This window comes from Microbacterium sp. CIAB417 (assembly GCF_022788845.1).
This window is the reverse complement of record NZ_JAHZUT010000004.1, coordinates 114,456-170,908: the sequence shown is the minus strand read 5'-3', so window position 1 is coordinate 170,908 and position 56,453 is coordinate 114,456. Positions and strand designations below refer to the sequence as shown.

Sequence of the window (56,453 nt, the reverse complement as noted above, 5' to 3'; positions counted from 1 at the left end):
TCGTGGCGGTCGTGCTGGAGGGACCGGTGCGCACCGTCTTCCTGGACCCGGTCACGATCGCGATGATGGACGGCATCACGGACGGACTCGCTGAGCTGGGGGCGGCCGTGCTCCTCCTGCGTGAGGACGCCGCCGCCGAGGGCGCGAACCTGACGAACGCGCCGGTCGACGCCGTCATCCTGATCGGATGCTCCGGCCGCACCCGTCGGTCGCTCGAGATCGTGCGCGGACGCGGCATCCCCGTGGTCGTCATCGAAGGAGACGCTGGCGAGGACATCCCCCGGATCACGCTGGACAACAGGGATGCCGCGCGCGACGTCGCCCGGCATGTCCACGGACTCGGCCACCGCGACGTCGCGGTGCTCACCCTGGCCCTGGACAGCGCGCGCGAGCGCGGTCCGGTCACCCCGGAGCGCCTGGCCGCGGCGACGGTCGACGTCACGCGCGACCGCCTCGACGGGATTCGGGAGGTGTTCCCCGACGCGCCCGCCGTGTCGGCCGCGCACAGCTCGATCGACGAGGGGCTCATCGCCGGACGTGCGCTCCTCGCGGACGAGGAGTCCCGGCCGACCGCCGTGCTCGCGCAGAGCGACCTGCTGGCCGCCGGGGTCATCCGCGCCGCCGAGGAGCGCGGACTGCGCGTCCCTCAGGATCTCAGCGTGACGGGCTTCGACGGGGTCACGGTCGACGGACTCGGCCGGCACATCCTCACGACCTCCGTGCAGCCGGCGACCCGCAAGGGCCGTGCGGCCGGCGAGCAGGCGACGCGCATGCTGCGCGGGGAGGCCGCGGTCTCCCAGCATCTGACCTGCTGGTTCCGCGCCGGCACCACGACGGCCGCGCCCGCGCGCTGACTCCGTCGGGCTCCGCGGGTCAGGAGTGCGGGAAACCCAGGGGCAGCTCCTCGGGAGCGAGGTCGTAGATCGTGTACCGCCCGCAGTCCACGACGTCGATCTCCATCGTCCCGAGCGACACCTCCCAGCTCTGCGTCTTCTCGTCCGCGAGCAGGAAGCTCACGGACGTGGTGTCGAAGTCCGCGCGGTTCACGAGCCAGGAGTAGCCGTTCAGCCGGTGATCGACCTGGATGAGCTGCGTCGGATCGGCGAGGTGCAGCTTCGGCAGACGCACCGTCCAGAACTGTCCCGCTCCGGTCTGGCCGGACTCGTCGATCCAGTCCGTGACGCAGGCCAGGTCCGCGTCGGGCGCGGTGGCGGCGGTCGCGGAGCGCGGCACGTTGAGGCCGGCCCCGACGAGCAGCAGGACGGCGGCGGCAGCGGTCGCGGTTCGGCGGACGGCAGGGGAGAACCGCAGGGTGCGGGGAGCCGCGACGAGAGCGAGGATCGGCGCGAACACGACCGGCTCGAGGTATCGGGCGGCGTTCGTCCCCAGGGCGATCGCACCGACCACGACGAGGACGGGGAGCATCCAGGCGGATGCCGCGACCAGCCGCTCACCGCGCGAGGATGCGCGCAGCGTCCGTCGCACCGCCAGGACGAGCAGCGCCACGATCACGGCCGCGGCGACCCAGCCCAGCGGCGTCGACAGGCGCTGCGTGAGCAGGTCGCCGTAGTACTGCGCCGACTCCGGCCAGAGCTGCGGCCGGGCGTACCCGAGCCCCGAGTTCTCGATCCATGCCGAGAACGGAATACGACCGAGAAGGCCCACCGCCGTTCCGCCCAGGAGCCACCACAGCAGCGACAGCATCCGGGCGCGGTCGTTCTCGCGCAGGGCGGCGAAGCCGAGCACCGCTCCCAGCGGGACCGTCGCCCACACCAGGTACAGCGGGTTCGAGAGCGAGGCGACGGCCGCCACGGCCGCCAGGGCGATCAGCATGCCCCGGCGGGATCCCGGCCGGTCGCAGAGGCGACGCGCGATCCCGATCGAGACGACGACGGCGATCACGGTCGCCGAGTAGTACGTGGTCGTGAGCAGCAGCGAGGCGAGCTCGAGGGAGTCGCGGGAGGCCGAGACCTCCGTAACGGCGAGGAGCCCGAACACCGCCACCGCGATCACCGACCAGGCCACGGGTGCGCGGCCGTCGTCGCGTCGGCCCGCCACGAACCGGATCGCTCCGTACAGCGCGAGCACGTTGACGGCGGCGTTGACGAGCATCACCGCGTCGATGCCGATCGGCAGGACGAGGTGCAGCAATGCGAAAAGAGCCGACTCCGGAAGGAACAGCACCGTCGACATCGCCCAGTCCCAGCCCTGCCCCTCGAGCACGGAACGGACGAACATCGGCACCACGAGGGAGTCCCCGTCGCGCAGCAGGAGCTCCCCGCGCGCGGTCGAGACGACCTGACCCGTGACGATGACGGCGATCGCCGCCGCTGAAAGCCATCCCGCGACCTCGCGCACCCACCCGTGTCTCACGGCATCCACTCTTCCATCACCGCCTGTGGTCGCGATCAGAGCGGGAGGGAACGGCCCCCCCGATGGATCGCGACGCGCCCTCGTAGACTCGGAGCGTGACCGAGCCGATCCTGCCCCGCATCCGCCCCGAGATCGCCGCGCTTCCGCCGTACCGGCAGGGCAAGCAGGCCGGAGCCGACGCCTTCAAGCTGTCCAGCAACGAGAACCCGTTCGATCCGCTGCCCTCGGTCGCCGAGGCGCTGCGCAGAACGGTGCCGGTCAACCGCTATCCGGACGCGACCGCGGGCGCCCTGCGCGCCCGGCTGGGGGAGCGGTACGGTGTCGAACCGGATGCCGTGCACGTCGCCGCCGGTTCCGTATCGATCCTGTACCAGCTGATCGCCGCCGCGGCCTCCGTCGGCGACGAGGTGATCTATGCCTGGCGGTCCTTCGAGGCCTATCCGGGCATCCCGCTCATCGCAGGGGCCACGGCCGTGCCGGTCCCCCTGCGCGCCGACGCCACCCACGACCTCGACGCCATGGCGGATGCCGTCACCGACCGCACTCGCGCGATCCTCGTCTGCACGCCGAACAACCCGACCGGCCCCATCGTCACGAGCAGCGAGTTCGCCGCTTTCGTCGCCCGCGTCCCCGCCGACGTCCTCATCATCCTCGACGAGGCCTATGCCGAGTTCGTGACCGCCGACGGCGCTGTCGACGGGCTCGCCGAGCGCGTGTTCGAGGAGCATCCGAACGTCGTCGTCCTGCGGACGTTCTCGAAGGCGTTCGGTCTGGCGGGACTCCGCGTGGGCTACGCGATCGGGCATCCGCGGGTGCTGGATGCCGCGCGCAGCACCGGGATCCCGCTGTCGGTCACGAGCGCCGCCGAGCGTGCCGCGATCGCGAGTCTGGATGCCGAGGCCGAGCTCCGCGAGCGGGTGGCCGTGATCGTCGAGCGCCGCGCGCGTCTGCGCGACGGTCTGAACGCCCAGGGATGGGACGTGCCGGATGCCCAGGGCAACTTCGTCTGGCTGCCGACCGGAGAGCGGACCGATGAGGTCGCCGCGGCCTTCGTCGCGGCCGACCTGATCGTCCGGCCGTTCGCCGGCGACGGCATCCGCATCTCGGTCGGCGAGGAGGAGTCGATCGCCCGCGTGCTCGAGACGGCCGCCGCCCTGCGCTGAGGTCCCTCTCGGGCCATCGCGGCGCCCGGGCATCGGTCGTCGACGGCCCGGAAACCGCGGAATTCTCCGGAATCCGGGCAGAAAGTAGGGCCCCCTAGGTATGCGTGACGGGGCATGCGGGCGGGGGTAGCGTGGGGCGGGTGACCCCTCCTGAGACCCCCCTCGTGCGCGTGCTGCAGGCGGACGGCACGTTCGCCGCCTCGGAAGCCGCCGACCGGTACGTGCCGCTGATCGAGGCGATCGGCGACGCCGAGCTCGAGCAGTTCTACCGCGACATGGTCGTCATCCGCGCGATCGACACCCAGGCCACCAACCTGCAGCGGCAGGGACAGCTGGCGCTCTGGCCGCCGAGCCGCGGCCAGGAGGCCGCGCAGGTGGGATCGGCCCACGCCGCCCGTGCGCAGGACACGATCTTCCCGTCCTACCGCGAGCACGTGGTGACGCGGATCCGCGGTGTCGATCCGCTCGACATCATCAAGCTCATGCGGGGCGTCTCGCACGGCGGCTGGGATCCGACCGATCCCAAGAACGGCAACACCCGGCTGTACACGCTCGTGCTCGGATCGCAGACCCTGCACGCCGCGGGCTACGCCATGGGCCTGGTGTTCGACGGTCGCACCGCAACCGGGGACCCCGAGCGCGACGAGGCCGTCGTCGTCTACTACGGAGATGGCGCGTCCAGCCAGGGCGATGTGCACGAGGCGATGGTGTTCGCCGCGAGCTACCAGGCGCCCACCGTGTTCTTCCTGCAGAACAACCACTGGGCGATCTCGGTCCCTGTGTCGACGCAGTCCCGCGTCCCGCTCGTCGAACGCAGCGCCGGCTACGGCATCCCGAGCGTCCGCGTCGACGGCAACGACGTGCTCGCCAGCTACGCGGCGTCCCGCGTGGCCCTCGATGAGGCGCGGGCCGGTCACGGCCCGCGCGCGATCGAGGCCGTGACCTACCGTCTGGGGGCGCACACCACCAGCGACGACCCGACGAAGTACCGCGGCAGCGACGAGGAGCAGCACTGGGCGCTGCGCGATCCCATCGTCCGCATGCGCGCATTCCTCGAGGGGCGGGGTGCCTCGGCATCCTTCTTCGCCGACGCGGATGCCGAGGCCGCCGACGCGGCCGAGGACCTGCGGACCCGGACGCTGGAACTCGGGCCGCCCACCGCGGACTCGATGTTCGCGCACGTGTACAGCGAGCCGCATCCGCTCATGGATCAGCAGCGCGCGTGGCTGGCGCAGTACGAGGCCTCGTTCGACGAGAACACGGCTCAGGCGGGAGGTGCGGCATGACCATCGAGACGATGCCGTTCAGCAAGGCGCTCAACGCCGGGCTGCGCAAGGCCATGGAGGACGACGCGAAGGTCCTGCTCATGGGGGAGGACATCGGCAAGCTCGGCGGCGTCTTCCGCATCACCGAGCACCTGCAGCGCGACTTCGGTCCGCGGCGCGTGCTGGACACGCCGCTGGCCGAGTCCGGGATCGTCGGCACCGCGATCGGACTGGCGATGGCCGGCTACCGCCCGGTCGTCGAGATCCAGTTCGACGGCTTCGTGTTCCCCGCGTTCGACCAGATCACGACGCAGCTCGCCAAGCTCACCAACCGGCACGAGGGCTCGCTCAGCCTGCCCGTCGTGATCCGCATCCCGTACGGCGGGCACATCGGAGCGGTCGAGCACCACCAGGAGAGCCCCGAGGCCTACTTCGCGCACACCCCCGGACTGCGGGTGGTGAGCCCGTCGACGCCGAACGACGCGTACTGGATGATCCAGGAGGCGATCCGCTCGAACGACCCCGTGATCTTCATGGAGCCGAAGAGCCGCTACTGGCCCAAGGGCGAGGTCGATCTCGCCGGCCCGGCGGCGCCCCTGCACTCGTCGCGCGTCGTGCGTCAGGGCTCGGATGTGACGCTCGTCGGACACGGAGCGATGGTGACGACACTGCTCCAGGCGGCGGCGCTGGCGGATGCCGAGGGCACCAACTGCGAGGTCGTCGACGTCCGTTCGCTGTCGCCTGTGGACTACGGGCCGATCCTCGACTCGGTGCGCAAGACCGGGCGCATGGTCTACGCGCAGGAGGCTCAGGGCTTCGCCAGTGTCGGCGGTGAGATCGCCGCGACCGTCATGGAGCAGGCGTTCTACGCCCTGGAGGCTCCGGTGCTGCGCGTGTCCGGCTTCGACGTCCCGTTCCCGCCCGCCAAGCTCGAAGGCGTCTATCTCCCGGATGCCGATCGCATCCTCGAGGCCGTCGACCGTTCGCTGGCCTACTGACCCGTTCTGAAGGGAATCCACCCATGAGCACGCAGAACTTCACCCTCCCCGACGTCGGCGAGGGCCTCACCGAGGCCGAGATCGTCACCTGGAAGGTCGCCCCGGGCGACGAGGTCGCGATCAACGACGTCATCTGCGAGATCGAGACCGCCAAGTCGCTCGTGGAGCTTCCGTCGCCGCACGCCGGCACGGTCGGCGAGCTGCTCGTCGCGGAGGGGACGACGGTCGAGGTCGGTACGCCCATCATCACCTTCGTGTCGGAGGATCAGGCGGCGGCTCCGGCCGAGGCGGCCGCAACCGCCCCCGAAGAGGGCGGCGGTTCGGTTCTCGTCGGCTACGGCAGCGGCAGCGGGGCGACCTCGCGCCGCAAGCGGCCGGCGCAGCGCCCGGTGCGCTCCTCGGTGGGCGTGATCGCGAAGCCGCCGATCCGCAAGCTGGCGCGGGACCTCGGCGTGGACCTCGCCTCGGTCACACCGACCGGTGCGGACGGCGAGGTGACCCGTGACGACGTCGTGAAGCACGCGTCGCAGGCCAGCGTGTTCCGCAACATCCAGACGCCGGAGTGGGGCGAGGTGCGCGAGGAGACGGTGCCGGCGCCGCAGCAGGTCCCGGTCGGCGTCGCGCGCGGCGTCGCCCCGGCATCCGATCCGGCCCAGGCCGAGGCGCGCAGCGAGGCGATCCCCGTGAAGGGCGTCCGCAAGGCCAGCGCGAACGCGATGGTGCAGAGCGCCTACACCGCCCCGCACGTGACCGTGTGGAAGGACGTGGATGCCACCCGCACGATGGAGCTCGTCAAGCGGCTGAAGGCCTCGCCGGACTACGCCGACATCCGGGTGTCACCGTTGCTGATCGTCGCCCGCGCCGTCATCTGGGCGGTGCGCCGCAACCCGATGGTCAACGCCGCGTGGGTCGAGACCGAGAACGGTGCCGAGATCCGGGTGCGCCACTACGTGAATCTCGGCATCGCCGCCGCGACGCCGCGCGGCCTGCTCGTGCCGAACATCAAGGACGCGCAGGACCTCAGCATGAAGGACCTCGCCCGCGCGCTGAACCGCCTCACGCTCACGGCTCGCGAGGGCAAGACGCCTCCGGCGGACCAGCAGGGCGGCACGATCACGATCACGAACATCGGGGTGTTCGGGATGGATGCCGGTACGCCGATCATCAATCCGGGCGAGGCCGGCATCGTGGCGATGGGCACGATCAGCCAGAAGCCGTGGGTCGTGGACGGCGAGGTGCGCCCTCGCTACGTGACGACCGTCGCCGGGTCCTTCGACCATCGCGTCATCGACGGAGACAGCATGAGCCGCTTCGTCGCCGACGTCGCCGCCATTCTCGAGGAGCCCGCACTGCTCGTCGACTGATGCGCGCGGGTTGGCGACGATCCGCGCCGGACCAGGCGCACCACGTGCATCAGCGCGGGAGCGCGAGGGCGGGTGATCTGCGCGCGAGTTCGAGCATGGCGCCGCGCGCGAAGCGGGCGAGCAGGCGCTGAAGCTCCGCGATGTCCTCGTCGTTCCAGCCCTCGATGACGGAGCGGTAGTGCGCCTCGGACCCTTCCACGATGCGGTGTCCGATCTCGCGTCCAGCGGGGGTCAGGGCGACGAGGATGCTGCGTTCGTCTGTTTCCGAGGCGATGCGGGTGACGAGTCCGGCCTCTTCGAGCCGGCGGACGATCTTGCTCATGTTGGCCTTGCCCGTGCCGAGCGTCGATGCGAGATCGGTGGGGCGGAGCGCGCCTCGATAGGCGAGCTGGTTGACGACGAGGAACATGGGGATGTCGTCGGTGGGGAAGCGGACGTAGCGCATCATGGCTTCGCGCACCTCGCGACCGTCGGCCCAGTGGATGATCGAGGCGATCGCGAGTCGGATGTCGAGAGGATCCTGGTCGAAGACGGGAGAGATGTCCGGTGTGGTGCTGTGCGATGTCATGGCCGTGTCCTCCGATCCGATTGTCTCAGCTGTCGACGGTGACGGCGGGCCGCCTCGACCCGCCGTCACCGTCCCGTCTCACCGCCAGTTCTGGACGGTGACGGGGCCCTGAAGTCCGTAGTCGCGAACCGTGGTCTGCAGGGTGGCCGGGCTTCCGCCGCCCGCCAGCGTGGCCAGGATGTCGGGGATCTGGTCGTAGTAGCCGCGCGCCAGGAGCCGGTTGTTCAGCGAGCTCGCCACGCGCACGGTGATCTCGTTCCGGCCGACGTGCACATCCGCGGTGATGTCGACGACCGGGCGGGAAGTGTCGAACCCGAGTGGCGCTGAGCCGTTCACGCTGACCGAACCGAGCCCTCCGGATGTCGAGCCCAGGTCGAGCACGACCCGTCCTTCGGGCCTCTCCCGGAGCTCGAACACGGCCCGGTACTCGCCGACTCCCGAGACGTCGGGACCGACGCGTGTCAGGTCCTTCCAGGGGCGCAGCTCGGTGTCCGGGGTCTCGATGCGCGTGACCGCGGTTGTCGGCTTGACTTCGCGGGTCTCGTATCCGAGGCCCCTGTCCTCGACGATGAGCTCGTTCTCGCCGGCATCCCAGCTCTCCACGGCGATGTCCCAGCGGTCGATCTCCGTGAGGGTGCTGGCCTGCTCGGGGGCGGACGCGACGGCGGAGGCGGACCGGTCGATCGTGAACAGCGCCGACTCACCGGGAGCGAGTGTCACGGTCATGACGGTGTTCTCGTTCGCGGTCCGCACGCCGCGGTGGGGCGTCATCTCGCCGGTGTTCGGGTCGATCCGGTAGGGCGCTCCCGACCCGGGGATGACGATGTCGACGGTGGACTCTGCCCCGGTCTCGTAGAGGAAGTGATAGGCGAAGAGATGCAGGAGATCACCGTCTTCGCGAAGGTAGGTCAGAACGCTCCGATTCTCGGAGGCGAACTCCGCCCGGCCCGTGACACCGAGTCGGCGCAGAGCCTGGACGGTCTGGGCGGGATCGTCGACCTCGGCCACGGTCGGCAGCGATCGGAGGGCGGTGAGCGTCTCGGCGAGCTCGCTGTCGCGTCCGTCCAGGCCGGGGGTGCGGGAGGCGGCGGCAGCATGCGTGGTGTACTGCTTGAACGCCAGCATCTTCAGCTCGCGGGCGCCGTTGACGATGAGGATCCGCAGCCCGTTCCTCGCCCACTTCAGCAGGAGCGCTGCGGCGTCGGGGTCCAGTGTCTCCTGGTAGACGATGAGGGCCTGATAGCCGGGACCGTCGGGCTGCACGATTCCGTCGGCGAACGAGACCTCGGGATGCAGGAGCAGTGACGCGTCGAAGAACTCGTAGGACCAGCCGGCATCCTGCATCCCGAGGTCCTGCCACCAGTGGTTCTCGCGGTTGCGCATCCACCAGTTCCCGTAGGCGTGCTCGTCGGACACTCTCGTGCCGTTCTCATCGATCAGGGCCATGCCGGACATGTTGTCGACGAAGTGGTCCGTACGGAGGATGCCGACGTCGATGCGCGGTCGCCCCTGCCGGAGCAAGTACTGGTAACGCCCGATGGCGTCGTTCCACAGCGGGTAGAACTCCGCGGCCGGCTGTCGCACGTCGAACCGCTCCGAGAACATCGGCCACATGCCTTCGTGTCCCGGCCAGTGCGTTGCGCCCTCCGCTCCGGCGACGCTGGCCCAGCCATGCAGGACGGTCTTGGTGACACCGGCGGCGAGCTGCGTGCGGATGATCTGGTCGTAGAAGCGGTGATCGAGCATGTGGTTGCTGGTGGTCGCACCCGTCTCGGAGGAGTACTGCTTCCCGAACAGATGCGCCGGGCCCGCCAGCAGTCGGTAGGCGTCGATCTGCGATGCGAACTCCAGCGACTCCGTCTCGATGCCGTCGACGGCGGGGCCGGGACGGGTCAGCTCGAACGGCAGCCCGTAGCTGATCTCGGAACGCAGGGTGATGCCGTTGGCATGCAGGAACGCCGCGAACGGCTGCAGCATGTTCTCGATGTAGAGGTCAGTGAGCGTCTGCACGTAGTCGTGACGGACCTTCTCGACCATCGCCTGCTGGTCGCCGGCGCCGTCGTAGGTGTAGGTCGTGGCGACGGCCATCATCCGGATCTGACGGACGAGGAACGGCAACCAGGGCGTGATGTCGTAGCCGCGTCGACGCTGGAACTCCTGCGCGACGGTCCGGCCCCAGAACATCCCTCCCGCGCCCCACGTGGACAGCTCGAGCGAGTCCATGTACATCTGGGCGCGGGGATTCCTGGCGATCTGCGCGCGGAGCTCAGGGCTGAGCACGGTCGAGTCCCAGTACTCGATCACGGCGTCGACGCCCTCTCGGTCGAGGTAGTTCACGGTGTAGTTGACCGTCGCCGAAGGGCTGGCGGTCTGTCCGGTCCCGTGACTCCAGAACACGAAGAGGCGCCACGGACGGTCGTCTTCCGGCGCCCACTCGAGCCGCCCGTCGCGCACCCGCTCTGTGAGGTCGATCACCGATGACGAGTCCAGCGTGCCCTCGTCGACGAGCGCGGCTGCGACGACGGCCTCGAAGGTCTGCGTCTTCGGTGCGATGCGGTGCCCGGGGACGTCGCTCGTGCCGCGGTCCGCGGCCAGATCGATCTCCGGCAGGACCCCCGACAAGGGATTGCCGGCCGAGACGTCGATCGTGACGTAGTCGAGCTCTCGCGCGGCTGCCGGGTGATCGGCGTCGATGGTGGGGAGGTTCGCGTTGGACCAGTTCGTGCCGGACGTGAAGCTCACCGACATCCCGCGTGCGGTGGTCTCTTCCACGACGATCCCCGAGTCGTGCACCCATTCCTCGGAACCCCAGCCGTATCGGCCGTGGTCGATGGCCTGCTCGTCCATCGCCAGGAACTCCATCCCGCCGAACCCGAGCCGATGGGCCGTCTCCACCTCCGTGCGCAGCGTGAGATCGGTGTGAAGACCTTCGGCCAGCCACCACCGCAGCTCCGGACGGTACTCGATGGGCGGGCTCTTCAGGCGGGCGCGGTGGTCATCGAGACGTGACATGGGTTCTCCTTCGAACGGACGGCGGGCGTTCTTGTGATCGCGCACCTCATGTGCTTTGCCCAGCATACCAAGTGGTTTGCAGGGGACACTAAACTCACGTTGCGGAGATGTCGGCCTCGGGTGACCTCAGCGCCCCGCGAGGCGGCGCTCGGCGAGCTGCGGGACGGCGCGCTCGCGCGCCGCGCGGCGTGCGGTGGCGACGGCGCCGAGGGACACGACCTCGGCGCCGAGCGCCGAGGCGAGCAGCTCCGGCGCCGGGAGGTGCAGTTGTTCGGGCAGGATGCCGCGGGCGGCGGTGAGCACGGGCTCCACGCTCTCCGCCACCGCTCCGCACACGATGACCTTCGCCGGGTCGTACATGCTGCCGAGGACTCCGACGACACGCGCGAGCGTCTCGGCGACACGGCCCGTGACGAGAACGGCGTCTGCGTCACCGGATGCCGCGAGCCCGAGCAGCGCGCGGGTGTCGACCCGGTCCGAGGCGGCGAGTTCCCCGACGGGACCGTCAGCGGCGATCTCGCCGTCGTCCAGCGCTCGGCGGGCCTGGTCCTGCAGGGCGGGGCCCAGCCCGAAGGCCGAACCCACGCCGACGATGTGATCGAACACGACGCCCTCGCCGACGCCGCCGTGAGCGCCGTGCAGCACGTGCCCGTCCACCACGACGCCGCCGCCGAAGCGCTCTCCCGCGAGCAGGGCGACGTAGTCCCGGCATCCGATCGCGGCTCCGCGGGGATCGGATGCCTCTGCGACCGCGGCGAGCAGGGCGTCGTTCTTGACGTCGACGATCGGCGCCCAGTCCGCCAGTGCCGCAGCGAGGCCCGGGTTCGTCCGTTCCCAGAACCCGTCCGGATGCGGCGGTGAGATGCCGTCGCGATTCACCGGCGCGGCGACGCCGATGCAGATCGCGAGGACGGCATCGCGCGACGACCCCGCTTCCTCCAGGCGGAGACGCAGCTGCTCGAGGATGGTGTCGCGACGCTCGTCGGGGGAGTGGCCGGAATCGAGATCCGTGCGGTGGTGCACGAGCGTGCGGTCCAGCGGGTCTGCGACGGTGACCGCGAGATGGGTGTCCCCGGCATCCACTCCGATGACGACGCCGAGCTCGGACGAGAGCGCGAAGCGCCTGGCCGGACGGCCCGCCCGATAGCTGCCGGCGGCGCGGGCGTTGGGCAGCTCGCGCAGGACATCGGCGCTGACGAGCGTATCGATGGCGTCGATCGTGGTCGACCGCGTCAGCGAGGTCGCCGCCATGGCGTCGGTGGCGGTGAACTCGTTCGCCGTCCACGCGAAGTCGAGCACGGCGCCGACGCTCGCGCGTCCCGTGCCGAGATCCGCAGAGACTTCCGTCACAGCTCTTGACCTCCCCGGTCGTTCAATGAGACAGTACCGTCCAGTCAAGTAAATTCGCTCACTAGATTTACTCTACGTATCTACGTGGGGATCGACGGAAGGACGACGGTGTCTGCGAAATCCACATCCGCGATACGAGGGGCGGCCGCTGCGGCTGCGCTCGTGCTCATCGGCACAGCCCTCGCGGGCTGCTCGGCCGACGGCCGCGAGACGATCCGCTTCACATTCAGCAAGCGCGAGGCGATCGCGTTCATGACCGACCTCGTCGTGCAGTACAACGCGTCGCAGGACGAGGTGCGGGTCGAGATCGACACCTCCGGCGTGGACGTCGTATCGGCGAGCTTCGTCCGCGGAAATCCGCCGGACATCATGCTCGCCAACTACAACTACGAGGTCGCGCGGTTCGTGCAGCGCTGTGCGCTCACCGACCTGTCCGGGACGGAGGCGGCGGCGAGCACGCGGGACGACCTGCAGCCGCTGATGGACCAGTACGGATCGTGCGAGGGTCGGGTCAGTGCCCTGCCGTACTCGGTCATGGCGGCATCCGTGATCTACAACGAGGAGATCTTCGCCGCGCACGATCTCGAGGTCCCCCGGACCTGGACCGAGCTGCTCGCCGTGTGCGATGCGCTGCAGGCCGCCGGCGTCACCCCGTTCTACGCCACCTTCAAGGACGACTGGACGGTGGGCCAGGGCTGGTACGACTACGCGGTCGGCGGCTCGCTCGACGTGATCGAGTTCTTCGACGACCTGGCCGCCGAGGGCGCCGACGTCGGCCCCGATTCCGAGGTCTCGTTCCAGAAGGACTTCGCCGACCCCATGGACCGGATGCTGCAGCTCACCGAGTCGTACGTCAACGAGGATGCGTCCAGCCGCGGCTACGGCGACGGCAACCTCGCCTTCGCCAACGGCGAGGCGGCCATGTACCTGCAGGGGCCGTGGGCGTTCAGCGAGATCGCCAAGACCGCGCCGGACCTCGACCTCGGCACGTTCCCGCTGCCGATGACCGACGACCCGGAGGACCTCGCGGTTCGGGTCAACATGGATCTCGCCGCCATGATCCCTGAGGGCTCGCGTCACCAGGAGGCGGCACGCGATTTCCTCGAGTTCCTGTACCTGCCCGAGAACATCGAGGCGTACAACGCGTCCCAGCTGGGCTTCACGCCCACGAAGGATGCCGCGGCCCCGGACGATCCCCGCATCGCCGGGATGATCCCGTACTACGACGAGGGCCGGATCTACCAGGGACCCTCGGTGCTGGTCCCGAAGACCATTCCGGTCTTCAACTACGCGCAGGCCATGGTGCTCGGGGCCGACCCTCGGACGACCCTCGCCACCATGGATGCGGACTGGGCGCGCCTCGCCTTCCGAGCGCCGGCCCCCTCGACCGAGACGAAGGAGTCCCAGGGATGAGCACGACGACGACCATCGTCACTCGAGGCGACACCAAGGTGCGACGCACGTCGCGCCGTGTCGAGCCGATCTATTATCTGTTCCTGCTGCCGAGCCTCGTGCTCTTCACGCTCGCCATCACGGTTCCCGGCGTGATCGGGATCTTCTTCAGCTTCACCGACTCGATCGGCATCGGGGAGTGGAGCTTCACGGGCCTGACGAACTACATCGCGCTGTTCAGCGACCCTGCCATCCTGCAGAGCTACCTGTTCACCTTCGGATTCTCGATCGCCACCGTGATCGTGGTCAACGTGCTCGCGTTCCTGCTGGCCGTCGGCCTCACCTCCCGGGTGCGGTTCAAGGCCGGGCTGCGGACGATCTTCGTCATCCCGATGGTGATCTCGGGCATCATCATCGCCTACGTCTTCAACTTCCTGTTCTCGAACTCGCTTCCCGCTCTCGGCTCTGCGCTGGGAATCGAGGCGCTCCAGACCAGCCTGCTGGCGAACCCGGATCTCGCATGGGTCGCGATCGTGATCGTCACGGCGTGGCAGGCGATCCCCGGCACCCTGCTGATCTACATCGCGGGGCTCCTCTCGGTGCCCGGCGAGGTGTACGAGGCCGCGGCGATCGACGGGGCCAACAGGACGCAGCAGCTGATGCGCATCACGGTGCCGCTGGTCGCGGGCTACGTCGTGATCAACGTCATCCTCGGTTTCAAGGGCTTCCTGAATGCCTATGACATCATCGTCGGCCTCACGAACGGCGGCCCCGGAACCTCCACGCGCAGCATCGCGATGACGATCATCGCGGGGTTCAACGGCGGCGACTACGCCTACCAGATGGCCAACGCGACGATCTTCTTCATCGTGGCCGTGCTCATCTCCCTCCTCCAGCTCTCGCTGACGCGCGGAAGGAACGCGTTCTGATGTCGACGCAGACCATCACCACCCAGACCCCTGAAGGACGCCGTCCCCGCATCCGCATGGAGCGCGTGAACTGGTCGGGGACGATCATCCTCCTGCTGTGCGCCGTGACCGTGCTCCTGCCGTTGTACGTCACGATCTCGATGGCGTTCAAGACCACCGGCCAGGCCGTGGACGGCAACGCCTTCTCGCTCCCGGCGCCGTTCTCGGTCGACGGCTTCGTCGAGGCGTGGAACCTGACGAAGTTCCCCGTCGGTGCGGCCATCTCTCTGCTCGTCACGGCGGGAACGGTGGTCGCGACGATCATCCTCGCCGCCTTCGCGTCCTACGCGATCGTCCGCAACTGGGACCGCCGGCTGTTCCGGTACTCGTTCTTCTACCTGCTCGCCGCCATGTTCATCCCGTTCCCTGTCGTGGCGCTGCCGCAGATCCAGCTGACCGGGCGCGTGGGTCTCGACAACCCGCTGGGCGTCATCATCCTGGCCACGATGTTCCAGCTCAGCTTCAGCGTGCTGCTGTTCACGGCGTTCCTGCGCTCGATCCCGCTGGAGCTCGAGGAGAGCGCACGCATCGACGGCGCGACCACGTGGCAGACGTTCTGGCGGCTGATCTTCCCGCTGCTCGCGCCGATGAGCGCCACGGTCGGGATCTTCGCCTTCCTCTACGCCTGGAACGACTTCATGATGCCGTCGCTGATCATCTCGGATCCGGCCTTGCAGACGCTGCCCGTTCGGCAGAACCTGTTCCAGACGCAGTTCAGCAACAACTACAACGTCTCGTTCGCCTCGTACCTCATGGCCATGGCGCCGGCGATCGTGGCCTACCTGTTCACGCAGCGCTGGGTCATGGAGGGCGTCACGCAGGGCGCCGTCAAGGGCTGACCCGACCGAAACCGCAAGAAAGACAGAAGGAGTTCTCCCTCTCATGACCGATGCGCTCGTCATCGACACCCCCGACGACCAGCAGACCCCTGCGTGGTGGCGTCAGGCCGTGGTCTACCAGATCTATCCCCGCAGCTTCGCGGACGCGAACGGCGACGGACTCGGCGACATCCCCGGCATCCTGTCACGCGTCGACTATCTCGCCGAGCTCGGCATCGACGCCGTGTGGCTGAGCCCGTTCTACCCGTCGGCGCTCGCCGACGGCGGGTACGACGTGGCCGACTACCGCGACGTCGATCCGCGACTGGGCACTCTCGAGGACTTCGACGCCATGGTGGCGGCGCTGCACGCACGCGGCATCCGCGTCGTCGTCGACATCGTGCCGAACCACACCTCGAACCTGCACGTCTGGTTCCAGGAGGCGCTCGCCGCCGGCCGCGGCTCGGCGGCGCGCGACCGGTACATCTTCCGTGAGGGCACGGGGCCGGACGGCTCCGAGCCCCCGACGGACTGGCAGTCGACGTTCGGCGGAGGCGCGTGGGAGCGGGTCGAGGACGGACAGTGGTACTTCCACCACTTCGCGGTCGAGCAGCCGGATCTGAACTGGGCCAACCCCGAGGTGCGGGCCGACTTCGTGAAGACGCTGCGCTTCTGGTCGGATCGCGGCGTCGACGGGTTCCGGATCGACGTCGCCCACATGCTGACGAAGGATCTCGCCGATCCGCTGCCGAGCCGCGTCGAGCTCGAGGCGATCCCGAGGGACGGCAACCACCCGCTCTTCGACCGCGACGACGTGCACGACGTCTACGCCGAGTGGCGCGAGGTCTTCAACTCCTACGATCCGCCGCGCACCGCCGTGGCCGAGGCGTGGGTGGAGACGCCCGAGCGCCGCGCGAAGTACGCCTCGGCGGAAGGGCTCGGGCAGGCGTTCAACTTCGATCTGCTCGTCGCCGATTTCGATGCCGCGCAGTTCCGTCGGATCATCACGGCCAACCTCGCCGAGGCGCTCGTGACGGGATCGTCCACGACCTGGGTGCTGTCCAACCACGACGTCACGCGTCACGCGACGCGATACGGCCTCGCTCCGCTGAACGGGCGGGCCGTGAAGCAGGGAGCCGAATGGGTGGCGGCCGGCGGGCCCGCCGAGCAGCTCGACCGCGACGGCGGGCTGCGCCGGGCGCGCGCCGCGACACTGCTCCTGCTCGGCCTGCCCGGCAGCACCTACCTGTACCAGGGGGAGGAGCTGGGCCTGCACGAGGTGGCGGAGATCACTCCGGAGCAGCGTCAGGATCCCGCCTTCTTCCGCGGGGGCGAGTTCGACGGGCTCGGAAGGGACGGATGCCGCGTGCCGCTGCCCTGGACCGCGGACGGCGCCTCCTTCGGCTTCGGCGCCGGTGGGGCGCACCTGCCGCAGCCGTCCTGGTTCGCCGACTCCGCCGTGGATGCCCAGGAGTCCGATCCGGCGTCGACGCTGTCCCTCTACCGCCGGGCCCTCGCACTGCGCCACCGCCTGCAGGCCGGGGAGTCCCTGAAGTGGATCGAGACCGGCCGCGACGACGTGCTGCGGTTTGCACGCCCCAACGGCTGGCAGGTCGTGACGAACTTCGGCGCCGAACCGTTCGCCCTGGATCCGGTCGAGGGCGAGGTCGTGCTCACCAGTGGTGCGGATGCCGCGGCATCCGTCCCCGGCGAGACCACCGTCTGGATCGCGCCGTCGTCCTGAGCCGTGAAGGGGGTCGTCTCGTTCGCGAGGCGGCCCTCTGCCGGCGTCCGCCGCACCGTCGTCCGATTTTGAGAATCATTCTCATGAACGTACGATGAAGGAATGAAGAAGCCCGCTGCCGCCCTCGTGCTCGTCTCCGCATCCGCCCTCGCGCTGGCCGGATGCTCGTCGACTCCGGCCGCGGACGGCGGGACGGACGGCATCACCGTCATCGCGACCACGAACATCTACGGATCCCTTGCCGAGCAGATCGGCGGCGATCGTGTCTCGGTGACCTCGATCATCGACTCGGCCTCGCAGGACCCGCACTCCTACGAGGCGTCTGCGCGCGATCGTCTGACGGTCCAGGACGCGGACCTGGTCATCGAGAACGGCGGGGGATACGACTCGTTCATCGAAGACCTCCTCGAGGGCTCGGACGCCGCGACCGTCACGGCCGTCGAGTTCTCGCACGACTACCCCGGGAACGAGGGTCACGACGAGGAGGCCGAGGAGCACGCCCACGAGGAGGAGCACGATCACGCCGAAGAGGGTGACGACCACGAGGGCCACGACCACATCGAGGGCTTCAACGAGCACGTCTGGTTCGACCCGCACACGATGATCCACGTCGTCGAGGACATCGCCGCGGAGCTGAGCGCGCTCGACCCGGACGGCGAGGCCGACTTCACCGCCGCAGCCGAGGACATCATCGCGGATCTGGAGGGCTACGAGGCCGACCTGGCGGACCTGAACGCGCAGTACGCGGGGACGGGCGTGTTCATCACCGAGCCGCTGCCCGGCTACCTCGCCGAGGCCGCCGGTCTCACCGACGTCACGCCCGAGGGCTTCGCGGAGGCCGTCGAGGAGGGCAGCGATGTGGCACCGGCCACGCTGCTCGCCGCGATCGAGGTCATCGAGGCCGGGGATGCGGCCGTCGTGCTCACGAACGCGCAGACCGGCGGGGCCGAGACCACACGCGTCGAGGAGACCGCGGAGGCGGCCGGCGTCCCCGTCGTCGCCTTCACGGAGCTGCTCGAGGACGGATCGTCGTACTCTGAGTGGATGGCCGACGCGATCCAGAACCTCGCCGACGCGCTCGCATCGTGAGCGCGGCCGGCGTCGAACCCGCGCAGCACGACGCCGCCCCCATCCTGACGATCCGCGACGCCGCCATCCGGCGCGGTGATCGCGAGCTGTGGGCGGGACTGGACCTCGACGTGCGTCCCGGGGAGTTCATCGCCGTCCTCGGCCCTTCCGGATCCGGCAAGACCACGTTGCTGCGAGCCATCCTCGGGCTCCAGGACCTCTCGGGCGGAAGCATCCGCGTCGCCGGCGAATCGGTGCAGCGCGGCAACCCGCGCATCGGCTACATCCCGCAGCAGCGTCCGTTCGCCCCGGATACGAGCATGCGCGCCAGGGACGTCGTCGCGCTCGGGGTGCAGGGCACCCGGTTCGGATTCCCCGTGCCGCGTCGTGGCGACCGGGAGCGCGTCGAGGAACTGCTCGCGGCCGTCGGTGCGGAGGAGTTCGCCGACCGCCGTGTCGGGCTGCTCTCCGGCGGCGAACAGCAGCGGCTGCGGGTCGGCCAGGCCCTCGCGGACCATCCCGATCTGCTGCTGTGCGACGAGCCGCTGTCGGCGCTGGACCTCGCGAATCAGCGCGCCGTGACCGAGATCATCGAGCGACAGCGTCGCGACCGCGGCGCAGCGGTGCTGTTCGTCACGCACGACATCAACCCGATCCTCGGCCGCGTCGACCGGATCCTGTACATCGCGGGCGGGCGCTTCGTCCTCGGCACCCCGGACGAGGTACTGCAGAGCCGCGTGCTCACGGACCTGTACGGCACGCCCGTCTTCGTGCTGCGCGCCGGCGATCGGCTGGTCGTCGTCGGGATCCCGGATGCCGAGCCCCACCACGACCATGATCACCGCGAGGAGGGCGCCGCGTGAGCGTCCCGATGGTCGAGTGGGGCGACGTCTTCTCCTTCCAGGACTACGGAGCGCTCGTCGCCCTGCTGTCGAACTCGATCATCGCCGGAGCGGTCCTGGGCCTGGTCGGCGGCCTCGTCGGGGTGTTCGTCATGCAGCGGGACCTCGCGTTCGCCGTGCACGGCATCAGCGAGCTGTCCTTCGCCGGCGCCGCGGCCGCCCTGCTGTTCGGGGGCAGCGTGGTGTTCGGCTCGATCGGCGGAGCACTGGTCGCCGCCATCCTCATCGGCCTGCTCGGATCCCGTGCGCGCGACCGGAACTCGATCGTCGGCGTGCTCATGCCGTTCGGCCTCGGCCTCGGCATCCTGTTCCTCTCGCTCTACGACGGACGCAGCGCGAATCGCTTCAGCCTGCTGACGGGGCAGATCGTCTCGGTGTCCAACCCCGACCTCGGGTGGCTCATCGGCATCAGCCTCGTCGTGCTCCTTGGCCTGCTGCTGATGTGGAACCCGCTGCGCTTCGACTCGCTCGATCCCGTCGCGGCGTCCGCCCGTGGCATCCCGACCCGGGCCATCAGCCTGGCGTTCATGGTCCTGCTGGGCCTGATCGTCGCCGTCGCCGTGCACATCATCGGCGCGCTGCTCGTCATGGCGCTGCTCGTGACCCCGGCCGCGGCCGCGATGCGCGTGGCCGCCGGGCCGCTGGTGGTGCCGCTGCTCGCCGCGCTGTTCGGCTTCGTCTCGGCCGTCGGCGGCATCCTGCTCGCGCTCGCGGGCACACTGCCGGTGAGCCCGTACATCACGACGATCTCGTTCCTCATCTACGTGGTGTGCTGGATCGTGCAGCACCGGCGCGGCCGCGTGCGCCGGACGGCCGCTCCCAGCCGGGGATAAGGCCCGCCGCCTACAATCGTCGGTATGGCTCAGCGCAACACATGGCAGCGCGAGCGCGTGCGCGATGCCCTCGCCGATGCGCGCGGGTTCGTCAGCGCCCAGTCCCTGCACGCCACCCTGCGGGATGAGAACACCGGTATCGGTTTGGCGACGGTCTACCGCGCCCTCGCAGGTCTGGCGGCGTCCGGGGATGCCGACTCGCTGCAGAGCCCCGAAGGTGAAGCGCTCTACCGCGCCTGTTCGACGCAGGGCCACCACCACCACCTGATCTGCCGCTCGTGCGGTCTCACGGTCGAGATCGAGGCCAAGGACGTCGAAGCCTGGGCCCATCGCACCGCAGCGCTGCACGGCTTCACCGAGGCCGCCCACGTCGTGGACATCTTCGGCCTGTGCACCCCGTGCGCGAAGAGGAAGCAGGCGCAGGAGTCGGCATCCGCGTGAACACGATCACGACTCGCGATGCGCGACAGACCACCGCTCGCCGCTCGCCGCTCATCGGCGTGGCGATCGGCCTCGGCATCCTCGCGGTGCTGTTCGCCATCGATCTGCTCCTGCCCGCGCTGTATTCGGCATCCCTGCCGAGCAGGCTCCAGGACGGTCTGACGCTCTCGCTCAGCGTCCTCATCGAGGCGCTGCCGTTCGTGATCCTCGGCGTCGTGCTGTCGATCGTCGTGCAGGTGTGGCTCCCGGCCGACGCGATCCAGCGGTGGCTGCCGCGGCGGGCATGGGCCCGGCGTGCGGTGCTGTCGCTGCTCGGGATGCTGATCCCGGTGTGCGAGTGCGGAAACGTCCCCTTCGCACGCGGACTCATGATGCGCGGGCTCGCCCCCGCCGAGGCGCTCACCTTCCTGATGGCGGCGCCGATCGTGAACCCGATCGTGATCCTCACCACGCACGCGGCGTTCGGATGGGACGGCGGGATCCTCGTCGCCCGGCTCGTCGGCGGCTACCTCATCGCCAACCTGATCGGCTGGATCTACAGCCGCCACCCCTCGCCGGACGCCCTGCTCACCGAGCGCTTCGTCGCCACGTGCGACCGGGTGACCCACGAGCACGGCACCCCGACGCGGCGGAGCCTCACGCAGTTCCTCATCGAGCTGCGCGCGGTGATGCCGGCCCTCGTGATCGGCTCCGCGGTCGCGGGCGCCGTGCAGGTTCTCATCCCGCGTGACGTGCTGCTGGCGATCGGGTCGAACCCGGTGCTCTCGATCGTCGCCATGATGGCGCTGGCCATGACCGTCGCGATCTGCTCGAACGTGGATGCGTTCTTCGCGCTGTCGTTCGCGTCCACCTTCTCGCCCGGAGCGATCGTGGCCTTCCTGCTCGTCGGCCCGCTGGTGGACATCAAGATGCTCGCCCTGATGCGCACGACGTTCACCGGCCGCACGCTGGCGGTCATCGTCGGCGTCGTGCTGCTGAGCGCGTTCGTGATCGGGATCGGGGTGAACGTCTTTGTCTGAGCACGTCTCCCGTCCCCGCGCCCTCTGGTCGCGCTGGCTGGGCATCGGGCTCGCTGCCGTGATCTCGGTCGTCACGCTCGGGCTCGCCGTCACGGGGCAGCTGACGCTGTACATCAGCCCGGAGTCGGTCTGGTTCGCGGTCGCGGGCGCGATCGTGACGCTCGCCGGGGCGGTGTGGTCGTGCACGCTGCCACTCGGAGCGGAGGCCGACCACGACCACGACCACGGGACGGATGCCGCAGAGGCCGGCGCCTCCTCGGACCGGCGCCGCACCCTGGCGGCCGTCGGGAGCATCTCCGCCGGTGTGGTGGCCTCGGGCGTCGTGATCGCCGGGCTCGTGCTGCCTCCCGCATCTCTGTCGGTGGAACTGGCGATGTCCCGGGCCGGCGACGACGGGTCCCTGTTCGCCGGCGCCGACACCGTGACCCTCGGCGTGGCCGACACCTCGACCTTCGGTGTGGGCGACTGGGCGAGCGTGTTCTCCACCGCGACGCGACCGGAGAGCTACGACGGCTCGACCGTGACGCTCACGGGGTTCGTCACCCCTGGCGGCGGCGACGACGAGATGAGCCTCACGCGCCTGGTCATCACGCACTGCGTGATCGACGCGCAGCCGGCATCGATCCCGGTCGTGTCGGCCTCGTGGCAGAGCGACTACGAGGTCGGGCAATGGGTCGAGATCACCGGAACGATCACGGCGGATGCCGACGGTTCCCTGAGCGTGGAGCCCACCGAGGTCACCCCGATCGACGAGCCGGGGGACCCGTATGAGTACTGACTCGCCGACACCGCGCACACGCGCCGAGGCCCGCGCTCTGCGGGCAGCCGCAGAGGCGGCGGAGGCCGCGGAGAACCGCACGGATACCGCCGGGGCGGACGACACGGGTGTCGACCCCGCCGGTGCGCCGGAGGTGGCGGCGTCGGACGACGTGGATGGTCGTCCCGATCCCGTCGAGGCGGCGCCCGAGCGCGCGCCCGACCCGACGGATGTTGAGCGCGCGTCTGCGCCTTCGGCTGCCGAGGCCGAGCCGGGGGTTTCCGAGCCGGAGCCGGAATCCAGGGATGCCGCCGACGACCGTCGACTGCAGGAGCCGAAGCGGCGCGAGCCGACGCGCGACCGGCGCTTCGGCATCCTGCTCCTGTCCGTCCTGGGCGTCCTCGTTCTCGTCGGAGCGACGCTGGGCGTCCTGAGCCTGACGCAGGGCCCGCGCCTCAGCGGCGTACAGGTCGACCCGGCGCAGGCGATCGAGGTCTCCGGAAGCCGGGTGATCCTCACCGCGAACCAGCCCCTCGCCGAGATCGATCCCGCCCAGGTCAGCGTCGATCCGGCGGTGCCGTTCACGGTCGACGCCTCCGGACGCAGCATCGGCATCCGTTTCACCGTCCCCCTCGATGACTCGACGACGTACAGCGTGCGCGTGGCGGATGTCTCCGGAACCGGCGGCGGACCCTCGACGGAGCTCACCACGACGTTCGCGACCCCGGCGTCCGAGGTGTTCCTGCTGCGCCGGGACGCGGACGAGGAGGGCAACGACCGCATCTTCCGCACCGACCTGACCGGCGAGCAGGCCGTTCCCGTCTTCACCGCGGAGCGCATCGACGACTTCCGCGCCACCACCACCCGGCTCGTCGTGGCCGTCGAGGACGAGGACGGCTCGTCGATCCTCGTGATGAACCGGGACGGCTCGGATCAGCGCGAGCTCACCCTCCCCGGGGACGGGTTCGTCACGGGGGTCCAGGTCTCGGATCGCGGCGGTCTGGTCGGATACACCTACTCCGATCGCGAGCTGACCGACACGAGCGGCCGCGCGAGCGTGCTCGTCACCCAGCCGCTCGACGGGTCCGGCGAGCCCCGGATCGTCGAGGTCGCGGACGCCGAGGCGAGCATCGCCGAGTGGCAGTTCGTGCCGGATTCCGCCGCGGTGCTGTTCATCGACTGGGAGGGCGCTCTCGCCCTGGAGGACCTGTCCTCGGATGCCGGGACGCAGGCCATGGGCAATGCGATGAGCATCATGGGCGTCTCCCGCGGCACGTACACGGCGATCATCGAGCGCACGGACGGCAGCGTCGTGCAGCTGAACCTCTCCGACGGCTCGGAGGAGCCGCTGCCGGCCTCCGACCCGGACTACGGCACCGCGACCTCCATCACGCCGTACCCCGGTGGCACGCTCCGCCACATCGTGACCCGCGACGCCAACGGCCTGCCGACCGGGCAGTCCGTGATCCGGGTGGATGACGACGGGGCGGCCACGCCGATCCTCGAGGTGCCGAGCACCGACACGATCCTCCAGGTCTGCGCTTCGCCGAGCGGTCAGTACACCGCTGTCGTCGTCGCGCCGGATCTCGCGAACAACCCGTACGACGACCTGCTCGCTCCGCTGCCGCAGACGATGCACACGCACCTGCTCGACACGGCCTCCGGCGAGGAGCTCGTCGCGGTCAACGGCTTCGACGTCTCCTGGTGCGAAGCGGGACCGGTGTTCTGACGCATGGTCCTGCATCGCGCCGATCGCGCGGAGCTCACCGGCCTCCCGCTCGAGGTGGCACCGCGTCTGCTCGGCGGACGGCTGCGGACGATCGTCGACGGGGATGCGGTGACGCTGCGCATCACCGAGGCGGAGGCCTATCACGGCCACGGCACGGGCGACGTCCCGGACCCGGGCTCGCATGCGCGGATGGGCCGCACGGCGCGCAACGCCACGATGTGGGGCGAGCCCGGCCACCTCTACGTGTACCTCAGCCACGGCATCCATTCCTGCGTCAACGTCGTGTGCGGCCCGGACGGGGTGGCAGGCGGTGTGCTGCTGCGCGCCGGCGAGGTAGTGGAGGGACAGGATGCCGCGGCATCCCGATCCGGCAGGACGGGCCGCGACCTGGCCAGGGGGCCCGGGCGCCTCGGCCAGGTGTCCGGTCTGCGGCATCCGCGCCACGACGGGATCGACGCCATCACCGGCGCCGAGCATCACGGGGCTCTCGCCGAGCTCTGGCTCGACGATCCGCTGGACGAGGTCGCGCGCGGACCGAGGGTCGGGGTCGCGGGCGTCGCCGGGACCGGTGCGTTCCCGTGGCGCTTCTGGATCCCGGGGGACGTCACCGTCTCGCCGTTCCGGTGGGGGCGCGGGGCCGCCGCGGCATCCATGTCGTCCTGAGTGGTCGGAGTGCTCCGAGGGATGCTAGACTGACTCTTTGTCTGCGCACGCTCCTGTGCGCAGTTCGCATGCCGGCCCTCCCGGGCGGCACGCAGACAAGGGATCTTGGGTGAGACCGTCCGGTCTCACGGTATTGAAGGAGTACTCATCATGGCAGCAGTGTGCCAGGTGACCGGTGCTGTTCCCGGCTTCGGTCACAACGTCTCGCACTCGCACCGCCGGACGAAGCGCCGCTTCGACCCGAACGTGCAGAAGAAGACCTACTACGTCCCCTCGCTCGGTCGTAAGATCACGCTCAACGTGTCCGCCAAGGGCATCAAGGTGATCGACGCCCGCGGCATCGAGAAGGTCGTCGCGGATCTCCAGGCGAAGGGTGTGAAGCTCTAATGGCCAAGAAGGCACAGGACGTCCGTCCGATCATCAAGCTCCGCTCGACGGCGGGCACCGGTTACACCTACGTGACCAAGAAGAACCGTCGCAACACCCCCGACCGCCTCGTGCTGAAGAAGTACGACCCGGTGGTCCGCAAGCACGTCGAATTCCGCGAGGAGCGTTGATCCATGGCTAAGAAGAGCAAGATCGCTCGCAACGAGCAGCGCAAGGCGGTCGTCGACCGCTACGCCGAGCGCCGTGCCGAGCTGAAGAAGACCCTCGTCGACCCGAACGCGTCGGACGAGGCCCGCGAGGCCGCCCGCGTCGGCCTGCAGAAGCTGCCGCGCAACGCCTCGCCGGTGCGCGTGCGCTCGCGCGACGCCATCGACGGCCGCCCCCGTGGCGTGCTGACGAAGTTCGGCATCTCGCGTGTCCGCTTCCGCGACATGGCCCACCGTGGCGAGCTGCCCGGTGTGACCAAGTCCAGCTGGTAAGCAGTTCTCGAAAAGGCGGGGTTCTTCGGAACCCCGCCTTTTTCGTGCGCGCAGCCGCCCGTCACAGCGCGGATGCCGCGACGTGCTCCTCGGCCCACGCCAGCGCGTCGTCCGCGATCTGCTCCCAGCCGTCCTGGCTGACGAGGCGATGCGTGCGACCGGGGTACTCCTTGTATTCGACGATCGCCGGGCTGCCGGTGCCCCGGTACTTCGAGACGATCGCCCGTCCGATGGCCGGCGGCACGACATGGTCGATCTCGCCGGTGAGCACCAGCAGCGGAGCGCGATCTGCCCGTGCATAGTCGACGTGCGTCACGCCGTTCTTCTCGTTCAGCACCGAGCTGACGCCCTCGAAGAACACCCGGTTGTAGGAGTTCACCGCATACTCATCCCACAGTCGGTCGGACTCGGCGCGGGAGAGATCGTTGCCGAAGGTGAAGTGGAAGTGGCGCTTGGACAACGGCTTGGCGCCGCGGATGCCGAAGGGATTCGAGAGGATCGGCGTCCCGGTCCACAGCGTCGACAACGGCAGCGTCGTGACCCCCGCGGTCTGGCCGGGGGCCACCCCGACGTAGGCCGCGCCGAGTCCGCGATCGGCGAGCATCTGGGTGATCACGCCGCCGAAGGAGTGCCCCATGATGATGGGCTTCTCGTGCAGCGCGCGGATGATGCGCTCGTAGTGGTCGGCGATCTGCTTCAGGCCGATGCCCTTCAGCGCGGACGGATCGCGGCGGACGTCCTCGACGCTGCGGTCATCGATCCCTGGCCACCCGGGGACGATCACCTCGTGCCCGCGCTCGCGGAACCGTTCCGCCCAGGTGTCCCAGCTCTTCGGCGTCATCCAGAGCCCGTGGATCAGGACGATGGGGGTCTTCGTGGTGTTCATGCTCGTGCTCCTGTCATCAGCGTCCGGCTGCTCCGGACTGCGGTAGATTGATAATAGACAGAACGATCGGTCTACCACAATCTATTCCCGCGGAATCCGTCGATCTCGCACGGGGATGAAACGATGGACCGGAGAGGACCACCGATGAGCACCACGCGACCCCCCGCACGTCCCAGCGCCGCCCGCGCGCGTCTGCTCGACGCCGCGACGAGACTCTTCTACGAGGAAGGCATCCATGCTGTGGGTGTCGACCGCATCATCGCGGAAGCGGGCGTGACGCGCGCGACGCTCTACAAGCAGTTCGCCGGCAAGGAGAACCTCGTGCTCGCCTACCTGGAGGGGGAGGACGCGCTCCTGCGGGGCCTGTTCGACGCCGCAGCCGCCGGCACCTCGGATCCGGAGCGGTTGCTCGACGCCACGATCGGGGGGATCGCGGCCGACGTCCGCCAGCGGCACACCCGCGGGTGCCCGTTCATCAACGCGGCAGCCGAATACCCCGACGCCAACGGTCCGGTGCGAATGCTCATCACCGAGCATCGCGAGTGGTTCCGCTCGACGCTGCAGGCACTGGCCGCCGGCGCGGGGCTCGAGGATCCGGAGGATGCGGCGGGAGCCCTCGTGCTTCTGCGCGATGCGGCACTGGTCGGCGGCTATCTGGACGGCGACGACCGTGTGACCCCGGCTTTCGAGCGCAGCGCGCGGGCGCTCATCGACGCGCACCGTCCGCGATGAGGCTCGACCGCGTGTGACGGAAGTGACGAAAGTGACCCGACACGCCGCCGAAAACGTCAAAACCCGCGAAATGACGCGGAAATGTCGGCCATGGTTGGTACATTCGAGGCGGTCGATCGACCAACGGGGGCATCCCCGCAACCAACAACGCGACGGGATCCTCGTCGCTGGAGGATGACATGGCTGACAAGTCCATCACCAAGACCGAGCTCGTCGCGAGCATCGCTTCCGCCACCGGCCAGAGCCAGGCCGCCGTGTCCGGTGTGCTCGACGCGCTGTTCTCCTCGGTCTCCGACGCTGTTGCCAAGGGCAGCAAGGTCTCGATCCCGGGCTGGATCTCGTTCGAGCAGGTCGACACGGCCGCCCGCACGGGCCGCAACCCGCAGACCGGCGCCGAGATCAAGATCCCGGCCGGCAAGCGCGTCAAGGTGACCGCTGGTTCCAAGCTCAAGGCTGCCGTCAAGTAAGACGCTCCTTCCACGAAGGCCGCTCCCGAGGGGGGCGGCCTTCGTGCGTCCGGCGCTGCCGACCCCGGACGCAGCCGCCTGAGAAGGCGCACTCGCCGCGCCGCGTAGGCTGGAGGGGTGACCACCCCTGCGCGGCGGGTCTCGGCGTATCGCATCGCCGGTCCCGTGATCCTCCTCATCGCCGGAGTGGTCGCCACCCTTCTCGCCCTCGTCTACGGCGGAGCCGCCGAGGCGCCGCGCCTGCTCGATCCCGGCCCGATCGTGCGCTGGGGCCTGCCGTTGGTCAAGATGCTGACCAACGTGACCGCCGCGGTCATGCTCGGCTCCCTCGTGCTCGCGCTGTTCGCTCTGCGACCCGGCACCAAGCCCTTCGAGCGCGCGATGGATGCCACCTCCGCAGGAGCCGCGGCCTTCACGGTCGCGGCCGCGACGAGCGCCTTCCTCACCTTCATGTCGGTGTTCAACCCGACCCTGAGCACCGACCGGCTGTTCGGCGAGCAGCTGGGGAACTTCCTGCTGAACACCGCGCTCGGCCAGTCCTGGACCATCACGACCCTCATGGGCGCAGTCGTCACCGTGCTCGCGTTCGCGTGGCGCACCTGGACGCCGGTGCTGCTGACGGCGATCCTCGCCGCGGCATCCTTCCTGCCTCTGGCCACGCAGGGGCACTCCGGTGACGTCGCCGGCCACAACATCGCGGTCAACTCGATCCTGCTGCACACGATCGGGGCGGCCGTCTGGCTCGGCGGACTCCTGCTCGTCGTGCTGCTGCGGCGCACGCCCGAACTCGAGGTCGCCTCCCTCGTGCAGCGCTATTCCACGCTCGCCCTCGCCGCCTTCGCGGTCGTCGCGGTCTCCGGTCTCGCCCGTTCGGTCGTCGCGCTGGGGGACTGGAGCCAGCTCGCCACGCCCTACGGCGGCATCCTCATCGCGAAGGTCGTCCTGCTCATCGCGATGGGCGCGCTGGGCGCCTGGTATCGCTCGCGTCTCATCCCGAAGCTCTCCGGTGAGCACAGCCGAGGTTGGTTCTGGATGCTAGTGCTGTGCGAGGTCGCCCTCATGGGGCTGGCCTCGGGCGCCGCGGCGGCGCTCGCCCGCACCGAGCCGCCTGCGGGAGACACACCGCCGGCCGTGCGCACGCCGGCCGAGATCCTCACCGATTCACCGCTGCCGCCGGAGTTCACGCTCGACCGCTGGTTCACCGAGTGGAACGTCGACGTGCTCTGGCTCGTGCTCGGCGGTTTCGGGCTGGTGTTCTACCTGGTCGGCGTACGGCGCCTGCACCGTCGCGGGGACCGCTGGCCCATCCATCGCACGGTGTTCTGGGTGTTCGGCGTCCTGCTGCTGATCTGGGTGACCAGCGGAGCGATCAACGCCTATCAGGACTACCTGTTCAGCGTGCACATGATGGGCCACATGCTGCTGTCGATGGCGATCCCGCTGCTCCTCGTCTCCGGAGCGCCCGTCACGCTCGCGCTGCGGGCCATCCGCAAGCGCGACGACGGCACGCGGGGCGGACGCGAGTGGATCATGTGGGCCGTGCACTCGCCCTTCGCCCGAGTCGTGACGCATCCCTTCGTCGCCGCCGGCATCTTCATCGGGTCGCTGTGGGCGTTCTACTTCACCGATCTGTTCCGCTGGTCGATGTATGAGCACCTCGGCCACGAGTGGATGATCGCGCACTTCCTCATCTCCGGCTACCTCTTCGTCATGAGCCTGATCGGGGCCGATCCCGTGCCCTATCGCCTGCCGTACCCGGGGAGGCTCATCACCCTCATCGCCGTCATGGCGATGCACGCCTTCTTCGGCATCGCGATCATGATGCAGACCGGCCTCATGGTCTCGGAATGGTTCGGCGCCATGGGCCGCACCTGGGGGCCCACGCCCCTGGAGGACCAGTACATCGGAGGCGGCATCGCCTGGTCGATCGGGGAGATCCCCACCCTGATCCTCGCGATCACGGTCGCCATCCAGTGGAGCCGGAACGACTCGAAGCTGCAGCGCCGCCGGGACCGTCACGCCGACCGCACGGGCGATGCCGAGCTGGACGACTACAACGCCCGCCTGGCGGAGCTCGCCGCCAAGGACGCCAGGACCGCCGCGCGCGAGGGTCGCTGAGATCAGCCGGTCTGCGGGGACCCGACCCTGATCGACGCCGAACCGTCGCCGAGGATCGTGATGGTGCCGTTGACCTGGAACGGGACGTCCTCCGAGACGTGCTCGACCGAGCCGTCGAACAGCGAGCGGATGTCGACCTCGATGTGCGCCACGGCATCCGTCGCCGGGATCACCCACGACCGTCCGTCCGGTTCGACCGCCACGACCGGCTGCTGGGCGATCGACCACGTGGGCAGATCCTCGATGCGGTTGTGCACCTCGTAGCCGAACGGGCACGCGGTGGGCTGGAGCACCTGCTGGGTGGTGCAGTCCGTGAGGAACTCCTCCACCCGCTGCTGCACGATGTCGACGAACTCCTTCGTCGCGGTCGCGGTGACGTCGACCGGGGTGGCGGTGAGCGGCGCATCCGCGAGGATGCTGACACCGGGCGACTCCGAGATCGGGGTGTCCACCGTGACCGAGTACAGCCCGGGCGTGAAGACGAGAAGAGACAGCGCGGATGCCGGATCGGCACCGGCTCCGGATGCCGAGACCTGGCCGCGCTCGACCGTGAAGCCGTTCACGGCGAAGCGATCGGCGCCGACGAGCGACAGCTGCACGGCGGCGAGCGGGCTCGCGCTGAAACGCCACCGCGGTGCCACGCCGATCCAGCCGTCCTGCTCGACGTGGAAGGTGCTCTGTCCCGGCTGCCCGTTGGCCGTGTACGACACCGTGACGTCGCTGACTCCCTCTTCATAGGACGTCGAGACCACCGCGACGTCGTCGAGGGGAGCGAGGGCCGCCTGGCGCAGCAGCGCTTCCGAGGCCGTGGGGTCGATGCCGGCATCCTCGAGCGTGACCCGGTCGACCGCGACGCCGGGGATGAGCAGGGCGTCCGCGGCGCGTCCCGCGGACAGCAGATCCAGGTAGCGGGTGACGAACGCGGCCGGACTGTAGAACTGCTGGTACAGAGCGGCACCGCCGGCACCGAGCGCGGCGATCAGGAGCACGCCGATCAGGGCGAGGATCGACAGATCGGCCCCCAGGCGCGGGCGCCGGGGCGACCTGGGCGCAGGCTGCTCCATGGCGTCAGTCTATGAGGGGGGTCCTGAGACGAAGCCGAGCGTTGCCGTCGGTGACGCCGACGCGCGACGTACCATGGAGGTCGTGTCCCTCCCCGCCCTCTCCGCCGAACAGGAAGCCCTCTTCCGGCTCATCGAGGACACCGACGACCACGTCTTCGTGACCGGACGGGCGGGTACCGGCAAGTCCACGCTGCTGCAGCACTTCGCGTGGAACACCAAGAAGCAGATCGCCATCTGCGCGCCGACGGGAGTCGCCGCGCTCAACGTCGAGGGGCAGACGATCCACTCGCTGTTCCGTCTGCCGATCGGGCTCATCGCCGACAGCGAGATCGACCAGAACGACGCCACCCGCCGCATCCTGAACGCGATCGAGACCCTCGTCATCGACGAGGTCTCGATGGTCAACGCCGACCTGATGGACGCGATGGACCGCTCCCTGCGTCAAGCGCGGGGACGCCGCGCGCAGCCGTTCGGCGGCGTCCAGGTCGTCATGTTCGGGGACCCGTATCAGCTGGCCCCGGTGCCGCCGCGCGGAGACGAGGCGCGCTACATCCAGGACCATTACCGTTCCTTCTGGTTCTTCGACGCGAAGGTCTGGGCCGGCACGACGCCGGGGGAGGACGACGGGCTGCTCGACCTCGGACGGCACGGGGCCCAGCTGCATGTGCGCGAGCTCATCCACATCCACCGGCAGTCCGACGACGGGTTCAAGTCGATGCTCAACGCGGTGCGGTACGGGCGGGTGACGGCCGAGATCGCGAACGTGCTGAACACGCAGGGTGCCCGGCCTCAGCCGCAGCCCGAGCCGGGCGAGGTGCCCATGATCACGCTCGCCACCCGCAACGACATCGTCAACAGCATCAACCGGCGTCATCTCGCCGCGCTCGGCGGGCGCGAGCAGACCGCGAAGGCGGAGATCAACGGCGACTTCGGTCGCGGGGAGGCGAACTTCCCTGCGGATGCCGAGCTGAAGCTCAAGGTCGGCGCCCAGGTGATGTTCCTGCGCAACGACACCGCCATGGCGGGCGAGCCCCCGCGCTGGGTGAACGGCACCATCGGCACCGTGACCCGCATCATGGGCGGGTCCGTGCGCGTGGAGATCGACGGAGAGGAGGTCGACGTCGAGCCCGCGGTGTGGGAGAGGTACCGGTACGCCTACAACCCGCTGACGAAGACGCTGTCGCGGGACGTCGTCGCGGAGTTCACGCAGTTCCCGCTGCGACTCGCGTGGGCGGTGACCATCCACAAGTCGCAGGGGAAGACCTACGACCGCGCCCTGATCGACCTCGGGTCGGGCGCCTTCGCCCCCGGGCAGACCTACGTGGCGCTCAGCCGCCTGACGTCGCTGGACGGCCTGTACCTCTCGCGGCCGCTGCGGCCCAGTGACATCCGCGTGGACGAGGACGTGCGGCGGTTCATGCGGGCGGCGTGGGAGCGCAACTCCACGCCCGAGGTCCAGGCCTGAGCCGTCCGGTCAGGCGACCGCGCGGGCGCGGTCGAGGTCCTCGAAGAGCTCCGTGTTGAACCGGTAGGCGAGCAGGACCTCCTCGATCACGCGCTCGCGCTCCGCGTCGTTCCACGGCGCCGCATCCAGCTGTTCGCGGTAGACGTCCTTGAACGCCTTCGGGTCGGCGATGTCGTCGAACAGGTAGAAGCCGATGCCGTTGGTCTCGAATCCGAACCGCCGCTGCATGACACGGCCGATGAACACGCCTCCGGACAGGTCGCCGAGGTAGCGCGTGTAGTGGTGTGCGACGAAGCCTCCGGGCCAGGTCGCACCGACCTGCCGGATCCGGTCCACGTAGCGCTGCGTGGTCGGCAGCGGACGGATGAGCTCGCGCCAGGAGGATCCGAGCAGGAACTCGAGGTCGGCTTCGAGCGCCGGGAGCCGGGTCAGTTTGTCGCTGAGGAACACGGACGCCACCGGGTCGCGGCGCATGCGTTCGCCGGCGGCCTCGAGGGCGGCGTAGATGAAGTAGTGCTGCGCGACGAGGGCGATGTAGTCGTCGCGCGAACCCTCGCCCTTGAGGAGGTCGGCCATGAACCCGGCGTGCTCGCTGCGCGAGTGCGAGCCGGAGGAGCGCTCGCGCAGGGCGGCGGAGAAGGACAGGATGGCGGCCATTCCCTCAGTGTAAGGGCAACCTAACCTGACGTGAAGGGCGGATCGGCTCAGCCGTGCGGGCGGGGCTCGACGCCCAGCCGCGCGCACGCCTCGTCGTAGAGCGCGACGACCTCGCGGCGGACGGCCGGACGCTCCGAGATCGGACCGCCGGGCCACGGCACGCGCAACTCCTCCTCGGCATCGCCCCTGGTGATCCGCCAGACTCCCGCCTCGCCGTCGAAGCCGGTCATCCGGGCGGCCGTGACCTCGGAGTCGGACGCCGCTGCGAACGCCCGCGCGATCAGGAGATTGTCGTCGGCGTGATCGCCGTTCATGTGGCGCAGCACAGCCGTGACCACGTCGGCGTCGAAGAGGTGGGGCACGCTCTCACTGTAGGACCTGCAGGGCCCGGGCGGTCGAGGGTGACTTTCAGGATGCGGCCTCTAGACTCTGTGAAGACACCCCGGGAGTGGATACATGCACCTTCTGTCGTCGCGCCGCCGCTGGCGCGCAGCAGCGGCCTCCGCCGTCGCGCTCGCGCTCGTCCTGACGGGCTGCTCCGGTCAGTCGGATGCCACGTACACGCCCCCTCCGCAGGTGGACGGGTCGCTGCCGGACGACATGGTCGCGCAGCTGCAGGACGCTGTGAACAACGCCATGACGGCGGCCGGGGCCTCCGGCGCGATCGTCGGCGTCTGGGTACCGTGGAGCGGGCAGTGGGTGTCGGCGACCGGGACGCAGGCGCAGGGCGACGAGACCGAGGTCACCACGGACATGGCCTTCCGGGTCGCCGACGTGACCCGGCTGATGACGTGCGACGTGCTCTACGGCCTGGCGGACGACGGGGTCGTCGAGCTCGATTCGCCGGTGCCGGATCTCGTGTCGGGCGTCGCGGACCTCGACGACATCACGCTGCTCGACCTGTGCAACGGCACTGGGGGCATCGGCTCCTCCGAGGCCACCGTCAAGAACGCGTGGCTCACGACCCCCGGGCGCGTGTGGAGCCCGCTGGAGCTCGCCGGATTCGGGCTCGGCCGCGCTCCGTCGACGCCGCACACGGCCTGGCGCGAATCCGATGCGGGCTACCTCCTGCTCGGACTCGCGCTGCAGCGGGCGAGCGGCATGAGCGCCGCGGAGCTCATCGAGAAGTACGTGTCCGAGCCGCTGGGGCTGGAGAACACCGGCCTCCCGGGGGCTGCGCCGGCCGCGGCATCCGACGGCGCCGTCCTGCGCGGCAACTACGCGCCGGCGGTCGAGGGCGGATTCAACTGCACCGCGCCCGTCGATGTCAGCGTGGCATCGTCGAGCATGGGCTTCACCGACTCCGGAGCGGTCTCGACGATCGACGAGCTCGGGACGTACATCCAGGCCGAGGCCGCGCAGGCGCTGCGCGCCGAGGGAGCCCAGCCCGAGCGGTTTGGCGCACCGCTTCCCGTGTCGGCGGACGCGCCGTCCTGGTACCAGGCCACCGGCGGCGGGTTCCTCGTCGGCTCGATGATCGGGAACCACGGCTGGACCGCCGGCTACGCCACGGCCGCCTATTCGGACCCCGCGACCGGATTCACGGTCGCGGTGACGCTGAACAACTCGTCCTCCGGCTCGACGATCGCCGCGTGGCTGGCGTGGGAGCTCGCCGCGATCGCGTCGAAGGCTCCGGCCGCCGAGGGCGAGACGGCACCCGAGTTCGGGCTGCCGTTCACCGCCGAGCAGTACCACTCCCAGATCGCCGAACGCGCGATCTGCGTCCCGCCTGCCGGGTGACGTCGCCGTGGCCGACCGCCCGACCGGCTCGCAGAAGGCCGTCGAGACGCTGACCTTCCTCAAGGCGAGGATCACCCGCGGCGACTGGCCGATCAACACCCGCATCCCGCGGGAGTCCGAGCTGATGGCGATGATCGGGGTCGGCAAGTCGACGGTGCGGGAGGCCGTGCGCGCGCTCGCGAGCCAGGGGATGCTGGAGCCGATCAAGGGCGTCGGGACGTTCGTGCGCTCGCGCACCCCGGTGACGGCCGTCGTGACGGACTTCCTGGCCGAGTACGCGCTCGGTGACGTGCTCGTCTACCGCCGTGCGCTCGAGATGGAGGCGGTGCGTCAGGCGGCCGTGCACCGCACGGCCGCGCAGCTCTCACAGTTGCGAGCCGTGTACGAGCGCGATCTCACGGTCACGGCCGGTACCCCGTATGTGCAGGAGCTCAGCGAGACGCCGGGCAGCTTCCACCATCTCGTGTTCGAGGCATCCGGAAACCGCCTGCTCACGGGCCTGTTCGTCGCGGTCATGCCGCTGATCCGGAGCGCCGTGCGCTCCGGACGTCTCGCGCACGGCGCCGACCTCGGCGTCTTCGACGAGGACCACGCCGGCATCCTCGCCGCGATCGAGGCGCAGGACGCCGTGGCCGCCGCGCTGGCGATGGCAGCCCATCTGGATCACGACCTCGTCGTCGTGGACTGAGCGTCCGCGGAGCCGTCCGATCAGTCGACGAACCCCAGCCGGTGGGCGAGGATCACGGCGTGGATGCGGTCGCGGGCCTCGATCTTCGTCAGCACCCGGCCGACATGTGTCTTCACGGTGGACTCGCTGAGGAACAGCGTCCCGGCGATCTCAGCGTTCGTCCGCCCGCGCGCCATCTCGAGGAACACGTCGCGCTCGCGCTCCGTGAGCGACGCGGTCGGATCGTGCGCCGGCTGCGGCGCGGCGAGCCGCGGTCCGATGTGCTCGAGAAGGCGGCGGGTCACGCGCGGGGCGAGCACGGCGTCCCCGCGGTGCACGGCGCGGATGGCGGCGAGCAGCTCCTGCCGCTGCGCGTCCTTGAGCAGGAACCCGCTCGCGCCGGCGCGGATCGCCCCGAAGGCGTACTCGTCGAGGTCGAAGGTGGTGAGGACGAGGACACGGGTGCCCGGATGCGCGCGCACGATCGCCTCCGTGGCGGCGATCCCATCCGTGCCCGGCATCCGGACGTCCATCAGCACCACGTCCGGCTCGAGCGCCGCCGTGCGGGCGAGCGCCTCGGCGCCGTCGCCGGCCTCGCCCACGACGACCAGGTCCTCCTCGGCGTCGAGCACGAGGCGGAACCCCATGCGGATGAGTTCCTGATCGTCGACGAGAAGCACGCGGATCGGCTCGGTCATGCGTCCTCCTGTGCGTCCGGCGGTGTGCTCGCGGATCCGCCGGACGTCGACGACATCGAGGTCTGCGGGAACTGCGCGCGCAGTCTCCATCCTCCCGTCCCGGTCGGTCCGGCGTCGAGGGTTCCGCCGACGTGCGTCACGCGCTCGGCGAGTCCGCGCAGGCCGTACCCGCCGGGAGAGGTCGTGTCGGCGGCGGCATCGTTGACGATCTCCACGACCACCGGGTCCACCGAGCGGTCGATGCGCACCGACACCACGGTCGCGAGGGGAGCGTGCCGCATGGCGTTCGTCACGCCCTCCTGGACGATGCGGCCGATCGCGAACTCCACGGGTTCGGGCAGGCGGGTCTCGCCGGCGACGGTCAGCGCGACCGGGTATCCGGCCTGCTGCGCCGCGGCGACTGTGGTGCGGGGATCGACGGGGCGGGTCGGCGCGAGGGGCGCGTCGGCGTCGCCGTCCCTGAGCACGCCGAGCATCGCGCGCATCTCGCCCAGCGCACCTCGTGCGGTCGCGGCGGCAGCGGTCGAGGCGTCCTTCGCCCGTCCCGGATCCGGGGTCGCGGCCGCACCCTCGGAGAGAGCCACGATGACGGTGAGCGAGTGGGACACGACGTCGTGCATCTCGCGGGCGATGCGCGCGCGCTCGGCGGAGGCGGCGAGCCGGGCCTGCTGGTCCCGCTCGACGAGCAGTTGGCGGGACCGGTCGATGATCGCCTCCACGTAGCGCTTGCGCCCGCCGACGTTCGCGCCGATGAGGGTGCCGATGAGGGCGAGCACGAACTGCCCGAGGACGGCGTTGATCGCCGATGGGAGCGGGAGCGCTCCGGAGAGCTGGAGTGCCGCGGCGAGCAGAGTGAGAACGCCCATGCCGATCCCGAAGCCGATCCATGCCGTCCGGGTCGAGCGGTACACGGCCATGCCGTAACTGGTGACGATGAGCAACGGCCCGCCGGCGGGATCGAGCGCGAGCAGGTAGGCGACGGTGACCGCATAGGAGGCGATGAGGGCGACGGTCGGCCAGCGGCGGCGGCGCAGCAACAGGGCGCAGGCGAGGAGGACGAGGATCCCGATCCCGATGCTCGCGCCGAGCGACGGGGGCTCACCGGGTGCCACGAGGGTGGCGGGAGTCAGCGACAGGGCCAGGCAGACCAAGGCGATCAGCACGTCCGCGACCAGAGGATGCCGGGCCCAGAACCGCCGGATGAATCCCGGGGGACGCGGCAGCCGCAGCTCCTCCGCCGTGACATCCCGTTCCAGGGTGCCACCGGCGGAGGAGCTGCGACCGCTCGAGCTCGACACGGGCTCGACTCTACGCGTCGATGATCCTCGGTGACGCGCTCTCACGCGTCGCGGGTGCGGAGCACGGCCCACCCTCCCAGCATCCCGGCGGCGACCCAGGCGGCCAGTGCGAGATACGCGACCTCCGGGGTCAGGCCGTCGGCTCCGTCCGGTACGGGGTTGATGGCGTACTGCGCGGCGGACATCGGCAGGTAGCGCGAGGCCTCTGCGATCCACTGCCAGGCGTCCCCCGCCATGGTGAACGTCATCGACACGATCGGCAGCACGAACAGCAGCCCGACGGTCGCCGCGATCGCGCCGGCGCCGGAGCGCAGGATGAACCCGAAGGCGACTCCGATCAGCGCGAACACGGCCATCGCCGCGGAGGCGAGCAGGATCGGTCGGATGGTGACATCGAAGTCCGACCAATCAAGACCCAGCCCCTTCGACTCCGCGATCGGGGTGATGACGAGAGCCGCGCCGAAGAAGATCACGAGCGACGCGATGAAAAGCAGCGCGGCGAGCACGACGGCCTTCGCCGTCAGCACCATGCCGCGCACGGGCGTGGCGGTGAGGGTGGAACGGATCATTCCGGTGGAGTACTCACCGGTCACCGAGATCGCGCCCAGGATGCCGGCGAGCAGCATCGTGAACTGGATCGGTGAGACAACGGCTTGGATCATGGGGAACTGGTCTGCGGCGCTGACCGTCGAGGCGATCAGCGTGGCGATCCCGACCGTCAGCAGGGCGGTGATGCCGATCGACCACCAGGTCGAGCGCAGCGTGGCGATCTTGATCCATTCGCTGCGCAGGGTCCGCAGGAAGTTCAGTCGGTACGGCGACGTGACGTGCGTGGCGCGTCGCGTGCCGTCCGCGGTCATGGTGCTCATGCGATCTCCTTGGTCCGGTATTCGACCGAGTCGCCGGTGAGCGCCAGGTAGGCGTCCTCGAGCGATCCGATGGTGGGGGTGAGCTCGTGCAGGGGGATCCCGCGGTCTGCGGCGATGTCGCCGATGCGGGACGCCGGAAGCCCCACGACCTCCAGCAGGTCGGGTTCGGTGCTGACCATCTCCACGTCGGCGTGCGCGACGGCCTCGGCCAGCGCCGCGGCCCGCGGTGTGCGGACGCGCACCGTCGTGGCCGTCCATGCCCGCACGAGGTCGTCCAGCGATGCGTCGGCGAGCACGCGGCCGCGGCCCATCACGATGACGTGATCGGCGGTCTGCGCCATCTCGCTCATCAGATGACTGGACAGCAGGACGGTGCGTCCCTCAGACGCCGCGTGGCGCACGAACTGGCGGACCCAGCGGACGCCCTCCGGGTCGAGTCCGTTGACCGGCTCGTCGAGGATGAGGGTGTGAGGATCGCCGAGCAGCGCCGCGGCGATCCCGAGGCGCTGTCCCATGCCGAGGGAGAACTTCCCCGCTCGCTTCCTGGCGACGGGCGTGATGCCCGCGAGGTCGATGACCTCGTCGACCCGCGAGGCGGGGATGCCATGCGTCGCGGCCAGGGCACGCAGGTGGTTTCGCGCCGTGCGCCCGGTGTGCACGGCCTTGGCGTCCAGCAGCACGCCGACCTCGGTCAGCGGCGCGCGCAGGCGCCGGTACTCGACGCCGCCCACGGTGGTGCGCCCCGAGGTCGGGCGGTCGAGTCCGACGATCATGCGCATCGTGGTCGACTTGCCGGCGCCGTTGGGGCCGAGGAAGCCGGTGACGGCTCCCGGACGGATCGTGAAGGACACGTCCTGGACGGCCGTCTTGTCTCCGAACCTCTTCGTGAGGCCTTCTGCAGTGATCATGCTCCGACGCTACGGATGCCGGGGATCATCGCGCGTCCCCCTGCAGTACCGCCGTGCTGCGCGTCCGATGGCACCGCAGGACCACGGACATCGGAGCAGGAGAAAGCCGCCCGGACGCGCGAGTCTGGGGTCCTCGCGCGCCCGGGCGGAACGGAAGGCGGTCTCAGACCCTGTTGCGTCCTCCGATGACGCGGAACAGGAACGCGATCAGCGCGATGACGCCGACGATCAGGGCCACCCAGAGCAGCCAGTTCAGCGCCGCGTTCAGGCCACCGACGATGGCGAGGACGATGGCGATGACGATGATGACCACCAGTGCGATGTTCATGGAACGACTCCTTCGCTCGTGTTGTCTCGATCATGGCCCTGTTCCCGCCGATCCGCCATGAGGGTTGACGCGCCGTCGCGCGCGATGCTAACCGCGCGCATCGCCCCGCGACGGTCCCGTGCCGCGAGAATGGAAGGCGACGATGAGGAGACACATGGCACCGCACCCGTTCGACGCGATCACGGCAGACGACCTCCGCAGGGCCGGCAGCGTGAAATGGACGACGTTCCCCGACACGGTCGGCGCCTTCGTCGCCGAGATGGACTTCGGGGTCGCGCCCGCGATCACCCAAGCCGTTCACGCGTCGCTGGACGCCGGGCTCACTGGTTATCTGCCGAAGGCTCTTTCGGACGAGCTCACGGCGGCCACGGCATCCTGGTACTCCGAGAAGTACGGCTGGTCGGTGCCGGCCGAGCGGGTGCGTCCCGTGCCGGACGTCATCGCCGCGTTCGAGTTCGCGATCGAGCGCTTCACCGCTCCGGGGGCCGCGGTCATCGTGCCGACACCGGCGTACATGCCGTTCCTCACGGTGCCCGGTCGTCTCGGCCGGCGGGTCATCGAGGTGCCGAGCGTCCTCGAGGACGATCGATGGGTGATGGATCATGCGGGCGTCGCGGCCGCGTTCGCCGACGGCGGTGAACTGCTCGTGCTGTGCAACCCGCACAACCCCCTCGGCACGGTCGCGACGCGGGAGGAGCTGCTGGCCGTCGCCGCGACCGTGGATGCCGCGGGCGGGCGCGTGTTCAGCGACGAGATCCATGCGCCGCTGGTGTACGCACCGGGGAAGCACATCCCGTATGCATCGGTGTCGGACGTCGCCGCCGCGCACACCGTCACCGCGGCATCCGCCTCGAAGGCGTGGAACCTCGCGGGGTTCAAGTGCGCCCAGCTGATCCTCTCGAACGAGGAGTCCGTCCGGCTGTGGGAGGAGGACGGCGGCTGGGCGGGGCACGGAACGGCGACCGTCGGCGTGGTGGCGAACATCGCGGCGTACACGGGCGGTGAGGCCTGGCTGGACGACGTCGTGGAGTACCTCGACGGCAACCGGCGCGTCCTCGCCGAGATGGTGGCCGAGATCCCCGGGGTTAGCGTCGTCATGCCGGAGGGCACGTACATCGCGCTGCTGGACTTCCGCGGCACAGGGCTCACGGGGGACCTCGGGGCGTGGTTCCGCGAGCACGCCGGCGTCGCGATGACGGACGGTGCAGCGTGCGGCGAGGCCGCGGTGGGCTTCACGCGATTCGTGTTCGCGACGCCTCGGCCGGTGATGGTCGAGGCGATCGAGAGGATCGCCGCAGCTCTCGCCGCGCGCTGAACGCGCGCTCGCTTGACGCGCCGGCTGCAGGGGTGTTGCCTGGGAGGATGCGTCACGTGACCTCGGCCGACGGAACATCCATCGCCCTGCACACCGTCGGAGACGGACCAGCCGTCGTCATCGTGAACGGCGCGCTCTCGACGGCCCGCGACGCCGGCCTGATCGCGCGGGCGTTCGCGGATGCCGGGTTGCGGGCGGTCACGTACGATCGGCGTGCCCGCGGAGACAGCGGCGACGCGCCGATCGCCGCTCCGGAGCGCGAGGTCGAGGACCTCGCGGCGGTCATCGCGGCATCCGGTGACGACGTCGCGGTGGTCGGCCACTCCTCGGGCGCGATCCTCGCGCTGTACGCCGCCGGGGAAGGCGTACCGATGTCCCGGCTCTTCCTGTCCGAACCGCCCTTCCGATTCGGCGAGGACGACCCGGCTGCGGATCTCGCCGTTCGGCTTCAGGCGCTGATCGACGACGGACGCCCCGGCGACGCCGTGGTGCTGTTCCAGCGCGAAGCGGTCGGTCTCCCGGAGGCGTTCATCGAGCAGTTCCGGAACTCGCCCGCTTTCGAGCAGGTGGCGGCACTCGCCCGGTCCACGGTGTACGACACCCTGCTGACCCAGCGCACGTCGACGCCGTCCGCGGCGATGCGGGACGTGCGGATGCCGGTCACGATCCTGCGGGGCTCGGAGACCATGCCGATCCTCGTCGCCGCGGCATCCCGGCTGGCCGAGGAGATGCCCGCGGCGGAGTTCCTCGAGGTTCCCGAGTCGGTCGCGCACCGGATGGATCCCGAGGCGACTGCACGGATCGTCGCCGCGCGGGTGCGCTGAAGCTCAAGAAGCCTTTCCGGGCGCCATCCGGCTGTCAAGCCCCTCCTGCGCCGGCATTCGCGTGCCTACCGTCGAGCGCATGATGGCAACCACGAAGACATCCGCGACCAAGGCATCCTCTTCCCGCGCGGCGCGCGGCGGAACCGGCGAGAAGCGCACCCGGCGGCAGAACGCCGAGAAGGGCTTCGCCGCCTCGCCGGAACTGAGCGCGCATCTGCAGGCTGTCCTCGTCGACCTGCTGGAGCTGTCGATGCAGGGCAAGCAGGCGCACTGGAACGTGGTCGGCAAGAACTTCCGCGACACGCACCTGCAGCTCGATGAGATCGTCGTGGCGGCGCGCGAGTTCAGCGACACGATCGCCGAACGCATGCGGGCGCTGCACGCGGTGCCGGACGGCCGCAGCGGCACGGTCGCGTCGACGACGACACTTCCGGAGTATCCGCAGGGCGAGATCGACACCGCCGAGACCGTCGACATCGTGACGGCGCGGCTCGAAGCGGTTGTCGGCACGATGCGCGACGTGCACGACGGCGTGGACGAGGAGGATCCGACCAGCGCCGACATCCTGCACGCGATCATCGAGAAGCTCGAGCAGTACGCCTGGATGGTCAGCGCCGAGAACCGGACTCCGGTCGGGAGCTGATCGTGGACGTCGAGGAGGAGCCGCGCCGCGCCATCGTGACCGGAGCTGACTCGGGGATCGGGAGGGCGACCGCCGTCGCGCTCGCCGCCGAGGGCGTCGACGTCGCGATCACCTGGCATTCGGATGCCGCGGGAGCCGAGGACACCGCCGAGGAGGTGCGCTCGCACGGCGCCCGTGCCCTCGTCGCACGGCTGGACGCGCAGGAGATCCCGGCGTGCGGGGATGTGATCGATGACCTGGTCGCCGAATTGGGCGGGCTGGACGTGTTCGTCAACAACGCCGGAACCGGGCTGCGGACGCCGTTCCTCGACGTCGGGCTCGACGAATGGCGTCGAGTGCTCGACGTCGATCTGACCGGGGCCTTCGTGTGCCTGCAGCGTGCCGCGCGGCACATGGTCGCCGCCGGCCGTGGCGGCCGACTGATCGCGGTGACGAGCGTGCATGCGCATCAGCCGATGGTGGGATCCAGCGCGTACGACGCGGCCAAGCACGGCCTGTCGGGGCTCATGAAGAACATCGCCCTCGAACTCGGCGGCCGCGGGATCACGGCGGTGAGCGTCGCCCCCGGCGAGATCGCCACGCCCATGACCGGTCAGACGGATCAGGATCCCCGGTGGGAGGAGCGCCCCGGCATCCCGCTCGGCCGGCCCGGCGACGCGCGCGAGGTCGCCGCCCTGATCGCCTTCCTCGCCTCGCCGGGGGCCGCCTACATCTCCGGCACCTCGATCGTCATCGACGGCGGGATGCTGCAGATGGGCCCGCAGGCCGGCGCCGCGATCACGCAGCATGGATGGCGGACGGTGTGAGCGGATGCCGTCGGCTCCCGCGGTGCGGATCGGCACGTCCGGGTGGCGCTATCCGTCCTGGCGTGGAGACTTCTACCCGCGCGGGCTGCCGCAGCGCCGAGAGCTGGAGTACATCGCCTCACGGTTCCGCAGCGTCGAGCTGAACGGATCCTTCTATTCGCTGCAGCGGCCGGAGAGCTATCGGCGATGGCGAGAGAGCGTACCGGAGGGCTTCGTCTTCGCGGTCAAGGGGTCCCGTTACATCACGCACATGCTGCGGCTGCGGGACGTCGAGCAGGCCCTGGCGAACTTCTTCGCCTCCGGCGTCCTCGCGCTCGGTCCGGCCCTCGGGCCGGTGCTCTGGCAGCTTCCCGAGCGGGAGGAGTTCGACGAGGACGTGCTGTCGTCCTTCCTGAGGGCCCTGCCGCAGTCGACGGGGGAGGCGCTCGCGCTGGCTCGGCGGCACGACGAGCGGATGCGGGGACGCACGTGGTTGTCGATCGAGGGCGATGTGCCGCTGCGGCATGCGCTCGAGCCCCGCGCCGTCTCGTACGAGGCCGCGACCGCGACACTCGAGCGGTTCGGGGTCGCGATGGCGGTGGCGGACACCGCAGGACGCTTCCCTCGCTTCGCCCCCTCGGACGCGGATTTCGTCTACGCGCGTCTGCACGGGTCGCGCGAGCTGTATGTGAGCGGATACACGGACGCCGAGCTCGACGCGTGGGCGGAACGGATCCGGGGATGGGCGGATGCCGGGCGGGACGTCTATGCGTATTTCGACAACGACGCGCACGGTCACGCCCCGCACGATGCGCTGCGACTGGCGGAACGGAGCCGCTTGGGCTAATCTCTCTAAAATAGAGAGAAATGGGGGACGCAATGCCCAAGGCACTGGTCATCGGCGCGGGTTCGGCAGGACCCGCCGTCGCGCAGCTGCTGACGCGCCACGGATGGGACGCACCGGTCTTCGAAGCACGTGCGGCGCTCGACTCGGCGGCGGGACTCTTCCTGAACGTCGCCGTCAACGGTCGGCGCGTGCTCGACCGACTGGGCGTGACGACGCGCCTGCTCACCGACGCGCATCCCGCCGGATTGATGCAGATGTATAGCAGTCGCGGCCGCCTGCTCGCCACGGTGCCGAACGGTACTGCCGGTGAGCCGGACGCCGGGGGAGTCGTCGTGCGTCGGGGGTGGTTGCAGCAGGTGCTGTGGGATGCCGCGGCCGATGCCGGCGTGCGCATCCACACCGGGCGGCGACTGGCGCAACTGGATGTGGAGGCGGAGGGCGTGCGCGCGCGATTCGCCGACGGACACGTCGAGCACGGCGACATCGTCATCGGCGCGGACGGCGTCGGCTCCGCCGTCCGCCGGTGGATCGCTCCGGAGGCGGCGGCCGATTTCACCGGACTGGTCGGGGCCGGAGGGTTCGCGCGCGTGCCCGATCTCGCGCCGACACCGGGCATCCAGCGATTCGTCTTCGGCCGGAGGTCTTTCTTCGGTTACCTCGTCCGTGAGGACGGCACCGTCTACTGGTTCGCCAATGCGACGGCGTCCGCGCCCCCAGCGCGATCCTCCTCCTCGATCGACATCCTCGCCCAACTGCGAGAGCTGCATGGCGGCGATCCCGATCCCGTGCCCGCGATCCTGGCGAACACGACGACGGACATCGGCGCGTACCCGATCTTCCGGCTGCCGACCGTGCCCCGATGGTGGCGTGGGCGGGCTGTCGCGGTCGGCGACGCCGTGCACGCGACGAGTCCCTCAGCAGGACAGGGCGCGTCGTTGGCGCTCGAGGACGCCGCCGAACTCGCCGCTCAGCTCGTGCGCGCCGATGGACACGAGGCGGCATTCGCGGCGTTCGAGGCGTCTCGACGATCCCGCGCGGAGAGGGTAGTCGCATACGCCGCGGCGCTCGATCGTCAGAAGAAGGTGAAGGGCGGACGCGTGGGCACCGCCTTCCGGGATGCGATGCTGCCGCTGTTCCTGCGCAACGCCACGACGGACACCCGTTATGACTGGGTGTTCGATCACCGTCCGCCGGAGATCTGACGCGGTCGTTACGCTGGGGCAGGAGAGACGCCTCAGGGGGACCGCATGTCAGAATCTCAGGACCGCGCCGCCGCGGTCGCCCGGCAGGGTGAGGTCATGCGGGAGTTCATGGCGCGCGCCGTGCTCTTTCAGGATGCGGTCGCCCGTTCGGCCGGGCTCAACGGCACGGATCTGCAGGTCGTGGGCCTGCTGCTCGACGGCGGTCCGGCGACTCCGGGGGATCTCGCCGCCCGCACCGGCCTGACGACGGGCGGTGCGATCACGACCGCGATCAACCGATTGGAAAGCGCCGGGTACGTCGTCCGCAGCCGTGATGTCTCGGACCGCCGCCGCGTGATCGTCTCCGCCGTGCCCGAGCGGCTCACCGCCGCGGTCGGTGCCGTCTACGACGGCGTCGCGCGACGGTGGGGCGACTACATCGCGACGCTGAGCGACGAGCAGCTCGCGTTCGCGAACGACTTCCTCGCGCGCGCCGCGGACTTCAATCGCGACGAGATCGAATCCTTGCGCGCGCGTGGGGGCCGATGAGGAGGAATCGATCCGCCGCGCACGCTCGCGGGCCGACTATCGCAGGAGAGGGGCGAGCGCGGCGGTCAGCCGCTCGCCCATCAACCGGTATCCCACGGCGTCCGGGTGCACGCCGTCAGAGAGCAGGTGCGCGTCGTCGAAGTCGAGGATGCCCGGGCCGTCGATGAGATGCAGCCGCTCGTCGTCGGTTCCTGACACGACCTCGGCGATGGCCTCGCGCATCCCCGCCAGCGTGACGCCCACCGCGTTCGGCCTCTGCTCCAGTCCCGGCGCCACGATCGGGGTGATCACGGCGATCGGCACCTGCGGGTGGGCCGCGCGGACCTGATCGAGGAATCCCGCGACCTGCGGTTTCCGCTTCGCGGGGGGAGGCCTTCGTGCGCGGACCCGTCTCCGAAACGTCCTGGAAACGCCCCGCTCTCTTTCGTGACATACCCGGCGCTCGCGCGTGCCCACCGCACATTCGCGAGCGCCGAGCATGGGATGTCGATCCATGGTCCCGGTCCGGCGACCGGCTCACACTGACTCTCGACGAGCCGGTGAGCCGCATCGGCCCGGGGAGAGACGGAGCATCATGGAGTCGTTCGAGGTCGCAGTCGTCGGGATGGGTGCGCTCGGCAGCGCCGCCACGTATCACCTGGCCCGCAGGGGCGCGAAGGTGGTCGCCCTCGAGCAGTACGAGCTGGGCCACGTGCGCGGCGCGTCGCACGACACCTCCCGGATCGTCCGCACCTCCTACGGCTCCAGCGCGTACGTGCGGCTCGCGCAGTCCGCGTACCGCGACTGGGCCGAATTGGAGGAGGAGTCCGGCGAGCGGCTTCTGACGATCACCGGCGGGATCATCCTCCTTCCGACCGATGGTCCCTACGCGGCCGCGGACTTCACGGCCGCCCTGACCGAATGCGGGGTGGAGCACGAGCTGCTCTCCCCCGCCGAGGTCCGGTCGCGCTGGCCGCAGTTCCACGTGCCCGACGGCGTCGAGACGGTGTACACGGCCGACACCGGAATCGCCCATGCCGCCCGCACGGTCGCGACGCTGCAGATGCGCGCGCGGGTGCATGGCGCGGAGATCCGCGACCGCACGCCGGTGGAGAGCCTCGGACCCGACGGCGACGGCGTCATCGTCCGGACCGCACGCGGCGACATCCGCGCCGGCAAGGTGATCCTCGCAACGGATGCCTGGACCAACGCACTCCTCGATCCGCTGGGCGCGAGCATTCCGCTGGACGTCATGCAGGAGCAGGTGAGTTACTTCCGTCCCGCGGCGGCGGAGGACTACGACCGTTCTGTGTTCCCGGTGTGGATCTGGGAGGACGACGAGTGCTACTACGGGTTCCCGACCTATGGAGAGCCGACCGTCAAGGCCGCTCGCGACGTCTCGGAGAACCGGATGGCTCCGTCCGAGCGGTCCTTCGAACCCGCACCCGCCCTCACGGAGCAGCTGGCCGGGTTCATGGCGTCCCTGCTCCCGGGATCCGGATCCGTGCTGCGGACCGTGACCTGCCAGTACGCGCTCACCCGGGATCGCCGATTCGTGCTCAGCGCCCTGCCCGAGCATCCGGACATCATCGTCGGCCTCGCCGCAGGGCACGGGTTCAAGTTCACGCCGGCGCTCGGCAGGGTGCTGGCGGAGCTCGCACTCGACGGCGAATCGACGGACGACCTGAGCGAGTTCACCGCCGCGGCGGCGATGGCCGTCTGAGCGATCCCGATCGCTGCAGCGCCTCAAGAACCCCTCGTGCCATGGAGGAACCACCCATCATGCGACTGTTCCCGTGGGATGCCGCACCGTACATCCGGCGTCGGCCGCTGAGTAGCGTGACCGCCATGTCATCGACGACACCCGCCGTTCTCGGACCCTGCGACCGCGCGCCCGCCGCGGCGTCCGCCGGAGCGACGGCGCGATGACCCGCTACATCGTGTCGAGGATCCTGTCCTCCCTCTTCGTCCTCTTCGTGCTGTCGGTGCTCGTGTTCTCGATGGTGCGGATCATCCCCGGAGACCCGCTCGCCGCATTCGTCGACCCTGCCAATCCCGACCCGGAGAAGCTCGAGGCGCTGCGCACCGAGCTCGGCCTCGACCAGCCCTGGATCACGCAGTACTTCAGCTGGCTGCTCGGCGTGGTGCAGGGCGACTTCGGCCGCGCGATCACGATCCCCGGAGAGGTTTCCGACCTCGTGGCGGCGCGCCTGCCGCTGAGTCTCACGCTGGCGGTCATGGCGACCGTGTTCGGGACGGCGCTCGGCATCCCTGCGGGCATCCTCGCCGCCACCCGGTGGAGGCGACTCCCGGACCATGTCGTCCGCGGACTCTCCTTCGTGCTCCTGGCGACACCGCCCTTCGTCCTCGGCACCGTCCTCATCCTCGTCAACTCCCTCACCCTGAAGCTGCCGCTCGTAGGGTACTCCGGGGCGGAGGGCGATCCCCTGCGCGCGTTCGGGGTGCTGATCCTCCCGGCGCTGCTGATCGGCATCGTGCTCGCCGCGATCATCGCCCGATACACCCGGGGCACCCTCCTCGACACCCTGGGCCAGGACTTCGTCCGCACGGCGCGGGCGAAGGGGGCCTCACCGAGACGACTCGTGACCGGGCACGCCATGCGCAATGCGCTGATCCCCGTGATGACCGTGATCGGCATCGAACTGGCGGCTCTGGTCGGCGGGACGGTCGTGATCGAGGCCGTCTTCTCCCTGCCGGGCATGGGGTCGCTGCTGCTCACCGGCATCCGCTCCTCGGACTACCCGATCATCCAGGCGACCGTGCTGCTGATCGGGGTCGTGTACGTCGTGATCAACTTCGTCGTCGACCTGCTCTATCCGCTGATCGACCCCCGAGTGAGAGTGCACGCCCGATGACCGTCACCAGAGAGCTCGCCCTCGCCGAAGTCGCCGGCCGCCGACCACGCCGCCGCCGGTTCGGCCCGTCCTTCTGGAGCGGTGCCGGCATCCTCGTCGCGATCCTCGCGGTCGCAGGATGGATGACGCTGTGGCCGCCCTACGACCCGTTCGCCGCCTCGGGTCCGGCGCTGAGCGGACCCAGTGCCGAGCACCTGCTCGGCACTGACAACCTCGGACGCGACACGCTCACCCGACTCGCGCTCGCCGCCAGGACCAGCCTCGTCATCTCGGGTGCCGCGGCCCTGCTCGGCGCAGTGATCGGGACGTTCTTCGGTCTCATCGCGGGCTACGTCGGCGGATGGGTCGACTCCGTCATCATGCGGGTGGTGGACGCCATGCTGGCCCTGCCCGCGATCCTCGTCGCGCTGGTGGTCGGCGTCGTGATCGGCAACGGTCCCGGTCCGCTGATCCTCGCTCTCGGCCTGATCTTCGCCCCGGGCTTCGCCCGCGTGATGCGTGCCCCGGTGATCGCGCTCCGAGAGCGGGACTTCGTGCTCGCGGCCACCCTGAGCGGAGTGCGCCCCGCGCGCGTGGTCGCCGAGCATCTCCTCCCGAACGTCCTCACGCCCCTGTTCGTCCAGTTCGCGTCGGTCGCGTCGCAGGTCGTGCTGATCGAGGCGGCGCTCAGCTATCTCGGCCAGGGCGTGCAGGCTCCCGAGCCGTCCGCAGGACGCATGATCAGCGAGTTCACCCGTTTCATGCAGATGCAGCCGCTGCTGATCATCCTCCCCTCGCTCGTGATCATCCTCCTGTCGGCGGCGTGGAACCTCCTCGCCGACGGGATGCAGGACTACCTCGCGCCCCGGCGCGAACCCGCGTTCTCGCTGGGCCGAGCATCGCGCCGCAGGCGTGACGCCCGCGACCGCACCACCGCATCACCCTCGCAGGACACCCGAACAGAGAAGAGGCCCTCATGAACAGACGACACCGGGCAGCGGCGGCGGCACTCGCCGTGGCGACCCTGACCATCGCGGGCTGCGCATCCGCCGGCGACTCCGGGGGCGGATCCGCGGATGCCGGCGAACCGGTCTCCGGCGGCACGCTCACATGGGGCGTTCCCGCCGAACCGTCCGCCGGAGGCGTGGACCCGATGGTCGCCTCGGCGATCGCCGCCGAGGTCATCGACTCCATCGCCTACGACACCCTCCTCACCCGAGACGACGACGGCACGGTGGAGCCGGCACTCGCGACCGAGTGGGAGCAGACCGACGAGCTGACCTGGGTCTTCCAGCTCCGCGACGACGTCCTCTTCGCCGACGGCACACCCTTCGACGCCGGCGACGTCGTGTACTCGTTCGAGACCCGGAAGGACGGCGGCTCCAACGCCACGTATCTCAGCAGCATGGAGAGCGTCGAGGCGACCGGCGATCACGAGGTCACCTTCCACTTCAGCCAGCCGGACGGCACCTTCCTTGACGCGGTCTCGGCCCGCCAGACCTTCTTCATCGTCAGCGAGGAGGCCTACGGAGGCGCCACCGAGGAGGAACGTCAGACCACCACCGTCGGGACCGGCGCCTACCAGGTGACCGAGTGGAAGCAGGGCGTCTCGATCACGATGGAGAAGAACGAGAACTACTGGGGCGACGAGCCGTACCTGGACGAGATCGTCTTCGAGCTCTACCCGGACGAGAACACCCTGCTCGCGGCCGTGCAGCAGGGAAGCGTGCAGGCCGCGTCGTTCATCGACGGCAGCCTGGCGCAGCAGGCGGAGGCCTCCGGATTCACCCTCGGCGACGCCGCATTCCGGCAGAACCTCGCCATCTACGTCAACCCGGAACAGGGCCCGCTCGCCGATCTCGACGTGCGTCGCGCGTTCTCACTGGCGCTCGACCGGCAGGCCCTGGTCGACACGGCGATGCTCGGCAACGCCGGGATCTCGTTCGTGCCGCCGGCCGGCGACCCCGGTGCGACGGATGCGTCGGAGCTGCCCTATTACACGCGCGACGTCGACGAGGCGAAGCGACTCCTCGAGGAGGCCGGGCAGCCCAACCCGGAGATCACGCTCAGCTACATGGGAGACGTCGCGGCAGCGCACCATCCCGTCTACGAGATGATGCAGCAGCAGCTCGCCGAGGCGGGCATCACGCTGAACCTGGAGGCGACGCCGCTGTCCGAGATCGCGCCGATCTTCACGTCCGGCGAGACCTGGACCGACCTGGTGGCGATCCCCGGCAGCCCTCGTGCCTCCGCCGTGTTCTACCTCGAGCCCGTGCTGCTCGAAGGGGGCGTGTACAACCACTGGGAGGGCAATCCCGACGCCGACAAGGCGCGTGAGCTGCTCATCGCGGCCAAGTCGGCCGCGAGCCCCGAGGAGTACGAGGACCTCGTCGGGCAGCTCGCGGAGGAGGCGGCCGACAAGGCGCTCGAATTCGTGCCGGCTGCTGTGCCGGTGTACTTCGAGGTCTGGGACGCCGCGAAGCTCCAGGGCTACGAGAACGACGTGTTCTATTCGAGGTCCGGACTCGACAGCGCCTGGCTCGCCCGATGACGGATGCCGCCGAGGCGCTCCGCGTCGACAACCTCACCATCTCCTACGGATCCGCACCCGCGTCCGTGTCCGGAGTGTCCCTCCGGGTTCGCCAGGGGGAGATCGTCGGCGTGATCGGCGAGTCGGGAAGCGGGAAGTCCAGCGTCGCGCTCGCGATGATGGGCCTGCTTCCCGACTCCGCACGCGTGTCGGCCGACCGCATGACGGTCGCCGGGATCGACGTGTCCGCCGCCACGGAGCGCGAGTGGGCGCAGGTGCGGGGTGCGAAGGCCTCGATGGTCTTCCAGGAGCCGATGTCTGCGCTCAACCCGTGCATGCGCATCGGCGCGCAGATCGCCGAGGTGCTGCTCATCCATGGCGCCGCCGACCGCAGGCAGGCGCGGGCCCGCGCGCTCGAGATCCTACGGCTCGTGCAGATGCCGGATGCTGAGAAGCGACTCGACTACTTCCCGCACCAGCTCTCGGGAGGTCAGCGGCAGCGCGTCGTGATCGCGATCGCAGTGGCCGCCGGCCCATCGCTCCTCGTCGCCGACGAGCCGACCACCGCGCTCGACGTGACAGTCCAGGCGCAGATCCTCGACCTCATCAAGAGCCTTCGCGATGAGACGGGCATGGGCGTGCTGTTCATCAGTCACGACCTGGGCGTGATCGGCCAGCTGTGCGAGCGGGTGGCCGTCATGTACCGCGGGCGCGTCGTCGAAGCCGGGTCGGCGCGACGCGTCCTGGAGGATCCGGGTCATCCTTATACCAGGGCACTGCTCGAGAGCATCCCGCGGCCATCCGTTCCGGTGAGGTCTCCCCTCGCGGTGATCCCGCCCGTCAACGACTTCGCCCAGGTCCCGGCCGTGCTGGAGGAGGCCTCATGACCGACGTCCTGAGGGTCAACGACGTCACCCAGCGTTTCGGGCACGGCGATGCAGCGATGACCGCACTCGACGACGTGAGCCTTCGGGTGCGCCGCGGGGAGACCCTCGGGCTCGTCGGCGAATCGGGGTCCGGCAAGAGCACGCTCGCGCGCGCCATCCTCCTGATGCGCAAGCCCACCGCCGGAACGATCGAGTTCGACGGCGTCGACATCACCGGCCTGCGCGGGCGGGCACTGCGTCGGCACCGTCGCCGCGTGCAGATGGTCTTCCAGGATCCCAACGACTCCCTGGATCCGCGCTTCTCGGTCGCCCGTTCGATCGCCGAACCGCTCGTCGCCGCCGGCGTCAGCCCGAAGGAGCGTCGGCGACGGATCGCCGACTCGCTCGACCGCGTCGGGCTTCCGATGGAGGCCGCCGGACGTTATCCGCACGAATTCTCCGGAGGTCAGCGGCAGCGGATCGCGATCGCGCGCGCCATGGCGGCCGAACCCGAGTTCGTCGTGCTCGACGAGCCGACGTCCGCGCTGGACGTCTCCGTGCAGGCGCAGGTGCTCAATCTCCTCGTGCAGCTGCAGAACGAGACGGGGGTGACCTATCTCTTCATCACCCACAACCTGTCGGTGGTCCACCACATCGCCCACCGCGTCGCCGTGATGCACCAGGGCCGGGTCGTCGAGGAGGGCACCGGCGAGCAGGTGATGAACGCGCCGGAGCATCCGTACACGCAGCGCCTGCTGGAATCCATGCCGGTGCTCTACCGCACTTGAACCCGCGCCCGAGGAGTCGAGGACATGCGCGTGCAGCGACAGGGCGACAACGCCCATGACTGGGAGCTCTACCGCGGGCGAGGTCGGATCGGCATCGAATGGTACTTCCAGCAGACGACATCACTGCCGATCTCGGTGATGCGGTATCGCCTCGAGCCGGGAGCGGAAGAAGGCCAGCATCATCATCTCGGCGGCGATCCCACCAGCTGCTCACCGGACGGCTCCGATGAGATGTACATCGTGACCCGCGGCGAGGTCGTCATCATTGCGGGGGACGAGCGGCGCGTCCTGCGCGCGGGCGATGCGTTCTATGCCCCCGAGGGCATGCAGCATGGCGTGCGCAACGACTCGGATGCCGTCGCCGAGCTCGTGCTCGTCTTCGGGCCACGAGGGGCACATCCGTTCCCGCAGAGCGGAGTCGAGACGTTCGACCCGGAGGCGGCGCGGTAGGGGCTCAGGTCGTCGCACCCCGCAGCCGCTCGCGCAGCTCGTCGAGGCGCACGGCGATGCTGAGCCGGAACATCCGCTCGTCGTCGCGCCACCCGGACCCCAGCACATGGTCGAGACGATCGAGGCGCTGCAGGATCGTGTTCGTGTGGAAGTTGAGCGCTCGAGCCGTACGGGTGGGGCTGGCGTTGTTGCGGACGAAAGCCCGCAGGGTTCCGAGCAGGTCGGCGTTGCGTTCCGCGTCGTACTGCCGGACCGGGCCGATCGTGTCGCGCAGGAAGGCGGACAGGCCCTGGGCGTCGGTGTCGAGAACGGCCGAATAGGGCAGGAACTCCTCGACGTGAGCGGTGAGGTCGGTCAGCTCGAGAGCCGCGAGCAGGCGGGCGGTCCGCCGGGCGGCCTGGAACGAGACCGCCAGCGATGCCTTGGCGGGAGGCGGGACGACCACGGCGACAGCATCCTGGATCGAGGCGGCGACCTGGGTGCGCAGCCGATCAGGGTCGATTCCGCCGCGGCGAGCGGACACGGCCGCGACGACGAAGCCACGGTACTCGCCGACAAGGGCGTGCTCGTCGAGCAGCCGTACCGCCGCCCGGGCGGCCGCCGCCTGCTGGTCGCCGGGGACCGAGAGCAGCAGCAGCGCATCGAGGTCCTCCAGGTCGACGCCGAGACGACGGGCGCGACGCTCGACGTCCGATCGGCGCTCCGGCACGTCGTCGAGCAGGTCGGCGACGAGCTCGCTGCGCACGCGGTGATCCGCGCCGGATGCGGCCTCCTGCTGAAGCTCCAGCAGGGCCCCGACCTGGGCGGCCCGCTCGACCGTGCGCAGGTCGACGGCACCGAGTTCGAAGTCGCCGTCGCCGAGGAGCAGAGCGCCGAAGTGCCGGCTGCCTGCGGTGAGTGATGCGACCGCCCGGACACCGGCCCCCGCGACGGGGACGCAGTGGCCGTGCCGTCGGCTCTCGGCCAGCGCGTCCCGCACGCGATCGTCGAGCGCGAGCATGCCCGGCGCCAGCGGCAGGCCGGCAGCGGCGATCACGTTCTCCTGCGCATCGATGATCGCGACCGCCCGTCCGAGCGCCGAGGCCAGCGTTTCGGCCACGGGACCGAAACCGCCCCCGGCGAGCACGGCCTGCACGAGTTCCTGGTGGACCGTGTTGGCCCGATCGCGTTCGACCAGATGAGCCGTGAGGCTCTCGAGGGTGCGCCGGCTGGCGTCCTCGGAGTCCCGCAGGTCGCGCAGGGTCTGGGTCGTCTGGAGGATCACCGAGGCGTGATCCGCGAGAGCGGAGAGAAGCGCGACCTCGTCGGGAGTGAAGCTCTTCTCCTCGCGGTTGCCCACGAAGAGCACCCCGAGCACGTCATCGCTGCTGAGCATCGGCACGCCGAGCAAGGAGACCAGGCCCTCGGCCGAGACGGCGTCGTCGATGCCGGCGTCGTGGCGGTCGGCCGTGTAACCCGTGTAGTCGGCGACCCATTGCGCGGTGCGGGACTCGACGACGACACTCGCGAGGCCGCGCCCAGGCGGCACGCGCAGGGTCTGGAAGGACGCGCTCACGGAGCCGCTGGTCTCGCGCACCCGCAGCTCCGAGGTGTCGGGGTCGAACTCGGACAGGTAGGCGAGGTCCACTCCCATCATCTCTCTCGCCCGCTGCACGAGGCGAGCGAGCACGGCGTCGCTGTCGCGCAGCTCGGCCAGCTCCCTGGCGCTGGAGAACAGAGCCGTGAGCTCATGCTCGCGGCGACGCAGGCGCGACAGTTCGCGCTGGATCCGGGCGACGCGGTCGGCGATCGCCGCGGCGTCCGCGTCATCGGCGCCCAAGCGCCGCAGAGCATCACTGACGCCGGTCGGGCCGACGAGCTCGGAGTCGTAGGCCGCGTCCAGGAGCGACGCGATGGCATCGTCGTGCTCGGGCATCCTCGTCCCTTCGGGGGAGGGCGGCGCCTCCCTGCTCACGATCTCAGTGTCGAGCATGCGGACCGACCTCTCAAATCAGGCGGCCGCGCGCAGCTCCTCGCCGCGCTCGGCGGTGCGCAGCAGGGCATCGGTGAGCACCGGCCACAGCTCGTGAGGGATGAGGTGCCCCATGTCGGCGTGCACCTGGAGCTCGGAGCCCGGGATCGCCTCGGCGATGTCGACGGCCGCAGCCCAGTGCAGCACGTCGTCGTCGCGCCCGTGGAACACGAGGGTGGGCACGGTCACCGACCTCAGCGCCTCCAGGCGCTCGGGGGCGCGCCGCAGGGCCGCCCACTGCCGGGCGTAGCCCTCGGGGAGGTAGCCGCGGTCGTACGCGATGCCCGCCATCTCCCGGTGCCACTCCACCTGCGGGTCGTACCGGCTCGCCGGCCCCGCCTCGACTGCGGAAGCGGCGTAGGCGACGGCCTGCTCACGCGTCACGCGCACCGGCTTCTCGGCGAGCTCCGGTCGTTCGCCGTGGAGCACGTATCGGGGCGATCGGCCGGGGATCGTCGAGAGGAGCCCGAGGCTGCGTACACGCTCCGGGTGTTCGATCGCGAGCATCTGCGCCATCATGCCGCCCATGGAGTGCCCGGCCACATGCGCCGACTCGACGCCGAGGTCGTCGAGGATGCGCAGCACGTCATCCGCCATGTCGCTCAGGCCGTAGCCGCCGTCCACGTCCTCTTCGCCGCCGAAGCGCTGCGAGAACCCGGTGTCGCGGTTGTCGAAGCGCACGACCCGCAGTCCGCCGGAGGTGAGCGCCGCAACGAGGCGCGGATCCCAGCTCAGCAGCTGCGCGCCGCCTCCCGAGATGAGCACGAGCACGGGATCCTTCTCGGACCCGAACACCTCGTAGTAGAGCCGCACGTCGGCGGATTCCGTGAAGGGCATCGCTTCTCCTCGCTTTCGGGAACGGGACCAGCGCTCGGGTCGTGCTGCGAGTCTAGAGTCGCTCCGCGAGAGAGGTGATGTGCCGACCGCATACAGAGAGAGCGGGACGATGAGTGTTCCACCCATCGTCGGCCCTGTCCTGCGTTCCTAGTGTCGTCCTTGACCACAGCGCCGAGGACGCGGTCGCTGTCACTCAGAAAGGTGGCCGATGTCGATCAACAGCCGGATCTCAGGATTGCGCGATCATGCGCCGGACGAGCGGCTCGCCCTCGTCGCCCACGGCGCGGGTCTGGAGTCGGACGCCCTCCGGGCCCTGCGCCCGGACGCCGGCCTCTCGCTCGCCCAGGCCGACCACATGATCGAGAACGTCGTGGGGCTGATCGGCGTCCCGGTCGGCGTGGCGACCAACTTCGTGATCGACGGGCGCGACCGGCTCATCCCCATGGCCACGGAGGAGCCGAGCGTCGTCGCCGCCGCGTCCAACGCCGCGCGCATGGCACGCGGGCACGGCGGCTTCACCACCTCGTACACCGGCGACATCATGATCGCCCAGATCCAGGTGCTCGACGCGGGAGAGCCCCACGGCATCCGCTTCGCCCTGCTCGAGGCCAAGGACGAACTGCTGGCCCTCGCGAACGAGCAGGACCCGATGCTCGTCTCGCTCGGCGGCGGGGCTTTCGACATCTCCGTCCGCGTGCTCCCGACCCGCGCCGGTGACCAGGTGATCGTGCACCTCCACGTCGACGTCCGCGATGCGATGGGGGCGAACGCGGTCAACACCATGGCGGAGGCGATCGCCCCGC

At 69.9% G+C, this 56,453-nt stretch carries 57 protein-coding genes (2 of these 57 cut by a window edge); 41 read left to right on the top strand and 16 right to left on the bottom strand.

Annotated features, from left to right (window positions below; translation table 11 throughout):
* Nucleotides 1-854: the 3' portion of a LacI family DNA-binding transcriptional regulator gene (locus tag KYX17_RS18205; protein ID WP_243228374.1), read on the top strand. It extends 202 nt beyond the left edge of the window; the window shows 854 of its 1,056 coding nt (coding positions 203-1,056); its start codon lies beyond the left edge, outside the window; the stop codon is at nt 852-854.
* A 19-nt stretch (nt 855-873) separates the two neighbouring features.
* Here KYX17_RS18205 and KYX17_RS18200 read toward each other — a convergent pair whose 3' ends face one another.
* On the bottom strand, nt 874-2,373 hold the full coding sequence (locus tag KYX17_RS18200) for a hypothetical protein (RefSeq protein WP_243228373.1): 1,500 nt from the start codon (nt 2,371-2,373) through the stop codon (nt 874-876).
* Between the two features lie 95 nt (nt 2,374-2,468).
* On the opposite strand from KYX17_RS18200, the gene KYX17_RS18195 reads away from it, so the two are divergent.
* The 4 genes from KYX17_RS18195 (at nt 2,469) to KYX17_RS18180 (ending at nt 7,163) form a co-directional block, all read left to right on the top strand.
* Nucleotides 2,469-3,536, top strand: a complete 1,068-nt coding sequence (locus KYX17_RS18195) for a histidinol-phosphate transaminase (protein WP_243228372.1) — start codon at nt 2,469-2,471, stop codon at nt 3,534-3,536.
* Between the two features lie 140 nt (nt 3,537-3,676).
* Nucleotides 3,677-4,822 (top strand): thiamine pyrophosphate-dependent dehydrogenase E1 component subunit alpha, encoded by a 1,146-nt coding sequence (locus KYX17_RS18190; RefSeq protein WP_243228371.1) that lies wholly within the window; start codon nt 3,677-3,679, stop codon nt 4,820-4,822.
* The gene (locus tag KYX17_RS18185) at nt 4,819-5,799 is read left to right on the top strand and encodes an alpha-ketoacid dehydrogenase subunit beta (protein ID WP_243228370.1); all 981 of its coding nucleotides are present in this window, start codon (nt 4,819-4,821) and stop codon (nt 5,797-5,799) included. The genes KYX17_RS18190 and KYX17_RS18185 overlap by 4 nt, the downstream gene beginning before the upstream one ends.
* A gap of 23 nt (nt 5,800-5,822) precedes the next feature.
* The gene (locus tag KYX17_RS18180; protein ID WP_243228369.1) at nt 5,823-7,163 is read left to right on the top strand and encodes a dihydrolipoamide acetyltransferase family protein; all 1,341 of its coding nucleotides are present in this window, start codon (nt 5,823-5,825) and stop codon (nt 7,161-7,163) included.
* Nucleotides 7,164-7,212: 49 nt separating this feature from the next.
* Here the strand turns inward: KYX17_RS18180 and KYX17_RS18175 are convergent, their stop codons facing one another.
* The 3 genes from KYX17_RS18175 to KYX17_RS18165 form a co-directional block, all read right to left on the bottom strand.
* Nucleotides 7,213-7,731 carry a MarR family winged helix-turn-helix transcriptional regulator gene (locus KYX17_RS18175; RefSeq protein WP_243228368.1) on the bottom strand — a complete coding sequence of 173 codons (519 nt, stop codon included), beginning with the start codon at nt 7,729-7,731 and terminating at the stop codon, nt 7,213-7,215.
* A 78-nt stretch (nt 7,732-7,809) separates the two neighbouring features.
* The gene (locus KYX17_RS18170; RefSeq protein ID WP_243228367.1) at nt 7,810-10,743 is read right to left on the bottom strand and encodes a glycosyl hydrolase; all 2,934 of its coding nucleotides are present in this window, start codon (nt 10,741-10,743) and stop codon (nt 7,810-7,812) included.
* Nucleotides 10,744-10,869: 126 nt separating this feature from the next.
* Nucleotides 10,870-12,093: an ROK family protein gene (locus KYX17_RS18165; protein ID WP_243228366.1), complete on the bottom strand. Its 1,224-nt coding sequence runs from the start codon at nt 12,091-12,093 to the stop codon at nt 10,870-10,872.
* Nucleotides 12,094-12,201: 108 nt separating this feature from the next.
* Here KYX17_RS18165 and KYX17_RS18160 point away from each other — a divergent pair, with 108 nt between their 5' ends.
* From KYX17_RS18160 to rpsN, 15 genes are all read left to right on the top strand, one after another.
* A complete protein-coding gene (locus tag KYX17_RS18160; RefSeq protein ID WP_243228365.1) occupies nt 12,202-13,506 on the top strand; it encodes an ABC transporter substrate-binding protein in 1,305 nt (434 codons plus the stop codon).
* Complete coding sequence (locus KYX17_RS18155; RefSeq protein WP_243228364.1) at nt 13,503-14,414, top strand: carbohydrate ABC transporter permease; 912 nt, start codon at nt 13,503-13,505, stop codon at nt 14,412-14,414. Before KYX17_RS18160 ends, KYX17_RS18155 begins: the two co-directional genes overlap by 4 nt.
* Nucleotides 14,414-15,292 (top strand): carbohydrate ABC transporter permease, encoded by an 879-nt coding sequence (locus KYX17_RS18150; RefSeq protein ID WP_243228363.1) that lies wholly within the window; start codon nt 14,414-14,416, stop codon nt 15,290-15,292. The genes KYX17_RS18155 and KYX17_RS18150 overlap by 1 nt, the downstream gene beginning before the upstream one ends.
* 43 nt (nt 15,293-15,335) lie before the next feature.
* Nucleotides 15,336-17,015, top strand: coding sequence for an alpha-amylase family glycosyl hydrolase (locus KYX17_RS18145; protein WP_243228362.1), 1,680 nt, complete (start codon nt 15,336-15,338; stop codon nt 17,013-17,015).
* Between the two features lie 102 nt (nt 17,016-17,117).
* A complete protein-coding gene (locus KYX17_RS18140) occupies nt 17,118-18,104 on the top strand; it encodes a metal ABC transporter solute-binding protein, Zn/Mn family (RefSeq protein WP_243228361.1) in 987 nt (328 codons plus the stop codon).
* Nucleotides 18,101-18,946: a metal ABC transporter ATP-binding protein gene (locus KYX17_RS18135; RefSeq protein ID WP_243228360.1), complete on the top strand. Its 846-nt coding sequence runs from the start codon at nt 18,101-18,103 to the stop codon at nt 18,944-18,946. The genes KYX17_RS18140 and KYX17_RS18135 overlap by 4 nt, the downstream gene beginning before the upstream one ends.
* Nucleotides 18,947-18,954: 8 nt before the next feature.
* Entirely contained in the window at nt 18,955-19,818 is an 864-nt protein-coding gene (locus KYX17_RS18130; protein ID WP_243229189.1) for a metal ABC transporter permease, read from the top strand.
* A gap of 24 nt (nt 19,819-19,842) precedes the next feature.
* Complete coding sequence (locus KYX17_RS18125) at nt 19,843-20,259, top strand: Fur family transcriptional regulator (RefSeq protein WP_243228359.1); 417 nt, start codon at nt 19,843-19,845, stop codon at nt 20,257-20,259.
* Between the two features lie 5 nt (nt 20,260-20,264).
* On the top strand, nt 20,265-21,278 hold the full coding sequence (locus KYX17_RS18120) for a permease (RefSeq protein WP_243229187.1): 1,014 nt from the start codon (nt 20,265-20,267) through the stop codon (nt 21,276-21,278).
* Nucleotides 21,271-22,056 carry a TIGR03943 family protein gene (locus KYX17_RS18115; protein ID WP_243228358.1) on the top strand — a complete coding sequence of 262 codons (786 nt, stop codon included), beginning with the start codon at nt 21,271-21,273 and terminating at the stop codon, nt 22,054-22,056. Before KYX17_RS18120 ends, KYX17_RS18115 begins: the two co-directional genes overlap by 8 nt.
* Complete coding sequence (locus KYX17_RS18110; protein WP_243228357.1) at nt 22,046-23,764, top strand: Ig-like domain-containing protein; 1,719 nt, start codon at nt 22,046-22,048, stop codon at nt 23,762-23,764. The genes KYX17_RS18115 and KYX17_RS18110 overlap by 11 nt, the downstream gene beginning before the upstream one ends.
* 3 nt (nt 23,765-23,767) lie before the next feature.
* Nucleotides 23,768-24,427 (top strand): DNA-3-methyladenine glycosylase, encoded by a 660-nt coding sequence (locus KYX17_RS18105; RefSeq protein ID WP_243228356.1) that lies wholly within the window; start codon nt 23,768-23,770, stop codon nt 24,425-24,427.
* Nucleotides 24,428-24,577: 150 nt separating this feature from the next.
* Complete coding sequence (gene rpmB / locus KYX17_RS18100) at nt 24,578-24,814, top strand: 50S ribosomal protein L28 (RefSeq protein ID WP_243228355.1); 237 nt, start codon at nt 24,578-24,580, stop codon at nt 24,812-24,814.
* Complete coding sequence (gene rpmG / locus KYX17_RS18095) at nt 24,814-24,984, top strand: 50S ribosomal protein L33 (RefSeq protein ID WP_046014935.1); 171 nt, start codon at nt 24,814-24,816, stop codon at nt 24,982-24,984. The genes rpmB and rpmG overlap by 1 nt, the downstream gene beginning before the upstream one ends.
* A 3-nt stretch (nt 24,985-24,987) precedes the next feature.
* Nucleotides 24,988-25,293, top strand: coding sequence for a 30S ribosomal protein S14 (gene rpsN, locus KYX17_RS18090; RefSeq protein WP_243228354.1), 306 nt, complete (start codon nt 24,988-24,990; stop codon nt 25,291-25,293).
* A 61-nt stretch (nt 25,294-25,354) separates the two neighbouring features.
* Here the strand turns inward: rpsN and KYX17_RS18085 are convergent, their stop codons facing one another.
* A complete protein-coding gene (locus KYX17_RS18085; protein WP_243228353.1) occupies nt 25,355-26,179 on the bottom strand; it encodes an alpha/beta hydrolase in 825 nt (274 codons plus the stop codon).
* Between the two features lie 144 nt (nt 26,180-26,323).
* On the opposite strand from KYX17_RS18085, the gene KYX17_RS18080 reads away from it, so the two are divergent.
* The 3 genes from KYX17_RS18080 (at nt 26,324) to KYX17_RS18070 (ending at nt 29,496) form a co-directional block, all read left to right on the top strand.
* A complete protein-coding gene (locus tag KYX17_RS18080) occupies nt 26,324-26,911 on the top strand; it encodes a TetR/AcrR family transcriptional regulator (protein WP_243228352.1) in 588 nt (195 codons plus the stop codon).
* Nucleotides 26,912-27,090: 179 nt separating this feature from the next.
* On the top strand, nt 27,091-27,378 hold the full coding sequence (locus KYX17_RS18075) for an HU family DNA-binding protein (RefSeq protein WP_243228351.1): 288 nt from the start codon (nt 27,091-27,093) through the stop codon (nt 27,376-27,378).
* A 117-nt stretch (nt 27,379-27,495) separates the two neighbouring features.
* Nucleotides 27,496-29,496: a cytochrome c oxidase assembly protein gene (locus KYX17_RS18070; protein ID WP_243228350.1), complete on the top strand. Its 2,001-nt coding sequence runs from the start codon at nt 27,496-27,498 to the stop codon at nt 29,494-29,496.
* 2 nt (nt 29,497-29,498) lie between these two features.
* On the opposite strand, the gene KYX17_RS18065 is transcribed toward KYX17_RS18070, so the two are convergent.
* The gene (locus KYX17_RS18065; protein ID WP_243228349.1) at nt 29,499-30,560 is read right to left on the bottom strand and encodes a hypothetical protein; all 1,062 of its coding nucleotides are present in this window, start codon (nt 30,558-30,560) and stop codon (nt 29,499-29,501) included.
* 73 nt (nt 30,561-30,633) lie between these two features.
* On the opposite strand from KYX17_RS18065, the gene KYX17_RS18060 reads away from it, so the two are divergent.
* The gene (locus KYX17_RS18060) at nt 30,634-32,025 is read left to right on the top strand and encodes an AAA family ATPase (protein WP_249223809.1); all 1,392 of its coding nucleotides are present in this window, start codon (nt 30,634-30,636) and stop codon (nt 32,023-32,025) included.
* A gap of 9 nt (nt 32,026-32,034) precedes the next feature.
* Here the strand turns inward: KYX17_RS18060 and KYX17_RS18055 are convergent, their stop codons facing one another.
* Together KYX17_RS18055 and KYX17_RS18050 are read right to left on the bottom strand one after the other, a co-directional pair.
* Entirely contained in the window at nt 32,035-32,682 is a 648-nt protein-coding gene (locus KYX17_RS18055; RefSeq protein WP_243228347.1) for a heme oxygenase (biliverdin-producing), read from the bottom strand.
* A gap of 47 nt (nt 32,683-32,729) precedes the next feature.
* On the bottom strand, nt 32,730-33,044 hold the full coding sequence (locus tag KYX17_RS18050) for a DUF2470 domain-containing protein (RefSeq protein WP_243228346.1): 315 nt from the start codon (nt 33,042-33,044) through the stop codon (nt 32,730-32,732).
* A 94-nt stretch (nt 33,045-33,138) separates the two neighbouring features.
* Between KYX17_RS18050 and KYX17_RS18045 the strand changes: the two genes are divergently transcribed.
* Complete coding sequence (locus KYX17_RS18045; RefSeq protein WP_243228345.1) at nt 33,139-34,422, top strand: serine hydrolase; 1,284 nt, start codon at nt 33,139-33,141, stop codon at nt 34,420-34,422.
* Nucleotides 34,423-34,429: 7 nt separating this feature from the next.
* Nucleotides 34,430-35,110, top strand: a complete 681-nt coding sequence (locus tag KYX17_RS18040; RefSeq protein WP_243228344.1) for a FadR/GntR family transcriptional regulator — start codon at nt 34,430-34,432, stop codon at nt 35,108-35,110.
* A 20-nt stretch (nt 35,111-35,130) separates the two neighbouring features.
* On the opposite strand, the gene KYX17_RS18035 is transcribed toward KYX17_RS18040, so the two are convergent.
* The 5 genes from KYX17_RS18035 to KYX17_RS18015 form a co-directional block, all read right to left on the bottom strand.
* Nucleotides 35,131-35,787, bottom strand: coding sequence for a response regulator transcription factor (locus KYX17_RS18035; protein ID WP_243228343.1), 657 nt, complete (start codon nt 35,785-35,787; stop codon nt 35,131-35,133).
* Complete coding sequence (locus KYX17_RS18030) at nt 35,784-37,085, bottom strand: sensor histidine kinase (protein WP_243228342.1); 1,302 nt, start codon at nt 37,083-37,085, stop codon at nt 35,784-35,786. Before KYX17_RS18030 ends, KYX17_RS18035 begins: the two co-directional genes overlap by 4 nt.
* 41 nt (nt 37,086-37,126) lie before the next feature.
* On the bottom strand, nt 37,127-37,954 hold the full coding sequence (locus KYX17_RS18025) for an ABC transporter permease subunit (protein WP_243228341.1): 828 nt from the start codon (nt 37,952-37,954) through the stop codon (nt 37,127-37,129).
* On the bottom strand, nt 37,951-38,862 hold the full coding sequence (locus KYX17_RS18020) for an ABC transporter ATP-binding protein (protein WP_243228340.1): 912 nt from the start codon (nt 38,860-38,862) through the stop codon (nt 37,951-37,953). Before KYX17_RS18020 ends, KYX17_RS18025 begins: the two co-directional genes overlap by 4 nt.
* 163 nt (nt 38,863-39,025) lie before the next feature.
* Complete coding sequence (locus KYX17_RS18015; protein ID WP_243228339.1) at nt 39,026-39,190, bottom strand: hypothetical protein; 165 nt, start codon at nt 39,188-39,190, stop codon at nt 39,026-39,028.
* Nucleotides 39,191-39,344: 154 nt separating this feature from the next.
* On the opposite strand from KYX17_RS18015, the gene KYX17_RS18010 reads away from it, so the two are divergent.
* The 7 genes from KYX17_RS18010 (at nt 39,345) to KYX17_RS17980 (ending at nt 45,334) form a co-directional block, all read left to right on the top strand.
* A complete protein-coding gene (locus KYX17_RS18010; protein WP_243228338.1) occupies nt 39,345-40,505 on the top strand; it encodes a MalY/PatB family protein in 1,161 nt (386 codons plus the stop codon).
* 47 nt (nt 40,506-40,552) lie between these two features.
* Nucleotides 40,553-41,329, top strand: a complete 777-nt coding sequence (locus KYX17_RS18005; RefSeq protein ID WP_243228337.1) for an alpha/beta fold hydrolase — start codon at nt 40,553-40,555, stop codon at nt 41,327-41,329.
* Between the two features lie 79 nt (nt 41,330-41,408).
* The gene (locus tag KYX17_RS18000) at nt 41,409-41,972 is read left to right on the top strand and encodes a Dps family protein (protein ID WP_243228336.1); all 564 of its coding nucleotides are present in this window, start codon (nt 41,409-41,411) and stop codon (nt 41,970-41,972) included.
* Nucleotides 41,973-41,974: 2 nt separating this feature from the next.
* Nucleotides 41,975-42,778 (top strand): SDR family oxidoreductase, encoded by an 804-nt coding sequence (locus KYX17_RS17995; protein WP_243228335.1) that lies wholly within the window; start codon nt 41,975-41,977, stop codon nt 42,776-42,778.
* Between the two features lie 4 nt (nt 42,779-42,782).
* Nucleotides 42,783-43,604: a DUF72 domain-containing protein gene (locus KYX17_RS17990; RefSeq protein WP_243228334.1), complete on the top strand. Its 822-nt coding sequence runs from the start codon at nt 42,783-42,785 to the stop codon at nt 43,602-43,604.
* 32 nt (nt 43,605-43,636) lie between these two features.
* Complete coding sequence (locus KYX17_RS17985) at nt 43,637-44,806, top strand: NAD(P)/FAD-dependent oxidoreductase (protein WP_243228333.1); 1,170 nt, start codon at nt 43,637-43,639, stop codon at nt 44,804-44,806.
* A 45-nt stretch (nt 44,807-44,851) separates the two neighbouring features.
* A complete protein-coding gene (locus KYX17_RS17980; RefSeq protein WP_243228332.1) occupies nt 44,852-45,334 on the top strand; it encodes a helix-turn-helix domain-containing protein in 483 nt (160 codons plus the stop codon).
* Nucleotides 45,335-45,370: 36 nt separating this feature from the next.
* On the opposite strand, the gene KYX17_RS17975 is transcribed toward KYX17_RS17980, so the two are convergent.
* Nucleotides 45,371-45,625 (bottom strand): hypothetical protein, encoded by a 255-nt coding sequence (locus KYX17_RS17975; protein WP_243228331.1) that lies wholly within the window; start codon nt 45,623-45,625, stop codon nt 45,371-45,373.
* A gap of 283 nt (nt 45,626-45,908) precedes the next feature.
* Between KYX17_RS17975 and solA the strand changes: the two genes are divergently transcribed.
* The 7 genes from solA to KYX17_RS17940 all read left to right on the top strand — a co-directional run bounded on the left by solA (nt 45,909) and on the right by KYX17_RS17940 (nt 52,802).
* A complete protein-coding gene (solA, locus tag KYX17_RS17970; RefSeq protein WP_243228330.1) occupies nt 45,909-47,036 on the top strand; it encodes an N-methyl-L-tryptophan oxidase in 1,128 nt (375 codons plus the stop codon).
* 202 nt (nt 47,037-47,238) lie between these two features.
* A complete protein-coding gene (locus KYX17_RS17965; RefSeq protein WP_243228329.1) occupies nt 47,239-48,189 on the top strand; it encodes an ABC transporter permease in 951 nt (316 codons plus the stop codon).
* Entirely contained in the window at nt 48,186-49,148 is a 963-nt protein-coding gene (locus tag KYX17_RS17960) for an ABC transporter permease (RefSeq protein WP_243228328.1), read from the top strand. The genes KYX17_RS17965 and KYX17_RS17960 overlap by 4 nt, the downstream gene beginning before the upstream one ends.
* Nucleotides 49,145-50,719, top strand: a complete 1,575-nt coding sequence (locus KYX17_RS17955) for an ABC transporter substrate-binding protein (protein WP_243228327.1) — start codon at nt 49,145-49,147, stop codon at nt 50,717-50,719. The genes KYX17_RS17960 and KYX17_RS17955 overlap by 4 nt, the downstream gene beginning before the upstream one ends.
* Nucleotides 50,716-51,585, top strand: a complete 870-nt coding sequence (locus KYX17_RS17950; RefSeq protein WP_243228326.1) for an ABC transporter ATP-binding protein — start codon at nt 50,716-50,718, stop codon at nt 51,583-51,585. The genes KYX17_RS17955 and KYX17_RS17950 overlap by 4 nt, the downstream gene beginning before the upstream one ends.
* Nucleotides 51,582-52,352, top strand: a complete 771-nt coding sequence (locus KYX17_RS17945; RefSeq protein ID WP_243228325.1) for an ATP-binding cassette domain-containing protein — start codon at nt 51,582-51,584, stop codon at nt 52,350-52,352. Before KYX17_RS17950 ends, KYX17_RS17945 begins: the two co-directional genes overlap by 4 nt.
* A gap of 24 nt (nt 52,353-52,376) precedes the next feature.
* Entirely contained in the window at nt 52,377-52,802 is a 426-nt protein-coding gene (locus KYX17_RS17940) for a cupin domain-containing protein (RefSeq protein ID WP_243228324.1), read from the top strand.
* 4 nt (nt 52,803-52,806) lie between these two features.
* On the opposite strand, the gene KYX17_RS17935 is transcribed toward KYX17_RS17940, so the two are convergent.
* A complete protein-coding gene (locus KYX17_RS17935) occupies nt 52,807-54,717 on the bottom strand; it encodes a GAF domain-containing protein (protein WP_243228323.1) in 1,911 nt (636 codons plus the stop codon).
* A gap of 75 nt (nt 54,718-54,792) precedes the next feature.
* Nucleotides 54,793-55,650 (bottom strand): alpha/beta hydrolase, encoded by an 858-nt coding sequence (locus tag KYX17_RS17930; protein WP_243228322.1) that lies wholly within the window; start codon nt 55,648-55,650, stop codon nt 54,793-54,795.
* A 208-nt stretch (nt 55,651-55,858) separates the two neighbouring features.
* On the opposite strand from KYX17_RS17930, the gene KYX17_RS17925 reads away from it, so the two are divergent.
* Nucleotides 55,859-56,453, top strand: partial view of a hydroxymethylglutaryl-CoA reductase, degradative gene (locus tag KYX17_RS17925; RefSeq protein WP_243228321.1) — the start only. It continues 680 nt past the right edge of the window; only the first 595 of its 1,275 coding nucleotides appear in the window; the start codon lies at nt 55,859-55,861; the stop codon falls past the right edge of the window.

Excerpts from the sequence above, each read along its gene's own strand:
- KYX17_RS18010 (WP_243228338.1), top strand. The coding sequence starts at position 39,345 with ATGGCACCGCACCCGTTCGACGCGATCACGGCAGACGACCTCCGCAGG.
- rpsN (WP_243228354.1), top strand. The coding sequence starts at position 24,988 with ATGGCTAAGAAGAGCAAGATCGCTCGCAACGAGCAGCGCAAGGCGGTC.
- KYX17_RS17930 (WP_243228322.1), bottom strand. The coding sequence starts at position 55,650 with ATGCCCTTCACGGAATCCGCCGACGTGCGGCTCTACTACGAGGTGTTC.
- KYX17_RS18130 (WP_243229189.1), top strand. The coding sequence starts at position 18,955 with ATGGTCGAGTGGGGCGACGTCTTCTCCTTCCAGGACTACGGAGCGCTC.
- KYX17_RS17980 (WP_243228332.1), top strand. The coding sequence starts at position 44,852 with ATGTCAGAATCTCAGGACCGCGCCGCCGCGGTCGCCCGGCAGGGTGAG.
- KYX17_RS18020 (WP_243228340.1), bottom strand. The coding sequence starts at position 38,862 with ATGATCACTGCAGAAGGCCTCACGAAGAGGTTCGGAGACAAGACGGCC.
- KYX17_RS18185 (WP_243228370.1), top strand. The coding sequence starts at position 4,819 with ATGACCATCGAGACGATGCCGTTCAGCAAGGCGCTCAACGCCGGGCTG.
- KYX17_RS18080 (WP_243228352.1), top strand. The coding sequence starts at position 26,324 with ATGAGCACCACGCGACCCCCCGCACGTCCCAGCGCCGCCCGCGCGCGT.
- KYX17_RS18035 (WP_243228343.1), bottom strand. The coding sequence starts at position 35,787 with ATGACCGAGCCGATCCGCGTGCTTCTCGTCGACGATCAGGAACTCATC.
- KYX17_RS17940 (WP_243228324.1), top strand. The coding sequence starts at position 52,377 with ATGCGCGTGCAGCGACAGGGCGACAACGCCCATGACTGGGAGCTCTAC.
- KYX17_RS17990 (WP_243228334.1), top strand. The coding sequence starts at position 42,783 with ATGCCGTCGGCTCCCGCGGTGCGGATCGGCACGTCCGGGTGGCGCTAT.
- KYX17_RS17965 (WP_243228329.1), top strand. The coding sequence starts at position 47,239 with ATGACCCGCTACATCGTGTCGAGGATCCTGTCCTCCCTCTTCGTCCTC.
- KYX17_RS17960 (WP_243228328.1), top strand. The coding sequence starts at position 48,186 with ATGACCGTCACCAGAGAGCTCGCCCTCGCCGAAGTCGCCGGCCGCCGA.
- KYX17_RS18065 (WP_243228349.1), bottom strand. The coding sequence starts at position 30,560 with ATGGAGCAGCCTGCGCCCAGGTCGCCCCGGCGCCCGCGCCTGGGGGCC.
- KYX17_RS17935 (WP_243228323.1), bottom strand. The coding sequence starts at position 54,717 with ATGCCCGAGCACGACGATGCCATCGCGTCGCTCCTGGACGCGGCCTAC.
- solA (WP_243228330.1), top strand. The coding sequence starts at position 45,909 with ATGGAGTCGTTCGAGGTCGCAGTCGTCGGGATGGGTGCGCTCGGCAGC.
- KYX17_RS18180 (WP_243228369.1), top strand. The coding sequence starts at position 5,823 with ATGAGCACGCAGAACTTCACCCTCCCCGACGTCGGCGAGGGCCTCACC.
- KYX17_RS18140 (WP_243228361.1), top strand. The coding sequence starts at position 17,118 with ATGAAGAAGCCCGCTGCCGCCCTCGTGCTCGTCTCCGCATCCGCCCTC.
- KYX17_RS17950 (WP_243228326.1), top strand. The coding sequence starts at position 50,716 with ATGACGGATGCCGCCGAGGCGCTCCGCGTCGACAACCTCACCATCTCC.
- KYX17_RS18025 (WP_243228341.1), bottom strand. The coding sequence starts at position 37,954 with ATGAGCACCATGACCGCGGACGGCACGCGACGCGCCACGCACGTCACG.
- KYX17_RS18045 (WP_243228345.1), top strand. The coding sequence starts at position 33,139 with ATGCACCTTCTGTCGTCGCGCCGCCGCTGGCGCGCAGCAGCGGCCTCC.
- KYX17_RS18125 (WP_243228359.1), top strand. The coding sequence starts at position 19,843 with ATGGCTCAGCGCAACACATGGCAGCGCGAGCGCGTGCGCGATGCCCTC.
- KYX17_RS18005 (WP_243228337.1), top strand. The coding sequence starts at position 40,553 with ATGCGTCACGTGACCTCGGCCGACGGAACATCCATCGCCCTGCACACC.
- KYX17_RS18175 (WP_243228368.1), bottom strand. The coding sequence starts at position 7,731 with ATGACATCGCACAGCACCACACCGGACATCTCTCCCGTCTTCGACCAG.
- KYX17_RS18105 (WP_243228356.1), top strand. The coding sequence starts at position 23,768 with ATGGTCCTGCATCGCGCCGATCGCGCGGAGCTCACCGGCCTCCCGCTC.
- KYX17_RS18015 (WP_243228339.1), bottom strand. The coding sequence starts at position 39,190 with ATGAACATCGCACTGGTGGTCATCATCGTCATCGCCATCGTCCTCGCC.
- KYX17_RS18150 (WP_243228363.1), top strand. The coding sequence starts at position 14,414 with ATGTCGACGCAGACCATCACCACCCAGACCCCTGAAGGACGCCGTCCC.
- KYX17_RS18145 (WP_243228362.1), top strand. The coding sequence starts at position 15,336 with ATGACCGATGCGCTCGTCATCGACACCCCCGACGACCAGCAGACCCCT.
- rpmG (WP_046014935.1), top strand. The coding sequence starts at position 24,814 with ATGGCCAAGAAGGCACAGGACGTCCGTCCGATCATCAAGCTCCGCTCG.
- KYX17_RS18110 (WP_243228357.1), top strand. The coding sequence starts at position 22,046 with ATGAGTACTGACTCGCCGACACCGCGCACACGCGCCGAGGCCCGCGCT.
- KYX17_RS18155 (WP_243228364.1), top strand. The coding sequence starts at position 13,503 with ATGAGCACGACGACGACCATCGTCACTCGAGGCGACACCAAGGTGCGA.
- KYX17_RS17945 (WP_243228325.1), top strand. The coding sequence starts at position 51,582 with ATGACCGACGTCCTGAGGGTCAACGACGTCACCCAGCGTTTCGGGCAC.
- KYX17_RS18075 (WP_243228351.1), top strand. The coding sequence starts at position 27,091 with ATGGCTGACAAGTCCATCACCAAGACCGAGCTCGTCGCGAGCATCGCT.
- KYX17_RS18170 (WP_243228367.1), bottom strand. The coding sequence starts at position 10,743 with ATGTCACGTCTCGATGACCACCGCGCCCGCCTGAAGAGCCCGCCCATC.
- KYX17_RS18055 (WP_243228347.1), bottom strand. The coding sequence starts at position 32,682 with ATGGCCGCCATCCTGTCCTTCTCCGCCGCCCTGCGCGAGCGCTCCTCC.
- KYX17_RS18060 (WP_249223809.1), top strand. The coding sequence starts at position 30,634 with ATGGAGGTCGTGTCCCTCCCCGCCCTCTCCGCCGAACAGGAAGCCCTC.
- KYX17_RS17985 (WP_243228333.1), top strand. The coding sequence starts at position 43,637 with ATGCCCAAGGCACTGGTCATCGGCGCGGGTTCGGCAGGACCCGCCGTC.
- KYX17_RS18000 (WP_243228336.1), top strand. The coding sequence starts at position 41,409 with ATGATGGCAACCACGAAGACATCCGCGACCAAGGCATCCTCTTCCCGC.
- rpmB (WP_243228355.1), top strand. The coding sequence starts at position 24,578 with ATGGCAGCAGTGTGCCAGGTGACCGGTGCTGTTCCCGGCTTCGGTCAC.
- KYX17_RS17955 (WP_243228327.1), top strand. The coding sequence starts at position 49,145 with ATGAACAGACGACACCGGGCAGCGGCGGCGGCACTCGCCGTGGCGACC.
- KYX17_RS18085 (WP_243228353.1), bottom strand. The coding sequence starts at position 26,179 with ATGAACACCACGAAGACCCCCATCGTCCTGATCCACGGGCTCTGGATG.